Below are 57242 nucleotides of genomic sequence, written 5' to 3'. Positions count from 1 at the left end.
AGTCCGATAGACGTTCCGCGGCGCGGAGGAGGTCGAGCGGTTGCCCGAGCGCGCCTCGATCTCGTCGCGCTGCTGGTATCGCAGGGGCTGTGGGCCGAGCAGCGAGAAGATGGGTTCGATCAGGCTGGTGTCGATCACCTGACCGCCGCCGTCGTGCATCTCGCGGTGCCACAGCGCGAACATGATCGAGAACGTCGAGAACATCGCCGCGACGCCGTCGGCGAGCCCAGTAGGGGGCAACAACGGCGGTCGGTCGGGGAACCCGTTGAGGTAGGCGAACCCGCTCATCGACTCGGCGAGCGTGCCGAACCCGGGCCGCTCGGCGTACGGGCCGGTCTGGCCGAACCCCGAGATGCGCAGCGCCACGAGATCGGGGTTTCGCTCCAGCAACCCATCCGGCGCGAGCCCCCACTTTTCGAGCGTCCCCGGCCGAAAGTTCTCGACGAGGACGTCAGCCTCGCCGACGAGGTCCTCGAAGACGGCCCGTCCCGCGTCCGCCGAGAGGTCGAGCGTCACGGAGTGTTTGTTGCGCCCGAGGTACTTCCACCAGAGGCCGGTGCCCTCTTTCTGTGGGCCGAAGCGACGCAGGTGGTCGCCCGCCCCGGGGCGTTCGATCTTGATGACCGTCGCGCCGAAGTCGGCGAGCAGCCGCCCGACCTGGCCGGCGGCGATCATCGACCCCGCCTCGACGACCACGAGCCCGTCGAGCGGGCCCTGTCCGTCGGCGAGCGTGCCGTCCGTGGTGTCTCCGGAACCCGTAGCGTCCGTGTCGGTGTCCGAACCTGTTCCCGTCATGTCGTCGGTGTCGTTCGTGTTCGCATCCATGTGTCGTGTCGATGAGTTGCGCTGTTCGATGGGAAACGGACTGATACTGTGAATCGGCGTCACCGATCGGTGATCAGTCCGCCGCGATCGGTCGGTCGATGTGTGTTCCCCGACCCTGTTCGCCGACGACCTCGCCGTTCTCGTAGGCGACCTCGCCGCGGACGACCGTGTGGGTCGGCCAGCCGGTCACCTCGCGACCCTCGTACGGCGAGTAATCCGCCGCGCTCTGGAGCAGCTCCGGCGTCACCGTCTTCGTCTCGTCGAGGTCGACGATCGTCAGGTCGGCGTCGGTCCCTGTTCTGATCGAGCCCTTCTTCGGGTAAAGGTCGAACGCTTTCGCCGTGTCGGTCGCCGTGACCTCGACGGCTCGCTCCAGCGAGATGCGGTCCTCGTGGACGCCTGCCGAGAGCACGAGCGGGAGCATCGTCGCGGTCGACGGAAACCCCGGAAGACTGTCGGGGACGTCCTCGCCGATCTTGTCTTCCGCGAGGTTGGCACAGTGATCGGTGCCGATACACGAGATGGTGCCGTCGGCGACTCGCTCCCAGAGGGTTTCCTGGTCTTCCTTCGAGCGTACGGGCGGGTTGACGTTGTGGCGCTCGTCGCATTCATCGCTCGTGAGCGCGAGGTAGTGCGTACACGTTTCACCAGTAATGTTCCAGCCCGCGTCGTGCAACATCGCCAGCTCGTCGGCCGTCTGACCCGAGGAGATGTGAACCGCGTAGAAGTCGTCGTCGTAGCCGTGCTGGCGGGCCAGCGACCCGCTCGCGGTCATGCTCTGGGCCTCGGCGTAGCCGGGGAACTGCTCGACGAGCGCGTCGTAGTCGCGGTACTCCCCCTCTTCGTCGGTCTCGACGTCGAGATAGGGGTTGTCGCCGCGCGCGCTGGTGATCTCGACGTTCTCGGAGTGGTGGCCGAGCGTCGTCGAAACCTCCTGCTCGGCGAGCGCCTGGATGAACGCGTCGCCCCAGTCGTCGCGCATCTCGCAGTCGACGCCGAACTTCTCCGGCGCGACGTACTTGTAGTTCATGTACCACTTGAACGAGGTGATCCCCAGCTCGTCGACGATGTAGGGGATCTCCTCGATGTGATCGTAGGAAAGCAGGCCGAGCGAGAAGAAGTAATCGTGGTAGTAGTTGTCTTCCGCTGCCGCGAAGTACTCGTCCATGATCTCGCGGTAGGAGTCGGGACGACGGAAGTAGTTCCCGATGGTGGTCACGCCGCCGACGAGGCCGGAGCGCGATTCGGTCTCGGCGTCGGCTTCGAGGCCGCGATAGATGCCGTGGTGGGTGTGGGGGTCGATGGCCCCAGGCAGAACGTGCTTGCCGCTGGCGTCGATCTCGCGCTCGCCGGAGAGCGATCCCGGAGTGGCGACCGCGGCGATCGCGTCGCCATCGGCGGCGACGTCGGCGTCGAAGGTTCCCTGTTCCGGCGAGACGACGGTGCCGTTCGAAACGACGAGGTCGTGTGTCATGGCTGTGGTCGGGTGGGTTTTGGAGGGACGGATTGCGTGCTCATTCGGCGATCTCCTCGACGTACGTCTCGACTTCGTCTCGCTCCAGCACCTCGGCGTACTTCATCCACAGGTCGAGCAGCGCGACCTTGTGGGAGGCCTCGATCCGGTCGAACAGACACTCCTGGGGCAAGATTACGTCGAACCCGTTCTGCTGGGCGTCGATGCTCGTCGCGCGCACGCACCCACTCGTGGAGTTGCCGACGATGATGACAGAATCGTGGCCGCCACGGACGAGCCGCGAGAGCAGGTCCGTGCCGTAGAAGGCGCTCGCGTAGGTCTTGTCGATCACGGTCTCGCCCGGTTCGGGGGCGACCGGCTCGACGATATCCAGGTCCTCGTGATCGGGGTCGTCGTAGCTCGACGGCACGACCCGGGTGTACGCGACCGGGAGGTCGTTTTCGCGGGCGAAATCGAGGAACGGTTCGATCTCCCCGATCGCGTTCCACGCGATCTCGCCCATCGCCGTTCGATACTCTTCGATCGCGTCGAGGATGGGTTCGTCCTCCCCGACGACGAGCCGCTGGACGTCGATGACGAGAACCAGCGGATCGGTCCCCAGCCCGCGGGAGTCCCAGCTCGACGCGCCGGCCTCGTCGTAGCCGGCTTTCTCGATGACCCGCCGATCCCGTTCGGTCAGCAGGTCGTCCCAGATGTGCTCGGTCATGCGAACGGATCACGAGTCGCTTTCTCGCCGATCGACATAAGCCTTCGTCACGTCGTGCTTTCCCCTGGCGACCGATCGGGAGCGAACGTTTCGAGCACCCGACGGACGGCCTCGTCCTCGACGCCGGCGGGCGCACGCACGATCGGCAGATCGACACCCATCTCGCGGATCGTCGCCAGCCCCGCTCGCGCCTCGTCGGGCGTTCCCGTCACCGCGACGAGATCGAGGAACTCGTCGCTCACCGCCTCGGCGGCCGCCGCGTCCGAGTCCGCCGCTCGAATCGCCGCGACCTCGTCCGCGAAGCCGGCCTCTTCGGCGACCCGGCCGTAGTACCCCGGGATCTCCCGGAGGTAGTAGGCGACGTGTTCGGCCGCGGCGCGGCGCGCTCTCGCGGGGTCGTCGTCGACGCTCGCGAGGACGTACATCGCGACGTCGATCCCCTCGACGTCCCGTCCCGCCCGATCGGCACCGCGCGCCAGCCACTCGGTCGCCGTCTCGAAGCGCGGTCGGGGGTAGAGGTTCGGGAGCCAGCCATCGGCGTACTCGCCGGTGAGCGTGACGTTGCCCTCGCCGAGTGCCGCGTTGTAGATCGGAATCTCCGCGCGCGCCGGCTCGAAGGCGTCCCAGAACCGCGTCCGGTCCGGGGAGTAGAACTCGCCGTCGAAGCCATCGGCGTCGCCGCGGAGGTAGCGTCGGACGAGTTCCACATATTCGGCCATTCTTGCGAGCGGGCGATCGAACTCAGTACCGTGAAACCCCTCGACGACGCCGGGGTGGGCGACGCCGAGACCGAGGATCGCCCGACCCCCCGAATGGGCGTCGAGCGTCGCCGCCGCCTGGGCGAGCGCCGCAGGCGTGCGCGAGTAGACGTTCACGATCCCGGTCGCGAGGCCGATCCGATCGGTCGCGGTCGCCCACCGTTCGAGCTTGCCGAAGGCGGTCCGACCCTGGCCCTCGGCGGCCCAGACGCTCTCGTAGCCCAACCGCTCGGCCCGTCGGACGAGATCGAGGTCGTCGCGGAGCGAGAGCAGCACCCCGATACGGTCGCTCACGAATCGACGACCCCCGCCACGAGGAGGTCGTTCCAGATGTCGAGGCGCTCGATACCGCCGTCCACGACCTCGTAGACATCGACGTAGCGAACTCCTTCGAACGCCTCGCTACGGTTGTCGACGCCCGAGAGCGTCCCGATGCTCACGACTGTGGACCCCGACTCGATCCAGCGGTCGAACGTCCTGGTCGCCCGCTCGTAGCGTGGGGCGAGGTGATCGAGGAACTCCTCGACGGCGTTCTCGCCGGTGAACGTCACGCCGGGCAGCGTGATCGTCGGGTCGGGAACGAACAGCTCGGCGACGGTCCGTCGGCGATCGTCGGCCATTCGATCGAAGAACGCCTCGACGACGGGACGCGGGGCTGGTGTGTCGCTCATGACTTCCGCCTGTTCGCACCGCAACGACCTATCTCCTTCGGCCGTGCTGTCTCGCCGTGCGGTAGCTTTAGGCACGTGCGTTCCGAGCGTGAGGTATGAGCGAGTCGGGGCAGCCGACGCTGCGAGACGACCGTACCGAAACCGTTCCCGCGAGCGATATCGAGTGGGACGTGGGCACCAACGTACTGATCGCTGGCGGCGGCGGGACGGGGCTGGTCGCGGCGCTCGCGGCCTGCGAGTCCGATCTCCAAGTGACGGTCCTCGAAAAGACCGACGCGGTCGGCGGGAACACGTCGCTTTCGACCGGGATGATCCCCGCAGCGGGGACGCGCCACCAGACCGAGGTGGGGATCGAGGACACGCCAGAGGATATGGCCGCCGACATCCTCGCGAAGAACGACGGCGAGGCCGACGAGTCGATGGTGACGCACCTCTGTGCCGAGAGCGCGGACCTCGTCCACTGGCTCGTCGACGAGTGGGACGTCTCGCTCTCGCTCGTGGACGACTTCAAGTACCCCAAACACTCGGAGTACCGGATGCACGCTCCGCCCGGCCGCAACGGTGAGAACCTCGTCGCGGAACTCGAAGCCCGGATCGAGGCGACCGAGAACGTCGAACTCCTGACGAACGCACCCGTCACGAAACTCGTCGCCGACGATGGGGCCACGGGCGTCGCGGGCGTCGTGGCTGGTGAGCGCCGCGAGGAGGCCATCGAGGCCGAGCGCGTGATCCTCGCGACCGACGGGTTCGCCGGCAACAAGCGGATGGTCACCGAGTGGTGTGCGGAGATCGAGGAGGCGCTCTACTTCGGGGCCGACGGCAACACGGGCGACGGGATCCGGTGGGGGGCCGAGCTCGGCGGCGATCTTGCCTGTATGGACGCCTACCAGGGTCACGCGACCGTTGCCTACCAGACCGGAGCACTCTCGACGTACGCCGTGGTCATGAACGGCGGGATCGTGGTGAACAGGGCGGGCGAACGGTTCGGCGACGAGTCGGCGGGCTACTCGGCGTTCGCAGTCGACGTGCTCCGCCAGCCCGACAACGTCGCCTACGAGGTCTTCGACGAGCGCATCTTCGACCGTCTAAAGGGCGAGTTCGACGACTTCGACGAGGCCGTGTCGCTGGGAGCGTACCACGAAGCCGAGTCGGTCGAGGCCCTGGCCGACCATCTCGGTTGCGATCCCGACGCCACGGCGGCGACGGTCGAGCGGTACAACGAGGCGGTCGCGGCGGACGAGCCCGACGAAACCGATCGAACCGACGGCGTCCACACCCTCTCGCCACCCTTTTACGGAGCCGAGGTCACCGGCGCGCTGTTCCACACCCAGGGCGGGCTCGTCGTGGACGGACATGGGAGAGTGCTCCGCGAGGACGGCTCGCCGGTCGCGGGGCTGTACGCCGGCGGCGGCTGTGCGGTCGGGATCAGCGGCCACGGGCCTGGTGGGTATCTCAGCGGGAACGGACTGACCACGGCGCTCGGTCTCGGGCGTCTCGCTGGGCTCCACGCACGCCGATCGCTCGACGCGGACTGACCGATCGGCTCGGCGTTCTTTCTTCTTTCGAGACACTATCGGTCGAAGATCGAATGTAAGTGTTTTATGTGATGGCCCGAAAGAGGGGCGTGTAGCATGCGCAGAAGTAACAAGCCCCCGGCATCGGCGGACAGACGACGGTTCATCAAATACGCTGGCGCGGCCGGCGTCGCGGGGTTGGCGGGCCTCGCCGGCTGCTCCAGCGACGACGCGGGTGGCGGCGGGGAGAACGGCAGCGGCGGTGGCGGCGACGGCGGTGGACAGGCGACCACCGGCGACGACGGTGGCGAGGAAACGACCGGCAGCGAGGGGACGGCGAGTGGTGAAGAGGCCACCGGTGGTGGCGGGAACGAAAGCGAAGGTGGGACGACGAGCGGCTCCGCCGGCGGCAGCGCCGAGGAGGTCCTCATCGGCTCGAACCACCCGCTCTCGGGATCGCTCGCGTCGACGGGCGTCGGGATGCACAACGCGATCAAACTCGCCGCCAAACGGAAGAACGAGGCGGGCGGGATCGAATCGCTCGGCGGCGCACAGGTGCGCGTGCTGGAGGGCGACAACCAGGGCCAACAGGAGCTCGGCGGCCAGGTGACCCAGGAGCTCATCGACGAAGGGGCGAAGGTCGTCTCGGGCTGTTTCGCCTCGCCGGTGACGACGGCGGCGACGCAGGTCGCCGAACGCCGACAGACCCCGTTCGTGATCTCGGTCGCAGCCGCCACCGACATCCTTCGTGGACGTGGATTCAACTACGTCTACCGGCCACAGCCCCCGGCGCGGGAGATGGCGAAGAACTACGCGGACCTCGTTCCCGAGGTCATCCGCCAGAACGGCGGGGAGATCGGCACCGCCGGGCTGTTCTACGTCAACAACAGCTACGGCCAGTCGATCCAGGAGAACCTGAAGAGCTTCCTCCCCGAAAACGGCGTCGAGGTGGTCACGGAGACCGCGCTCGAGCTCGGGGCCTCCAGCGCGAACACGCAGGTCTCGAAGCTCAAACAGGCCGATCCCGACACGGTGATCGCGACCACGTACGTCCCCGGCGGCGTGACGCTGGTGGACGCGATGCGAAATCAGAGCTACCGGCCGCCCCACCTGACGGCGTGTGCGAGCGCGACGTTCACCGACGACGCGGCCGTCAGCGACGTCGGCGAGTTCGCGAACGGTGTCCTCGACAACAACTACGCGCTGAACCCGACGGTCGACAAGACCCAGGAGGTGCGCGAGCAGTTCAACAGCACGTACGAGGGGTCGTTCAGTGCGAGCGTCGGGATGGCGTACACCGCCGGCGAGGTCATCATCGAGGCGATCGAGCAGGCCGGCAGCACCGAGCGCGAGGCGATCAACCAATCGCTCCAGTCGCTCACCTACGAGGACCACATCGCCGCGATGGGCCCGATCACGTTCCAGGACAACGGCGAGAACGAGAACGCCCTCGCCGCGGTCAACCAGGTCCAGGACGGCACGATCCAGGTCGTCTACCCCGAGGAGTTCGCGGGGGCGGAGCCGATCGTCGAAAGCTCGTCGAACTGAACCGACCCGCGAACCGACCTGCACGGCTCTCGCGACTCACGCGATCTCGCCCTCGCGCGGTCGTGCTCGCCTCACAGCCCGATTACACTCCATGCCCACGACACCGACACTCGCTTCGACCCTACTGTCTGGACTCGCTTCGGCGCAACCGCCCGCACAGACGGGGATCGTCGATCGGTTCGTCGATCCGTTCGCGAACTTCGTCGCGGATCTGCTCGCGCTCGAACCGATCCTCGCCCAGCTGCTCGTGTTCGGCCTCCTGCTCGGCGGCGTCTACGCGCTGACCGCCCTCGGCCTGACGATGATCTTCGGCGTGATGGACGTCATCAACTTCGCTCACGGCGTCTTCCTCGTCGTCGGGATGTACGCCGTCTGGTGGTCGACGGAGACGTTCGGGATCAACCCGTTCCTCGCCCTCCCGATCGCCGTCGTCGTGCTGTTCGTCCTCGGGGTCCTCGTCCACGTCGCGATCATCGAGCCGATCATCGAGGCCCCCCAGCAGAACCAGCTCATCGCGACGCTCGGCGTGCTGTTCATCCTCCAGTCCGCGATCGAGATCGTCTTCTCGCCGAACCCGAAGGACATCCCGCTCGACGTCGGCACGCTCACCTTCGGCGGCGTGTTCGTCCCGCTCGGCCAGTTCTACGCCCTGCTGATCGCGGTGGCCGCGATGCTCGCGGTCCGGGCGTTCCTCCAGTACACCGACCTCGGCCGGGCGATCCGGGGCACCGCCGACAACCGCGACGGCGCGCGATACGTCGGGATCGACGTCCCTCGGATCAACTACCTCACGTTCGGGATCGGGGCCGCGCTCGCCGGGATCGCCGGCGGGTCGATCGCGCTGTTTCAGCGGTTCGATCCCTTCACCGGTGAGACGTACCTCATCAACGCCTTCGTGATCGTCGTTCTCGGCGGACTCGGATCGTTCACCGGGGCGTTCGTCGGCGGGCTGTTCATCGGGCTCGTCGAGGTGTTCGGTTCGTACTATCTCCCCGGCACCACGGCTCAGGTACTGATCTTCCTGCTGTTCATCGCGACCCTCCTGCTGAAACCCGAGGGGCTGTTCGGGGGGTCGTCGTCGTGAGCGCGCTCGACTCGTTCCGGCAGCGCTACGCGTCGTTCTCCGAGCGGCGGTACGCCCCCGTGGTGAAGGCGATCGTCGGCTTCGGCTTCCTCGCCGTGCTTCCGTACGTGATCGAGATCGACGTGATGGGGATGGAGCTCGCGGCGACGCTCAGCCTCCAGGTGCTCGTCCTCACCCTCGTGTTCGCGTTCTCGGCCCAGGCGTGGAACATCATGTCGGGGTACACCGGCCAGTTCTCCTTCGGTCACGCCGCCTTCTTCGGGATCGGCGCGTACGCGACCCAGGCACTCGCCGTCGACATGGCGATCAACCCGTGGATCGGCATGCTGGTCGGGAGCGTCCTCGCCGGGATCTACGGGCTGTGCGTCGGTCACCTCTGCTTTCGGTACGACCTCCAGGGCCACTACTTCGCCCTCGCGACGCTCGCGTTCGCCGAACTCCTCCGATTTCTGGTCGTCAACGCGGGGGAGCTCAACGGCGCGAACGGCTACTTCAAGCCGTTCCCGCGCGACTACGGCGAGACGTTCGGGCTCGTGGCGTTCCAGTTCCAGAGTGACCTGCCGTACTACTACGTCATCCTCGCCTTCCTCGTGATCGTTACCGTCGTGTCCTGGGCGATCAAGCGCTCGTGGATCGGGCTGTACTTCTTCTCGATCCGGGAGGACGAGCGGGCGGCGGCGAGCCTCGGCGTGCCCGCCTACCGCTACAAGATGCTCGGCGTCTGTGTGAGCGCCTTCTTCACTGCGTGGGCCGGCGCGTTCTGGAGCATGTACTTCAACACGATCCGCCCCTCGACGGTGTTCGCGCTCTTCCTCAACGTCGAGTTGTTGTTGCCCGCTGTCGTCGGGGGTCCGGGAACGCTCATCGGGCCGATCGTCGGCTCGTTCGTCGTCACGCCGATCAGCGAGATCGCCCGGACCACGTTCAGCGACGTCAGCGGTCTCGACCGGATCATCTACGGGATCTTCCTCGTGGTGATCGTGATCTACAGCCCGAAGGGCGTCGTGGAGTGGCCGGCGATGGCGAGGCGGCGCGTGGCCGCCTTCCGCGATCGATCGCGCCGCGACGGGACGGGAACGACCGCCGAGACCGGAACGGCCGCCGAAACGACCGAGACGCCGGAGCCACCCGAAACGAATCCGGACGCCGACACCCAGGAGGACGACTGATGTCGACCGACACACCCAGCGAAACGACCGACACGGACGCATCGACGACGACCGATCACGGGGACGACGTCCTCCTCCAGGCGACCGACGTCACGAAGACGTTCGACGGCCTGGTCGCGCTTCGAGACGTCTCCCTCGACGTCCGCCGCGGGGAGATCGTGGGGCTGATCGGGCCGAACGGCGCGGGAAAAACGACGCTGTTCAACTGCATCAGCGGCGTGTTCTCGCCGACCGAGGGGACGATCCATCTCGGCGAGGAGGAGATCACGGGCGAGGCCGCCCATCGGGTCGCGCGGAGCGGGCTCTCCCGCACGTTCCAGATCACCCGCCCGCTGGAGGAGCTCTCGGTGCTCGAAAACGTGCTCGTCGGGGCCCACATCCACACGCGCCGCCGGGGGCCCGCGGAGGAGGTCGCGCGCGAACAGCTCGCGTTCGTCGGGCTCGACGACCGCGCCGCGGAGAGCGCGGGCGATCTCACGGTCGGCGACCAGAAGCGCCTCGAACTCGCGCGGACGCTCGCCACGGAGCCGTCGATCCTGCTGCTCGACGAGATCATGGCCGGGCTGACGCCGACCGAAACCCAGCGGATGCTCGATCTCTTCCGCGAGATCCGGGAGTCGGGGACGAGCATCCTCCTCATCGAACACGACATGGAGGCCATCATGGGCGTCAGCGACCGGGTGGCGGTGCTCGACAACGGCGAGGCGATCGCGTTCGACACACCCGAAACGGTCGCGAACGACGAACGGGTCATCGAGGCGTACATCGGCGGCGACGTCGACGCCGACGGCGACGACGGAGCGACGGACGATGCCACGACCACCGACGGGGAGCAGGCGGGAGGTGAGAACGATGGCGATGCTTGAGATCGACGACCTCCGAGCGGGCTACGACGGGATCGAGGTGCTCCACGGCGTCGACTTGACCGTCGATGAGGGCGAGATCGTCGCGCTCGTCGGCTCGAACGGCGCGGGCAAGACGACCACGACGCGCGCGATCGCGGGGATCGTCGAGCCGATGGGCGGCTCGATCCGGTACCGTGGTGACGAGATCGGCGGCGAGGACCCACACGAGATCGTCGAGCGCGGGATCGTCCAGGTTCCCGAGGATCGCGACCTCTTTACGGGGCTGAGCGTTCGGGAGAACCTCCTCCTCGGGGCCCAGACCGACGACGCGAAGGCCGAGCGGGAGTCGGCGATCGACGAGGCGTTCGACCTGTTCCCGCGGCTCGAAGAGCGCGCCGATCAGCGCGCCGGGACGATGAGCGGGGGCGAACAGCAGATGCTGACGCTCGCACGCGCTCTGGTCGGTGCGCCGGACCTCCTCGTGCTCGACGAACCTTCGACCGGCCTCGCCCCGCAGCTCGTCGCGGACATGTTCGGGACGATCGCCGAGATCCACGACTCGGGGCTCACAGTATTGATCATCGAACAGAACGTCCAGCAGACGCTCGAACTCGCCGACCGGGGCTACGTGATGGAGAACGGCCGGATCACGCTCGACGGCACCGGCGACGAGCTGCTCGACGACGAGGGCGTCGTCGAGGCGTACCTCGGGGTGTGATCGTGAGCGACGACGCTCGGCACGCCGAACGCACTCGGCCGAACGACGGGGCAACGGGGGGTGGAACGGCCGAAGACGGAACGACCGACGACGACCATACCCGCCGCCTCGCGGCGTGGGTCGCGGAGCTCGATAGCGAGGACGTCCCGCCGTCGGTCGAGGATCGCGTCGGGCTCGTGGTCGCCGACACCCTCGGCGTGATGATCGGCGGCGCGAGCGACGACGCAGTAGCGGGTCTCCGCGAGGCCTGGCGCGAGCGGTCGGACGACACCGGTGACGCGACGGTCCTCGCCGCCGATTCCGGACGAGCGAGCCGACACCGTGCGGCCTTCCTCAACGCGACGAGCGGCACCGTTCTGGAACTCGACGAGGGGCATCGGTTCGCCGCGGGCCACCCGGCGATCCACGTGCTCCCCGCGCTCCTCGCCGAGGCCGAAACGCGCTACGCCGACCGCGAGGCGTTTCTCACTGCTTTCGTGGCGGGCTACGAGACCGCCGTCAGGGTCGCCGAGGCGGTCCAGCCGCTCGCCGAGGGGTATCATCCACACGGCGTCTGGGGGGTGGTCGGGGGTGCTGCCGCCGTTTCCCGGCTCCGGGATTACGACGCGGCGACGACCCGGACGGCGCTCGCGATCGCCGCCAACTACGCCCAGCACACCCGCTTCGCGGCCGCGACGGCGGGGGCCACGGTCAGGAACTCCTACGCAGGGATGAGCAACCTCGCTTCGCTGATCGCGGCGGATCAGGCGCAGGCAGGCTTTTCGGGGCTCGACGACGGGATCGCCGCCCACCTCGCGCCAGCTAGCGCGGCGGGCGTCGCTCGCGAGCACCTCGCCGCCGACCTCGGCGATCGGTGGACGCTCTCGGAGGGGTATTTCAAGACCCACGCCGCCTGTCGGTACACCCACGCGCCGCTCGACGCGCTCGACGGGATCGACGGGGAGCCGGCGGCCGAGGAGGTAGAGGCGGTGGTCGTCGAGACGTACGCTGCGGCCGCGAAGCTCGACGATCCTCACCCCCGAAACGCGCTCGCGGCGAAGTTCTCGGTGCCGTTCGCGGTCGCGACCGCGCTCCGCACCGGCTCGACCGATGCCGAGACGTTCACGAACGACGCCGTCGCCCCGGAGACGCTCGCGCTCGCCGAGCGCGTGGCGGTCCGGGTCGACGAGGAGATCGACGCGCGAGCGCCCGACGAGCGCGGGGCCCGCGTGACGGTGACGCTCGCCGACGGCACCGAGGCCAGCGCCGAGGTACGACACGCGCGCGGCGGCGAGGCCGACCCGTTCGAGCCGGCGGAGCTACGCACGAAGTTCGCGTCGCTGGTCGCTCCAGCGATCGGCAGCGAGCGAACCGACCGGCTCTGGACGGCGGCCCGCGACCCCGCACCGCCACGGGTGCTCTGTGCGATGGTCCGCGGCGGCGAGCATCCGGAGCGATGAGCTGTCGCCGTCCGCGACCGGCCGGCGGATCCGTGGGCGCTCGCTCGCGGAACCGATCCGGACGCCGCTGTCCGTCGCGACCGGTATCCAACCACCGCTGAAAACTGCCGACATCATGACCGACAACACCGAACACGCCGTGCGCGAGTGGGAAGCGCACGTCCACGAGTTCCTCGACGAACCGATCCCCGACGACGTCCACGCTCACGCCGCGACGACCGTCGGCGACGTGCTCTGTGCGATCGTGGCCGGCTCCACGGCCCCCGGCGTCAGTGCGGTCGGGGCGAACGCCGAGTTCGGCGACGGCCAGGCGTCCGTCCTCGGGACCGCCCAAACCACGACGCCCGAGGCCGCCGCACTTTGCAACGGAGCGGCGGCGATCGCTCAGGAGACCGACGAGGGCCACGACACGGGCGGTCACGTCGGGAGCGGGATCGTCGCTGGCGGCCTCGCCGCGGCGGAGGCGGCCGACGTGAGTGGCGCGACGTTCGTCGACGCCTGTGCCCGCTCGTACGAGATCTGTGTTCGGCTCGAACGTGCGATCTTCGCGATGAAGGACCGACTCAACGACGCGACGCCGTGGCTGCTCCGCGATCCCCACGCGGCGTGGACCACAGTCGGCCCGGCGCTGACGGCCGCGCAGTGTTTCGGCGCAAGTATGGACGAACTCCGCGAGACGTTCCGGATCGCGGCGAATCTCGCGGTGGTCTCGATGCACGACCCCTACGAGGAGGGCCCGCCCGCCCGGAACTTCACCGCGGGCTTGTCGGCTCAGGCCGGTGTGAGCGCCGCACGGACCGCCCTCGCCGGGCTGACCGGCTCGGCGAGCGCGATCGGTGTCGTGTACGACCCGTTCGAGTCGTTGCTCCCCGAAGGCGAGTTCGCGGAGGGGTTCGCGTCGCTCGGCGAACGGTGGGAGATCACCCGGAACTACTTCAAGCCGTACCCGTCCTGTCGGTACACCCACCCGCCGCTCGACGCGCTGCGCGAGGCCATCGAGGCGAACAGCTCGGAGAACAGAGTCGATCCCGAAACCGTGGAGTCGATCGAGATCGAGACGTTCGCCAACGCGACCGACATGGCGAACCCCGCCCCGGAGAGCTTCACGGCCGCGAAGTTCTCCACGCCGTACGTCCTCGCGCGCTACCTCGCGAGCGGCGACCTCCGGCTGGAGCATTTCTCGCCGACCGCCATCGCGGATTCCGAGGTACAGAAACTCGCCGAGCGTGTGCGTCTCGTGCGGGCGGAGCGCTTCGACGAGGCGTTCCCCGAAGCGTGGGGTGCGGCCGCGACCATCGGACTCGCGGACGGCACCGAGCTCTCTGGAGAACGTTCGTTCCCCAGAGGCGATCATCGCGATCCGATCGACGAGTCGACGCTGCGGGCGCGACAGCGCGAGCTGCTCGCACATGGACTCGGCGAGAGTGACGTCGAGCGGGCGACGAACGCGATCGCGACCATCGACTCGCGGCCCGTGCGCGAGGTGACGACCGCACTTCGGATCGAGACGACGTAGCTCGGTTCGGTCCAGGGGAAATACGGTTCGCTCGTGGGGAACGAAACGACAAGAGCTATTACGCCCGTAGGTTCATGAGGAACCATGACCGAGGAATCGGCCGCTACGAAGAAGCGAATCGGCGCTACCGAAACGTCGTTCTCCATCGCCGAACTGCTTCGGGATCACGACGGAGCGACCATCACGACCCTGGCGGCGGAGACCGGCCGATCGAAGAGCACGGTGCACAATCACCTCCAGACGCTGCGGGAGTCGGGATACGTCGTGAAGGACGAGGGCACCTACTACCTCGGCCTGGGATTCCTCGACCTCGGCAACGCCGCACGGAAGCGGTGGAACCTCTACGAGATCGCCAAGCCCGAGATGGACGAGCTCGTGAGTGCGGTCGGCGAGCGAGCCCAGCTGATGGTCGAGGAGCAAGGGCAGGGGGTCTACATCTATCAGACGAAGGCCGAAGGTGGGGTCCGAACCGACTCACACATCGGTGCGACCGTCGATCTCCACGCCACCGCGGTCGGCAAGTCCTACCTCGCCCACCTCCCGACGGACGAACTGGCCGATCTCCGCGAGCGACTCGATCTCGGCGAGCGAACGGATCGAACGCTCACCGACTGGGACGAGCTCGAAGCGGAGTTCGAGACGATCCGTGAGCGGGGGTACGCGTTCAACGACGAGGAACGGCTGATCGGGATGCGGGCGGTAGGTGCGCCGGTCCTCGGCGACGACGAGGTGCTGGCGGCGGTCAGCGTCTCCGGGCCGACGACGCGCATGAACGGCGAGTGGTACCGCGAGGAGGTTCCCGAGATCGTGACCCAGGCGGCGCGGATCATCGGGATCCGAGCGACGTACCCCTGACGCTCGTCCCCCTACGACGGTCTCGATCGGACCGAGCCAGGGAGTGCTACCGCCTGGCGAACCGAAGCCGATGCTCAGCGTCCGGATCACGGTTCGATAACAGCAGTAGTGTTGTTACGCTCTCCGTATCGTGACGATATGCGATGAGTCGATCTCATGAGGTGGGAGCAGTCGTGACACAAGTAGACTCTGTCGCAGGGCCCGGATCAGGCACGATCCCGGTTCTTCCGCTCGTTCTGGTTCCGTCCTGTAGAACGGACTTTCTACAGAGATCGTCCATCGGAAGGTGTTCTCCGGCTTCGTCGATCCAGTCACGACCGACGAGAACGCACGGTGCGCGGCTGCTTCTGGTTCGCTATCGTTCGTTCCGTTTCTCCAGTGCGGGTTTCGCGAGGTGTCGTCTGTCGTCGTGATTCTCATGTCACGCGCAAACACTCATCACGACTTGTTCCACATGGCGGAACACTTTGATAGTTCTCCGTGGCAGCACACGAACTGTTTGGTAGACGAACGTGTGCCTCTGCCACGCTACACCGGCGATCGACGGGAACCACGAGATCGTCGATCTCGATACAGATCACGGGACTACGAGGGTTCTATCTCGCTCACACTCTGTTCCGTATCATGGAACGTCCTCTAGTGCCCGATATCACGTCGAAGCTGGAAGAAGCGCGTCTTGAACGGGTATGCCATGTTCGATATTCGTCCCACGATGCGGAACGTTTAGGTGGGTTCCGGGACACACTCCCACACATGACGACGGATGGCAAAACGATCGGCGCGGTCGGGCGGACGCTCGACGTAGTGGAGTTCCTGCGCGAGCACGGGGTGGCGACGCCGTCCACTGTCGCGACCGAACTCGACGTGAGCAAGAGCACGGCCCACCGCCACCTCCGAACGCTGGAGGACCGGGAGTACGTGGTCGAGCGCGACGACGGGTTCCACCTCGGGCTCCGATTCCTCGACCTCGGGGAGTTCACCCGGCGGTATCGGCCCGAGTATCGCCTCGCGAAGGAGAAGGTGGTCGAACTCGCCGACGAGGTCGACGAACGGGTCCAGTTCATGGCCGAAGAACACGGACGGGCCGTCTACGTCCACCAGCACTCGGGTCGCCACGCGGTCGAGGCTGACACCCATCCCGGCAAGCGCGTCCCGATCCACGCGAGCGCGGCCGGGCTCGCGATCCTCGCCGAACTGCCTCCCGAGGCCGTCGATCGGATCGTCGATCGCCACGGTCTCCCGTCCGTCACCGGGAAGACGCTCTCGACGCGCGAGGCCTTAGAACGCGAGCTTCGAGCGACCCGTGAACGGGGGTACAGCGTCAACGATCAGGGGATCATCGAGGGGCTTCGCGCCATCGGTGCGCCGGTGACGGGACCCGACGGCGGGGTGCTCGGCGGGCTGAGCATCTCCGGCCCGATCCACCGGATGGAGGGCGAGCGACTCGACGAGCGGATCCCCTCGCTCCTGCTCGGTGCGACGAACGAACTCGAACTCAACATCGCGTATCAGTAGTCGAGCAGGACTCCCTCACGGACGGCTCGGTTTTTTATACGAGGGGCGAGAACGGAGAGAGCGTATGCTAGACGGCTACGAGATGCACGACCTGACCCAGCCGTGGTGTGAGCACACGCCGGCGTGGCCGACCTACGACAACCGAAGGTGTGGTACGAGAAGAGCCTCGACACCGAGAAGGTCAACGGCCAGAAGATCGAGTTCATGAACCACACCGGGACTCATCTCGACGGCGAGAAACACTTCGACGCGAGCGGCCGGGACATCGAGAGCATGCCGCTCGACGAACTCGTCGGCGAGGCGGTCGTCGCGGACATCTCCGACGAAGTCGGGGACTACGACGTCTACACCAGCGAGATGATCGAGGACGCCGTCGACGTTCGCGAGGGTGACATCCTCTTCGTCCATACCGGCTACCAGAAACACGGCTGGCACCGCGAGGACGCCGACCCGCACAAGTTCTTCTGCAAGCATCCCGGCCCGAACGCGGAGTTCGCCGACTGGTGCAAGGAGAAGGGGCTCAACTACCTGATCCTCGACTGCGGGAGCGCCGACCACCCGATGAACACTGTCGTCCGGGACGTGCGCCCCGAACTCGCCGACGAGGCCGCGGACCACCTCGACGTCGACGATCTCGACGAGATCTTCCCGCCGGAGGGCTACCAGCTGATGCACACCGAACTGTTCCCCGAGGGGATCGTCCACGTCGAGAACGCCGAGGTCCCCGAGGAGCTCCTGAACGAACGGGTGCAGATCGGAACCTTCCCGTGGCGGTTCCGTGGCGGCGAATCGAGCGTCTGTCGGTGCGTCGCGTTCACCGAGGCCTGAGCGGTTCCCGCTATCTCGCCCGCGGGCGGCGGGTGCTGGCGGGCAACGCTTTTCACACCACGGTGCGCCGGATACGATCATGGACGCTTCCGGGTACGTACTGGACGGTGTGTCCGTCCTCGACCTCTCGACGTTCGTGACCGGCGGGTTCTGTTCGCTGATGCTCGCGAACCAGGGCGCGGACGTGGTGAAGATCGAGCGGCCGGACGCGGGCGACGACATTCGCCACTCCGGACCGCCCTTCATCGACGGCGAGTCGCCGTACTACTGGTCGGTCAACTACGACAAGCGGAGCGTCGAACTCGACCTGAAGAGCGACGCGGGCCGCGAGGCGCTGTACGATCTCGCTGGCGAAGCCGACGTGTTCATCCAGAACTACCGGCCCGGAACGGCCGAACGGCTCGGCGTCGACTACGATCGGATCGCGGCCGAAAACGACGCAATCGTCTACTGTGCGATCTCCGCGTTCGGTCAGACCGGTCCGTGGCGACAGCGACCGGGCTACGACCTGCTGGTCCAGGGACTGAGCGGGATCATGGACGTCACCGGCGATTCCGACGGTCGGCCCGCCAAGGTCGGACTACCCATGACCGACCTCATCACCGGGATGTGGGCCGCGTTCGGGATCGTCACCGCGCTCTACCGGCGCACAGCCACCAATGAGGGCGAGTACATCGATCTCGGGATGCTCGACGCGACCCTGCCGTGGCTCACCAAACAGGCCGGGAAGGTGTTTGCGGGCGAGGATCCCCAGCGGATGGGAACCAAGGATCCAGTACTGGCTCCCTACCAGACCTTCCGGACCGCCGACGGTCACGTCAACGTCGCCTGCCTCAACCAGAAACTCTGGCGAGCGTTCTGTGGAGCGATCGACCGCGAGGAGCTTGCCGAGGACGAGCGGTTCGTGACCAACGCCGATCGGGTCGACTCGATGGACGAACTCGAAGCCGAGATCGAGCGAACGCTATCTGATCGACCGACCGACGAGTGGCTGGAACGGTTTCTGGAGTCGGGCGTGCCGGCTGCACCGGTCCAGGGCGTCGAGGACGCGCTCTACAACGAACAGACCGCCGAACGCGACGTCGTGGGCACGCTTTCAGACGACGGCGAACGCGAAGTGCCCGTCGTCGAACATCCGCTCAACTTCGAACACGCGACGAGCGGCTTTCGCTCGCCCCCGCCGCGTCTCGGCGAGCACACCCGCGAGGTCCTCCGTGAGGCCGGCTACGACGAAGCGACCATCGACCGGCTGTTCGATCGCGGCGTCGTCGGCAGCGGGACCGACGCTGCAGAGTGAGCGCCATCGCCGACCGTTCGTCCGGCGCTCCAACCGAACGTTCAAACCGCCGGAAGCGGAAGGGACCCGCCACCGCGAAAAGCTTTATCACGGCAACGGTCCACACTCCCGTAGTGATCGATCATGAGTGCTGATACGCCTGGCGACGCCGCGAGTCGACCGACGCGCGAGGTCTCGCTCGCGGTGAACGGCGAGACGGTCGAGGCCGATGTCGAACCCCGGCTGAAGCTCTCCGATTTCCTCCGGAACCACTGCGGCCTCCGCGGAGTCCGGGTCGGCTGCGAGCACGGCGTCTGCGGGGCGTGTACGGTGAGCCTCGACGGCGACATCGTGAAGAGCTGCCTCGTCTACGCGGTCCAGGCCGACGGTCGCGAGATCGGGACCGTCGAAGGACTCGCCGAGGGCGGCGAACTCGGTCCCGTGCAGCGGGCGTTTCACGAGGAACACGCGCTCCAGTGTGGCTTCTGCACCAGCGGGTTCGTGATGGCGACCCGCGACCTCCTCGAACGGAACCCCGACCCGTCCGACGAGGAGATCAGGAAGGGGCTCGCGGACAACATCTGTCGGTGTACGGGCTACCAGAACATCTACGAGGCCGTCCATCGGGCCGCCAACGAGATGGATGGGACGGCTTCTGACGACGAGACGGACCCGGAGGCGGACTGATGTCGGGAGCCGAGCCGGGCCCCGAGTCCGCCCCGGAACCGGGTGGCGACACGAACGTGGACGAGCGGGCGGAGTCGTTCACCGGCTCGGGACTCGAGCGCGTCGAGGATCACCGTATTCTCACCGGTGACGCACGGTACGTCCACGATATCGCGCCGGAGGGCTGTCTCCACATGGCGTTGCTGCGGACGACCCACCCCCACGCCGAGATCGAGTCGATCGACACGAGCGCCGCCGAGGATCATCCGGACTGCGAACTCGTGCTGACCGGCACGGACCTTCAAGAAGAGTACTATCCGATGCCCTGCGGTCTCCCCGGGTTCGAGGAGTGGTCGCTCGCGGTCGATCGCGTCCGCTTCGTCGGCGAACCCGTCGCGGCGGTCGTCGCCACCGACCGGTACGCCGCGGAGGACGTCGTGGACGCGATCGACGTCGAGTACGAGACGCTCGATCCCGTGGTCGATCCGCGCGACGCGCTCGACGACGAGACGATCATCCACGAGGACGCGGGTACCAACGTCCCCGACGGCGAGGAGTTCGTCTTCGGCGACGTCGACGGAGCGTTCGCCGACGCCGACCGTGTGATCGAAGGGTCGTACTCGTGGGGCCGGATCTCGGGCGTGCCGCTCGAAACCGCCGGCGTCGTCGCCGAATACGACACCGAGGACGACGCCTTCGCCATCGACTGCAACATCCAACTCCACACGCTGGTCGACGACACGGTGTACGAGACGCTCGGCTATCCCCCAGAGCGAGTCTCGCTCGACGTCCCGGCCGACGTCGGCGGGAGCTTCGGGACGAAGATCGCCATCCATCGGTACTGCTGTCTCGCGGCGATGGCGAGCCAGCAGCTCGACGGCACTCCTGTAAAATTCGTCGAGGACCGCGTCGAGAACCTCCAGGGCGGGGACATGCACTCGACCCAGCGCGAGTACGAGGCCAGGCTCGCGGTCGATAACGATGGGACGATCCGCGGGCTCGACACGTGGTTCGTCGACGACTTCGGCGCGTGGCCCCACTATCCCGTCAACCAGGCGCTCAAACCCCTCTCAGTGCTGACTGACGCCTACGACATCTCCCATGTGCGGTACGACTACGATCTCGTGCTGACGAACAAGACCTCACAGACCGCGTATCGGGGATTCGGCGTCCCGCCGCACCTCTACGCCATCGAGATGATCGTCGACGAGGCGGCCCGCGAACTCGACCTCGATCCTGCCGAACTCCGGCGAATCAACTTCGTCACGCCCGACCAGATGCCCTACGAGATCCCCTCGCACAACATCTACGACTCGGGGGATTACCCGGCGGCGCTCGATCACCTCCGGGATCGCGTGGAAGAACAGGAGGCCGTCGACGGCGGCCTCCTCGATCCGGACACGATCGAGGAACGCCGGGAGGAGGGCCTGTATCGTGGGGTGAGCTACACCCTCCACATCGAGCCGGGCGTGAGCGGCTCGGACTGGACCGACCGTCAGCGTTCCGACCGCGATGCGCTCGCGGAGCGCGACCGCGAGGACGTCGCCGAACTCCCCGAACACCTGCGAGGGGAGATCACACGCGACGGCACTGTTCGAGCCTTTCTCGCGACCGACTCGTCGGGTCAGGGCCACCAGACCATCGTCACACAACTGCTCGCCGACGAACTCGAAGTGCTCCCGAGCGCGATCGAGGTCGAGTATCTCGACAGCGTGGCCGCCCCGACCGAGTACGGCAGCGCGGCCTCCCGGATGGCGGTGATGCTCTCGGGAGCGACCCAGGGACTCGGTGAGGTGCTGAAAACGAACCTCGAAACCCTCGCCGCCGAGGAGTGGGGCGTCGACGAGGACGGGGTTCAGTACCGCGATGGGGCGGTCGAGCGCCGCGACGGCGACGACTCGCTCGATCTCGCGGCCCTTGCCGAGATCGACGCGGCGGGCGGGCGCGGTAGCGACCGACTGACGCGGGCGAGCTACGACTACGAGCATCCCGCCGCCGTGCTCCCGGAGTTTGACGAGGCGCTCGCGGGCAAGTTCCCAGTCTATCCGACCGCAGCGTTCGCGGTCAACGCGCCGATCGTCGAGGTCGATACGCGAACGGGGGAGGTCGAAATCCTGAAGTTCTACACGCTCCGGGACTGTGGGACCCAGCTCAACCCCGTCATCGTCGAGGGCCAGGCCCACGGCGGCATCGCCCAGGGCATCGGGGCTGCTCTGATGGAGGAGTTCGGGTACGACGAGTCGGGCCAACCGCAAGCTGTGACGTTCTTCGATTACCTCCTCCCCTCGATTGCGGACGTCCCGGAGATCGACATGGACCACTCCGAAACCCCGTCACCGTTCACCGCGACCGGCGCGAAAGGCACGGGGGAGGGCGGGATGATCGACGCCCCCGCGAGCATCGCGTCGTCGATCAATCGAGCGCTCGAACCGCTCGGCGTCGTCGCCGATCGAATCCCCGCGACGCCGAACCGGGTCCACGACTGGGTCCGCGACGCGGGGTCGAGCGACGAGCCAACGGCCACGGAGGACGTTGAGGGTGAAGCGAGCGCGGAGACCGATGGCGGCGTTGGCGACGCTTCGAGGGAAAGACGGGGCAGCTAAGGGGGTGCGTTCGTCTGCACTCGCGGCCCCGTACGTCAGTTTTCGAGCGAGGCTTCGGCCTCGGGTTTGGCTTCGAGCTTCGATTCGGCAGGAACGCCCTCGTCGGCCTTCGCTTCGAGATCCTCGAAGAAGTTGTTCACGATCCGGCCGGCGACGCTGCCGAGCGCGCGCTGACCCATGCTGGCGATGAGGCCGGCGACGTTCGTGTGGGCCTCCCACGTGGCGATCGTGCCGTCACCGTCCTCGACGAGATTCATCTCGGTGACGGCCTCGAAGGAGTTGCGGCTGGCGTCGCCGCCGACCTCCATTTCGAGGGTCTCGGGCGCATCGGCCCGTGTGACCGTCATGTCGACGTCGAACGTCGGCTTGACGCTGCCGACACCGACCGTGATCGTCGCCGACAGCTCGCCGGGCGATTCCATCGTGATCTCGTCACAGCCCGGTGCGCAGTCGGCGAGGATCTCAGGGTCGGTGAAGTAGTTCCAGAGCTCGTCGCGTGGGTGATCGGACGTGAACTCGCCGTCGAATTCCATCATGATGTCGTGGTCTCCGTGGTATCCGCAGCGTCGGTTGCGCGTTCGTACGCCGTTTCGAGCGAGCGCCGGGTGTACTCGCCGGCCAACTCCTCTTTGTACGCCGCGTCGGCGTGCATCTCCTCGCCCGGTTCGGCGGCCTCACTCGCGGCTTCGGCGGCCGCTGTGAGGGGTTCCTCGCCGAGCGATTCGCCCTCGACGGCTGCCTCGGCGTCCTCGACGCGAAGCGGGACGTCGGCGGCGTTCGCGAGCGCGAGCCGTGCCTCTTCGACGACGGGTGCGGACGCGTCGGGGTCGTCGACCCGGACGGCCGCGGCCGCGCTGATCGTCGGCCACGTCTGAGCCGCGGGCTTCTGTTCGAGGAAGGCCATCCCGGTCCGGTCGACGGGGAACGGTCCCCGGTCGACCGAGACGCCGGTGATCAGCTCGTCCTCGGCGAGATCGGTGAACATGTACGCGATGAAGTACTCCGACGCCGCCACGGTGCGCTCCCCGTCGGCCGAGGCGATGTGAAGGTCGCCGTCGAGCGCGGTGAGCACAGTAGGATAGTTCCCCGCGGGATCGGCCTCGCCGACGCTCCCGCCGATCGTGCCGAGGTTGCGGACGCTCGGCCCGGCGATCTGTTCGGCCGCCGCCGGGAACATCGGGAGCGCGTCGGCGAGCGCGCCCGAGGTTTCGATGGTCCGGTGGCTCGTCAGCGCGCCGATTGCGACCCGTTCGGCGGCAACGTCGACGTAATCGAGGTCGTCGACACCGTTGAGGTCGACGATGTGTGCCGGCGTCGCGAGGCGGTTCGCCATCACGATGCCGAGCGACTGGTTGCCCGCCATCAGCTCGGCGTCGTGCTCGTACTCGGCGAGGAGGTCGGTCGCCTCCGCCACCGACGACGGCTGGTGGTACTGGAACGCGGCCGGTTTCATCCGGCGTCACCGCCCGTCGGCGACCGATTCGTTTCGCGTCGGTTGTTCGTGTGACTCATACGAACACGGTTCTCCCGTAGCCCCACCGCGAGTATAAGTGTTGCCGTGAAATCCCGAACTGTCCGTCCCTGATCCGATCAGGTCCGTCGAACCGGCAGCTCGATTCGGGTCGGATGATCGACGCTGTGGTGGACGGTGTTCGTCGCGACCCGGTACTCGCGGTCGCCGTAGAGCGGACCGCCGGTGTTGTGGTTCACGTCGAACCGGGGGAAGTTCGACGAGGAGACATCGAGCCGGATCCGGTGGCCCGCCGCGAAGACGTTCGCCGTCGGATAGGGTTCCATGGCGAACTCGTAGACCTCGCCAGGTTCGACGGAGTCCGGTTCGTCGCGGTAGCCCCGGTATCGCGCCCGGCAGATCGAGTCCGCGAGGTTGAGCGCGAACCCGTTCGGAAAGGCTTCACTGGGCGGGTACTCCTCGATCAGCTTCGCGGTGAAGTCGGTGTCGGGGGCGTCGGTTTCCCCGTGGACCCGGACCTGGATCGGGCCGACGATCTCGACCGCCTCGTCGAGCGGCGGTGTGCGGAAGACGAGGACATCATCGCGGTGTTCCAGCGGGCCGTACGGCGGCTCCGCGCCGAAGGTGTCCCCGCGGGTGCGCTGATCGAACCCACCCCGACCGGTGATGTCGTGGAGGTTGCGTTCGGCCAGTGGGTACTCGATCAGGTTCTCGTCGCGGGGTTCGTAGGTGATGTACGACGAGCAGTTGCCGCCGAGGGTCGGGACCGGATCTTTAGGATCGAACTCGTAGCTCGTCGCACCGCCCTCGGAATCGGGTTTAGCGATCGCGAGCGTCCCGTCGCCGTGGGCGTAGTAGGTGGTGTGCTCGATGTCGCTCGGGGGCCACTCGTCGGCCGTCGACCACTCCCCACCGTGGAACAGCCGACCGTCGGTGGTCCGGCCGCCGTCGCCGGTGCCCATCCGGAAGAACTCCACCGTGGCCTGGTCACTCCACGAATTCTCGCCCTTGAGGTAGTGATCGAAGAAACGCAGGCGGGTCTCCTGATAATCGCGGAGCGCGGCCTCGCCGAACGCGAGTTCGCCGGAGTAGGGCTTGTTCCACGACGGCAGCGGATAGCCGTTCCAGCCGTGGGTCCACGGCCCCATCAACAGAAAGTGGTCCGAATCCTTCCGCTCGACGAGCGCCGCGAAGTTGTCGCAGGTCGCCTTCGTGTAGGAGTCGTACCACGCGCCCGCGTACACGGTGGGCACGTCGGCCATCCCGTCGTAGTGGCGCTCGAAGTCGATTCCGGGGGATTGCCAGAGCTCGTCGCTCGCCGCGCCCTGCGTCATGATGTCGAACGCCCACTCCTCGTAGTTCGAGATATGCCGGAGTGGGGACTGTCCTCGATGGATCGGTCCGTCGGCGAGCACGTCCCGGACATCGACGTTCGCGAGGCGCGCCTGAACGTCGGAGTCCTCTAGCGCACGCTTTGCGAACCCGCCGCCGAGGGTGAGCGCCCAGCACAGCCATCGGAGTTCGAACGCGCCGTTATGCCGGAAGGTCGCTTCCCTCCCATTGGCGGCCCCCTGGTTCACGAACATCGCTTCGAGGTGGGGTGGGTCCTGGGTCGCGAGCGCGCTCTGGACCCACGCCCCGTAGGAGGTGCCGATCGTCCCGACCTGGCCGTCACAGTACGAACGGTCGGCGAGCCATTCCACAGTATCGTAGCCGTCCTCGGGTTCGTTCACGAAGATGTAGTACTCGCCCTCGCTGTCGAACCGACCGCGACAGTCTTGGATCGCGACGACGTAGCCGCGCTGGGCGTACCACTCGCCGTGACGCTCCATCCGCCCCCGTTTTCCATAGGGCGTCCGGTCGAGCAGCGCCGGTTTCGGATCGTCGATCGGTTCGTTCGTGTCCGGGTCGGCCGGTCGGTAGATATCGGTCGCGAGCGCGATGCCGTCGCGGGTCTCGACGGGGACGTTCAGTTCGGCGTGGACCCCGTACTCCGGTTGACTGCCCATACCGACACCGTCTCCCAACGACGACAAGTAACTTGCGTCCGGATCGACCTGCCCGCTCGAGACCACAACGATTGGCGACTCGCCGGTGAGGGGATCGGTTCCGCTCGCCGCTCGTGACGACAACCCATAGTTTTATACCTCTGTTTGACATCCTTTCGCGAGAAGGGAACAAGAGATGGCATACCACAGTCGAGACGCCGATCGGGGGCAATCATGAGCAGCGAGACGGGTAGCGGGGAAACGAAGGCGCACGAGAGCAGCATGGTCGAGTACGGGATCGACGACAAGCCGCCGCTCGGCCAGTCGGCGCTGCTCGGCGTTCAGCACTGGCTGACGATGATCGGCTCGACGATCGCGATCCCGCTCGTTCTCGCGGGAGCGATCGGGTTCGACGCCGCCCAGACCGCCCAGCTCGTGGCGACGTTCTTCGTGGTCTCGGGAGTCGCGACGCTCGCCCAGGCGACGGTCGGGAACCGCTATCCGATCGTCCAGGGCGGGACGTTCTCGATGCTGGGGCCCGCGCTCGCGATCGTCGCGGTGCTCGCGGCGGGTGACGCTGCTCCGACGACGATGATCCGCGAGCTCCAGGGTGCGGTCATCGTCGCGGGTCTCGTCGAGGTCGCGATCGGCTACCTCGGGATCTTCGGTCGGCTCAAGCGGTACGTGGGCCCGCTCGTCATCGCGGTGGTGATCGCGCTGATCGGGCTCGCACTCCTCACCGTACCCCAGATCACCAGCCCGACGAACAACTGGTATCTCGTCGGGCTGACGCTCGCACTCATCGTGCTGTTCTCGCAGTATCTCGACGGCTACTCCCGGATCTTCAAACTGTTTCCCGTGCTGCTGGGCCTCGGCGGAGCGTATCTGCTCGCTCTCGTCCTCTCGGTCACCGGACTCGTTCCCGGTCTCGTGGACTTGAGTCCGGTCGCGAACGCACCGCCGATCCGCGTGATCGTCCCGTTCCAGTGGGGTCTCCCGCTCTTTACGACCTCGTTCATCGCGGGGATGATCGCCGGGATGCTCGCCTCGGCAATCGAGAGCTTCGGGGACTACCACTCCGTCGCCCGGATGGCCGGTGAGGGCGCACCCAACGCGCGACGGGTCAACCACGGGCTCGGCATGGAGGGGCTCGGCAACGTCTTCGCCGGAATCATGGGAACCGGCAACGGCTCGACCTCCTACACCGAGAACATCGGTGCGATCGGCATCACGGGGGTGGCCTCGCGGTACGTCGTTCAGGTCGGCGCGGTCGTGATGATCCTCGTCGGGTTCGTCGGCTACTTCGGGGCGCTGGTGACGACGATCCCGAGCGCGATCGTCGGGGGGTTGTTCCTCGCGATGTTCGCCCAGATCGTCGGGGTCGGCCTCTCGCAGCTCCAGTACGTCGATCTCAACCAGAACCGGAACGTGTTCGTGCTCGGGTTCGGCCTGTTCGCCGGGCTGTCGATCCCGGAGTACGTCACCAACGTCCAGAACGCTTCGGACATCACGCTCGAAGCGGGTCTCGCGAGCGTCCCAGTATTAGGAGTGGTGCTCGGCCTCCCCACGGTCGCCCAGACGATCGGGATCATTCTGGGCACGCCGATCGCCGTCGGCGGTATCGCCGCGTTCGTGCTCGACAACACGATCCCCGGTACCGCCGACGAGCGTGGCCTGACCGCGTGGGAGGAGATCACCGAGGACGACGACGCGTTCACACCGTATCACGCACGGTTCCTCGGCGGGGAGTCGAGGGAACCCGACGTCGCCAACGACTGATCGCCGGTACAGGGCTCCATTTTCATGTCCATGTCCGAGACCGAGTCCCACAACGCGAAAGTGATCGTGCCGCCACGCATCCGCATGAACGACCGCGACGATTCAGACGGTACGACGATCACCCGAATGGGACTCCGGCGCGGCGGCTGGATCGGTTACAACGAGACGGGCGTCTACGTCGATCGGGACGACGAGACGAGGATCAAGATCCAGCACGGAAACATCACGCAGGTCGGTCTCAAGAGCGCCGAGTGGGATCTCGTGGTCATGAGCGTGGTCCTCGTCGGCGTCGGCGTCTTCGTCGGCACGACGCGGAACCCCCTCGTCGGGATCGGGTTCGCTGCCGTCGGGCTGGCGAGTCTCTACTGGAGCTATCGGAAGCGCCACGAGCTCGTCATCCACGTCGAAAACGAACGGAAACCGATCGCGGTCTATCCCACCCATCCTGCGGAGTGTCACGAGACGCTCGCCGAACGAGTCCGGACGAGTGCCGAGGACTGACCGCTCCTGACTGCATCAGCACCGAGTTCACATCGCTCTGCCCCCGACAGTTAAGTTCTCGCGCGTCGAGTGGCGAACGACGATGACACGAGCAGACCTGCGGGTGGTCGATGCACGAGTGGTGACACCAGGCGGCGCGATCCTGGGTGGTGTTGCGGCCGCCGACGGCCGGATCGTCGCGGTCGGCACCGAAGCGAACCTCCCCGACGCCGACCGCGAGATCGACGCTGGGGGCAACTACCTGATACCGGGGTTCATCGATCCGCACGTCCACTGGGGGCTCTCGCGCTACGAGTTCGAGGACTACCACGCAGGTCTCGAACACGACTTCGAGACCGAGACCCGTGGCGCGGTCCACGGTGGGGTCACCACGGTCGTGAACTTCCTGCTCCAGCGCGAGCCGTACCTCCCCGACATGGAGTTCTTCCGCGAGGTCGGCCGCGAGAACTCCTACATCGACTTCGCGTACCACGCGATCGTCCATCAGGACCACCATGTCGAGGAGATTGAGGGGCTGGTCGACGAAGGCATTCGATCGTTCAAAGTATTCTTCAACTGGTACAAGCACGCGAGTCCCGAGCTCGGGATCGACCACTCGGACGCCGGCCGGGTGTACCAGGTGCTCGATACGGTTTCGGACGTCAACGGGGGAGTGGTGATGTTCCACGCCGAGAACGAGGACCTCGCCTACGAGCGCCGGCAGGAACTTCAGGACGAGGGGCGCAACGACCTCGAAGCGTGGACGGAGGCATCGCCGAACGTCGCCGAGGCGATGCAGATCGAGCAGATCGGGCGGCTCACGGAGTACACCGACTCGCGGGCGTACATCGTCCACATGAGCACCGCCGAAGGGGTCGACATCTGCGAGCGATTTCAAGATCGGGGCGTCAACCTCCACGCCGAGACCCTACCGGCCTTTCTCGCCCACACCAACGACAAGGATCTCGGAGTTTGGGGCAAGATCTCGCCACCGCTCCGTAAGGAGCGGAGTAAGACGCGGCTCTGGGAGGGACTCCGGACCGGCGTGGTCGATTATCTGGGGACCGACCACTGCCCCCACAAGATCGAGTTCAAGGAGAAGGGCGAGGGGAAGTACGGCGACATGTGGGACGCGATCCCGGGCGACAACAACGGGATCGAGTACTTCCTGCCGGTGATGATGAGCGAGGGCGTCAACAAGAACCGACTCAGCATGGAGCGAGTGGTCGAGGTCTGTGCCGAGAACAACGCCAAGCGATGGGGACTCTATCCTCGCAAGGGCGCACTCGTTGAGGGTGCGGACGCCGACATGGTGATCGTCGATCTCGAAAAGAGTCGCGTGGTCGACGACGAGTTCTACCACACGATGGAACCTGGCTACTCCACCTTCCACGGCGACGAACTCACCGGCCTACCGACCCACACCATCGTCGGCGGCGAAGTCGTCGTCGAGAACGACGAACTCCAGACCGAGCCAGGCGACCGCGAGTATCTCCCGCGGGGCGAGAACGGCGTTCCGATGCAGAGCCGCGAATAGATCGTCCTCGATCCGCGAAAAGATATAACTGACTAATGCTCTACTTTTCTCCGAAAGACACGCGTCGCATCCCGATATCGGATCGTATCGGTCTGAATTGTGGCTTCTGTTCATTCGATAGCTACCGAGCCGAATCTCGAATCTTGGCATCCGGGAGAGACATCCCGGAGCCGCAAGACGTGAAATCGGCGCTCAAATGGGCTAAAACTCCCTCCAATCCCGACAATGAGATCCATTTGCCGATACTCAGCCGCTCAGAGTGAGATCAAAACAAAGAACTCGAATACTGATTCGCTGGTGTCCCCGACGACGCTCTCGATCGGGCCGTTTCGTCGGGACATCGCTATCTCTCCTGTCGTACGGATCGATATATAGCCGACAACACCCCACATATCAAGCTTGACGGCCACCGTCTCCGACGGACCTGCCATGGAGACGAGGAAGGTCCAGCTCTCGGGTGGGACCACGTACACCGTCTCGCTGCCGAAGTCGTGGGCGACCGAACACCGGATCGACGCGGGGTCGACTCTCCGGCTCCATCCGAAGGGCAACGGCTCGCTCCTCGTCGAGTCGATGGGCAACGGTGGGGGCGACGAGCGCACCGCGAGCGTCGACAGCAGCGGGCTCGACGGGGAGGGACTCGCACGGACGATCCACGCACTCTACGTCGTCGGCGTCGATCGGATCCGGCTCGTCGACGAGACGACCCACTCGACCGAACGGCGGAGCGCGATCACGCGCCTGGCCGGGCGGTTGAGCGGGCTCGAAGTGCTCGAAGCCAGCGACACGGCGGTTACGCTCCGCAGCCTGCTCGACGCGGGGAGCGTCTCGATCCGCAAGAGCGTGCTGCGATTGAAGCTCGTCACCCTCGGCATGCACCGGGACGCAGTGAGGGCGTTCGTCTCCGGCGATCGATCGCTGGCCGAGGCGGTGATCGAGCGCGACGACGAGGCCGACAGGCTGTTCGCGATGGTCACCCGGTACTTCCGGCGGTCGCTCTCCAACCTCGCGGTGATCGACGAGCTCGATCTCTCGCGCGACGAACTCTTCGAGTACTACTACGTCGCCCGCCAGTTCGAGCGGATCGCGGACCACGCCGAGAAGATCGCCCGACTCGCCGGCGAGGACCAATCCGACGACCTCGGCGATGCGCTCGCCTCGCACGCGGACCGCGCACGGACGATCGCCGATCACGCCGCGGACGTCGCGCTCTCGAACGCCCACGTCGAGATGGCGTACGACGCGACCGCCGACCGTGACGAACTCGTCGAGGAGCTCGACGCGTTCGGTCACGAACTCCACGACCGCGACGAACCGGGCGAGATCCATCGGGTGAGCCTCCTGCTCGACAGCATCGAACGAACCGCCGAATACGGGGCCAACGTCGCCGAGATGGCGGTCCAGCGGACCGCCCGCCGGAACGAACTTCCCGAAGTGTAGATCTTCTCGTCGACGAACGAACCGTGATCGGTCCCGGAGATCGACGCTCACTCCAGACCGAGCGCGAGGCCGTCGACCAGTTCCGCAGCCTTCGCGTACGGCGATCGCTCCACATCCGCAGGTCGGGGACGCCGTTTGCCGGCGCGGTGAAACACGCTATCGACGAACGCATCGCGCACGTTCGCGTTCTCGAACAGTCCGTGGAGATACGTGCCGAGGACGCGATCGATCGCGGCGCTGCCCTCACCCAGGGGCCGATCGATGGCCGCGGTGGCGGCAGTCTCGCCCATGTGGATCTCGTACCCCGAGACGGGGCCGCTCGCGCCAGCGATCGGGCCGGATCCGTCGACCTCCCTCGTGACGCACTCGACGCGTTTCTCGGGCGAAAACCGGGTTTCGACGGGCAACAGTCGAAGTCCCTCGACCACCGATCGATCGCCCGTGCCCTCGACGGCGGCGTTCGTGATCCGTTCGCCGAGGATCTGGTAGCCGCCACACAGTCCGACGATCGGGCCCGACACCCTGGCGAGCGCCTCGTCGAACCCCGTCTCTCGAAGCGCCAGCAGATCATCGACGGTGTTTTTCGTTCCAGGGATCACGACCGCATCCGCAGCCACGAGATCGGTATCGAGTGGCACGTAGCTGACTCTGACGCCCGGTTCGCGCGCCAGCGGTTCGAGATCGGTGAAGTTCGAGATCCGTGGCAGCCGGGGAACCGCGACAGTCACCGCGCCCTCGTCCGCCACACCGTCGTCGTCGCCCAGCACGCGACGCTCGTCAGCCGCCGGCAGCGAGACGCTGTCTTCGGCGGGCAGTCCGGGATCGTCGTACGGGAGGATGTCGAGCACCGGAATTCCGGTTTTTCGCTCCAGCTCTTCGATCCCCGATTCGAGGATCGAACGATCGCCACGGAACTTGGTGAAGACGACGCCCATCACTCGTTCGCGGAGGTCGTCGGGCATCAGTTCGAGCGTGCCGTAGGCGCTCGCGAACGCGCCGCCGCGCTCGATGTCCGCGAGCAGCAGGATCGACGCGTCGGCGAACCGCGCGGTTGCGACGTTCGCGAGGTCGCGGTCGTGGAGGTTGATCTCCGCGATCGAGCCCGCCCCTTCCGCAACGATCACCTCGTACTCGGCTGCGAGGCGGTCGTGGGCCGCTTCCGCGGCCTCGCGGGCGCGCTCCCAGTGCTCGTCGTAGTACGCTCCGGCGGCGTAGTGGCCGACAGCCCGTCCATCGATCACGAGTTGACTCTCGGCGTCGCCGCGGGGCTTGAGGAGCACGGGGTTCATGTCCGTCGTCGGCGTGACGCCCGCAGCGCGAGCCTGAACGTACTGCGAGACGCCGATCTCGCCCCAGCCGTCGGTGGATGCCTCGTCGTCCTTGGATGGCCGGCGCTTTGTGCCATCGACGCCGTCGGCAGTCACGACCGCGCGGGCGTTGTTGCTCATGTTCTGGGCTTTGTACGGTGCGACCGCGACGCCCTCGCGCGCGAGGCGGCGACAGAGGCCGGTGACCACCGTACTCTTGCCGACGTGACTCGCGGTGCCCGCGACGAGGACGGTCGAGGTCATCGGTTTCAGTACTCCGTCCCCTTCCGCGCGCGATGGCCCGCGTCGAACGGATGGGCTTCCTTCCGGACGTTCGTGACGAGATCAGCGCGATCGGCGATCGCCGGGCGTTCGTGACCTCCTGTCAGAACGAGTTCGAGGTTTTCGGGTTTGTCGTCGACGAGATCGGCGACCGCATCGGGATCGACGAGATCGCGGTTCGCGGCGTACAGGATCTCGTCGAGGATCAGAAGGTGAACGCCCGCGTCTGGCTCGCCATCGAGCGCGAGCGGCGCGGTCAGGTCGGTCTCACCTGCCGCGGCGACGAGTTCCCGGGCACGTTCGAGCGCGCCCTGAGCGCGGGCGGCGTGCTCGTCGTCGGCCGAGCCGTCGAGCAGGCCGTGCCAGCCGTAGTGACCCGAGTTCTCGTAGGTGAATCCAGGTACGACGTCGATCGCGTTGTACTCGCCGCGGGTCGCTTCGACGCTCGCCGCGCCGCCCTTCATGAACTGGAGGAGATGGACGCGGTAGCCGTGGCCCGCTGCCCGAAACCCCATCCCGAGCGCGGCGGTGGTCTTGCCTTTTCCGTCGCCCCACCACGCCGAGACCAGGCCGAACTCCTCGGGAGCCGACGGCTCGATCGGCTGCGATTCGGGTGTCTTCCCCTCACCGGGGGTTCGGCTGTGCTGTGCGTCGCGGTCGGCGTCGGAACTGTCGGAGCTGTCGTTGGTGGTGTCGTCAGTCATGGCTGTAAAGCAGGTCGCGTGCGGTGGTCGATTCTGTTGACGTCGCGCGGCGAGCGCTCACGGTGAGAACACCTCGGCTCGTCGGTCGGTGACGACGCCGTACTCGGCGTCGGTCACGCTCGAAGGGATTGTGCGGTGCTCGTACCGCGACGCGAGGCTCGCACGCACCGCCTCGCGGACGCAGGCGCGCGCCGCGGCCCCGACCGGGGTCGCGCTGCCGGTGAACTGTGCGGGGTCGCCGTCGGGATCACAGCCTACGACGACCGCGTCGGTGGTCGTCCCCGGAAAGCCCGTCGCCGCGAGCAGCGTCGCGGTCTTCGCCTCGACGGCGACCGCGAGCAGGTTCGCGATCCCGGCGTCGTCGAGTGCTCGCGTCGTCCCAACGACGATGTTGACCGTGCCGACGCCGTCCGGCTCGTCGGCTCGGTCGTCGACGTCGGCATCCCGGACGGGAGACGACGAGGGCTCCTGAGGGAGCGCGGCAGGGTTCGACACGCCTGCGGTGGCGTACGCCACGACCGAGTCGAGCCGTGCGCCGCGGGCGTGTTGCAGGTCGACGCCGGTGAGCAGCGCCGGCCCCGAAAGATCGAACCCGGCCCGATCGCGCCGTTCCGTGACGTAGGTCCCGAGATCCGTCCGACTCCAGCCCTCGGGAACCGAGACGTTGTAGGCGGCGTCCGCGCGCTCGAACCCGCCGTCCCAGCCCGTCGAGAGCCAGTTGGTGTCCCGCTTCGCGAGCTGGAGGACACCAGCCTCGACGCTCGCCTCAAACATCCCCGAGCACCTCGATCAGCCGGTCGTTCTCTGCGGGGAGCCGTACCGCGACCCGGATGTGGGAGTCGAGTCCGCGGAACGTTCTGGCATCTCGAAGCGCGAGACCGCGATTGCGGGCGTGTTCGAGAATCCTGTCGACGTCACGTTCGCCGACGTCACACAGCAGGAACGGCGCGTCCGAGGAATGAACGTCGAACTGCGCGGAGAGCGCGTCACGGAGCCGGGAGCGCTCCGAGCGGACGCGTTCCCGGGTTTCCGCGACGAACTCCGTCTCACGCATACAGTACGCTCCGGTCGACAGCGCGGGCCCGCTCACGTCCCACGGCCGGCGTGTGGCGGTCAACGCCTCTTCGTACTCGCCCGTGGCGACCGCGAACCCGGCCCGGAGTCCCGGCAGCCCGAACAACTTCGTCAGCGATCGCGCGATCACGACGCCCGGCGTCCCGGCGAGCGACGGCCGATCGGTGAACCCCAGAAACGCCTCGTCGACGAGCAGCGGCGTGCCGGCGTCGCGACACCGCGCTACGAACCCGTCGAGGGCGTCGTGGTCGTACGCGTCGCCGGTCGGGTTGTTCGGGTTGCAGACGATCACGAGGGCGTTCTCAGCGAGGTCATCCCTGTCGACATCGAGCACCGCGTCGTGGGGAACGAACGACGGTTTACCACCCTGAAGTCGGACTTCGCGGGCGTACTCGCCGAAGCTCGGGAACGGAACCAGCGCCGAGTCGCCGGGCGAGACCGCGAGATCGACGACGGCGCGAATGGCCGCGAGGCCGCCAGGAGTCGGCACTACCTGGTCGGCCCGGCAGTCGACGTACTCTGCCGCGGCGTCACGGTAGTCAGCCGGCGGCTCGGATGGATACGATCGAGACTCGGCGAACGCGTCGCGGTAGACCGCCTCGACTCCCTCGGGCACTCGGGGGTTGGTGTTGGCGCTGAAATCGACCACCTCTGGATCGTCGCTGCTGCCGTGTGGCGCTCTGCCGACGCCGAGCGCGTCGTCGAGGTTCACGCGAGCGCCTCCGCAATCCGGGCGTCCGCGCGCCGGTTGACGTTGACCGCGAGGCGCTCGTCGTGGCTCACGAGCGTCGTTTCGGTGTCGCCGGCTCCAACGACGTTGATGCCGGTCGGTGCGACCGTTCGTCCATCGTGTTCCATCGTCGTGTCGACGCTCACGCCGAGCGTCCGCTTGAGCGTGACGGGAACGCAGACCGCGAGCGAGGCGCTCTCGTGGGCGTCGAGAACCCGACCGACGCTTTCGCCCGCGAGCAACGGGAGGTCCGCCGCAACCGTCAGCACGGGTGGATCGATCGAATCGAGTGCGACCGTGAGATCGGCGACGTAGCCCTCGCCGGGGGCTTCGACGAACGACTCGACGTGCGGATTGCGGCGTCGAGTGCCATCTCGGGAGGCGTCGGAACGGCCTGGATCAAGGTGCTCACGCGTCCGCGGCGCGTTCGGCGACCCGACCGCGTGGATCGCCTCGATCCGGCTAGCGCGGAGCGCGCCGATCACGCGATCGACCATCGATCGGCCGCCGATCTCGTACAGCGGTTTCTCGGTGTCGGTGTCGAGACGAGTGCCGCGACCGCCGCACATCACCAGTGCGTCCACGCGATCACCCCCACGTGGAGCGCCGTGACGCGCGCGATCTCGTTGGTCGCGCCGAGAACGTCGCCAGTGACGCCACCGAGATGTGCTCGCGCCCACCGGAGTACGACGAGCGTCGCGATCGCGGCAGCGAGGAGCGCTGCCGCGGCAGGGACGATCGCGGGCCACGCGAGGAGGGCTGCCGGCAGGACGAGCAGCCAGACCGGAGTCAGCGCCCGCGGGCCGGCGTTCGTCGTGAACCCCGCGCCGAGTCCGTCGTGGGGAGAGGAGCCGACACAGACCAACGTCGCCATCCCGGCCTTCGCGCCCACCTCCGCGGCGACGGCGAGGAGCACGGCCCGCGCCGGCAGCGCCGCGATCGCGCTCCCTGCGGCGACGAGACCGGCCACGACCAGCGCGACCGCGAGCGCGCCACCGACGCCGAGCGTGGTGTCCTTCATGATCTCGCGCCGCGCGGCTGCGTCGCCGTGGATTACGAGCGCGTCGCCGAGGTCCGCCACCCCGTCGACGTGGTTGATCCCAGTCACGGCGTAGACGCCGACGGCGAACACGATCCCGACGGTCGCCGGCGGGCCTGGCACGAGGAGCGGGAGGGCGACGAGCGCGCCGAGCGGATAGCCGGCGAGCGGGAAGGCGATCGGCCGCTCGGCGAACGCCGTCCACGCGTCGGCGTCGCGCCCGATCGGGAGCCGGGAGAGAAAGCCGAGCGCGCCCCGGAGCGCGGTCAGAACCACGCGATCATCCCCGCGAGGGCGAACGCGCCCAGTCCTGCGATTCCGACGACGCGAACCCCCTCGTGCGCCCGCTCGACGCTCGGCAGGTCGGTATCGGGGTTGAGAACGTACGCGCCGCGCTTTTCGAGGCGAACGTCGAGCGCCGTGGCGAGCGTCGCCATCGGCCAACCCGAGTTCGGCGAGGTGGGCGAGTGGCTCCACTTCTGAGCCTGGAGCAGCGCACGCGGCGATCGACCCGCGACCGCGAGCAGCACGGCGCTCGCACGGGCCGGCACCCACATCACGAGATCGTCGAGTCGCGCGCTCGCCCCGCCGACGGGCTTCGAGCGGTAGCCAAGCATCGAGTCGAGCGTGTTGACGGCCTTCACCCACACCGCGCCCGCCACGCCGACTGCGAGCGAGACGCGCGCGCCGAGCGCGAACGCTACCAGGGGTGCGACCAGCCCATCTGCGAGGTTCTCGGCCGCGCTCTCGACCGCCGCGCTCCGCAACTGTGCCGGGGTGAGATCGTCGGTCTTCCGTCCGACGAGCGCCCGGATCGATCCCCGAGCAGCCGCTGGGTCGGTCGCGGTCAGATCGATCACGTCCTCCGCGACCGACACCAATCGTGCCAGGCTCGTCGTGGCGAACACCACGAGGCCGGCGACCACGCCGCCGACGGCCGGGTTCGCGGCGACCACGAGGGCGGTGGCGAACCCAGCGACCACGGCAGCACCGATCGGGAGGCAGAGCGCGATCGTCGCTCCGACGAACCGCGGATGCGACCACGATCGATCGAGCGGTGCGACGACTCGCCCGAACAACGCGACCGGATGGACGCGCTGTGGGAACTCCTCGAAGACCGTGTCGAGCACGAGGCCCACGCCGAGCGCTCCGACAGCTGTGAGGCTCATCGATCCCGTCCTCCGGCGATCATCGTCTCTCCGGCGATCATAGCGCGTCCACGAACTCATCGAACGCGGTGCTCTCGGGGTGGACGTGGGCGTAGGTCCCGAGCGTGCGGTACTCCGTGAGCCCGTCGTGCTCCCCGTCGATCCCTTCACCGCGCTCGACGTCGAAGGCGAAGCGCGCGTCGGCGTCGACGGTCGCCGTCGAGTAATGGAACTCGTGACCGCGAAGGGAGTCGTTCGCGTTTGCGGTCAGCGTCGATGCGCGTGCGCTGAGTTCGACGTGATCGAGCGCCTGGTACCGATCGCGCATCTCGATCGTGGCGGGGAGGACGCCCGCCATCTCGTGGGTGTCGCCGTCGACGGTCGTGAGCGACTCGGCGAGCACCATCATCCCGCCGCACTCGCCGAGGATCGGGACGCCCTCCCCGGCGCGATCGCGGAGGGTGGCGAGCGCCGGTCCGTCGGCAAGCGCGGCGGCGTGAAGCTCCGGGTAGCCCCCCGGAAGATAGATCCCGTCGGCTTGAGGCACGTCGTCGCCCGCAGTCGGGGCGAACGTCACGACCTCGGTGCGCACCCGGAGGCGCTCCATCGTCGCGGGGTAGACGAACCGGAACGCCGCGTCGCGCGCGACCGCGACGCGCTTCCCGCGGGTTGGCTCCGGATCGATGGAATCGACTGCGGGCGGTTCGCGAGCGACATCGAGTAGCCGGTCAGTTCGTACGTGTGTCGCCACCTCGTCGAGCGTTGCGGGGTCGATCGGTGCCTCGTCACCCATGTGGAGGCCGAGGTGACGATCCGGGATTTCGAGATCGGGTTCGGGCGGTATCCGACCGAAGTACGCGAGATCGTCGGGCAGCGCCTCCCTGATCCCACGCTCGTGGCGACCGCCGTGGGCGCGCTGGGCGACGATCCCCACGACGTCGACGTCGCGTCCGGCGTGAGCGGCGTACTCACGAAAGCCGACTGCGGTCGCCGCGACGCTCTCCATGCCGGCGCTCGCGTCCACAGTCAGGATCACCGGGAGGTCGAGCGATTCGGCGACCATCGCCGTGCTCGATCGGTCGCCGTCGTACAGCCCCATCACGCCCTCGACGACACAGACGTCGCCCTCGCCGCGGGCGTAGTTCCGTCTGAGCCCATCAGTGCCTTCGAGCCAGACGTCGAGGGTGCGCGAGGCGCGCTCTCTGTCGTGGTTCCCAGAACCGTCGGAACCGAGGATAGCGGTGTGGTGGCTGGGATCGATGAAGTCCGGGCCGGCCTTCGCGGGCTGGACCGTGTGGCCCGCCGCTTCGAGCGCGCGGACGACCGCGAGCGTGGCGACGGTCTTGCCGACGCCGGATCGCGTGCCGCCGATCACGACGCCCTTCATGGTTCGACCCGGGGCTCGGTCGCCAGCAGTCGGTCGTGGATCGCGACGACGCGATCACGGACGTCGGCCATCGGGATTCCTTGGCGTTCGGCCAGCGCGAGCGCGCCCCCCATCCCGACGCCCTCCTTGGCTTCGCCCGCGACGTAGGCGTCGAGCGCGGGATGGGACCGCCGATCGAAGCCCGGATCGGTGATCGTCAGATCGAGGTCGAGATCGCTCGCCAGGCCCTCGACGTCCGCGGTTCGATCCGCGGCGAGAAACGACGTCGTGGCGAGCGAGAGCGGTGCGTCCACGCCCGCGTGGCGGGCGAGCGCGGCGGCGGCACAGAGCTGGGTTCCGCCAGCGAGCGTGACCGCGGTGTCGGTCGCGGTCGCCCCGGCGACGAGCCCCGCGACCGCGGCGAGCACCGGATCGCCGACCGCCCGCCCCGCTTCGAGCGGTGCGCCGGCAGCCCCGTCACGCGCGATTCCGGCCGCGTCGAGCGCCTGGTCGACCACCCGCCGCTTGAGCGCGAGCGGGTTCTCGGCGAGCGACGACGAGGTCGCCTCGCGCTCGCCCAGCGCGGCGAGAACACAGCGTGCGGTGGTCGTCCCGCCAGGGATCGTCTCGCCGATCACGAGGTCGTCGTCCGGAAGCCCGCGTGCGTACGCCTCGGCGGCCGCGAAGACGTCTCTGGCTCCGGGGACCGCCTGCCCCGTCCGGACGTCCTGGCCTGGTTCGCCACCCACCTCGACGGTCGGCGCGGCGGTCGATCGAGCGAGCCCCGCGTCGATCGTGACGGTCTCGAACCCCGCCAGCTCGTGGACCGCGCGGGTGACGACTGCCGGCGTCGGACAGCCCGACGGACTGATCGGAACGACCGGCGAGCGTACCGGCCGGCCGTACGCGACCATCTCACAGTCGGCGCTCGGTGTGTGCACCGTGGCGGCCGGCTCCGCGCCGGCGGCGCTGATCCCCTCGATCCTCGCGGTTGCCGTGCTTCCGGCGACGACGACGAACCTCACCGGGCGATCAGCTCCGTCCCCATCGCTGGTTGGTGCGTCGTCCTCCCGTCCCGACTCGCAGCCCCGTCACTACCAACCGTGGTTGGTGTAGCACAATAGTAGTTGCTCTTCCGCGTGGATCGCTGGTTTCGGCCCGCTTCTTCGGCCGTCCCGGTGGGCGACACGAGCACCGACTGCTCGTCGGCCGTCTCGAACGGTGCTCGGCGATCGGGGTGCGATCGCAGCGTGGTCGTCGTGCCCCGAACGACCCGAAACAACTCCGGTAGAGCGAAAATCAACGACAGTCGCACCGATACAACTGGAGTTGCGTCAACGAGCGACGAACGGCGCCGAAGCACAACTGCGTCGGGAGTACGCCAAAACTACTTGCGTTCGCGGTGCGCACCGCCGGCAATGACGAACGCGGACGACGCCAGGGAGGCAGGGGTGCTCCGGAGCAAGCGCAACGCCACCCGGTATCGGATCCTCACGGGGATCGCCGAGCGCCAGCCGGCGGTCAGCCAGCGCGAGGTCGCCGATGCGATCGGCGTCACCTCCCAGGCGGTGAGTGACTACCTGAAGGACCTGATCGAGGAGGGGTACGTCGAGAAACACGGCCGGGGGCGGTACGAGGTGACCAAGGAGGGCGTCGACTGGCTGATGACTCGGACCGACGAGCTCCGCGCATTCGTCGATCACGTCGCGGCGGACGTCATCGAGGAGGTCGAGGTGGACACCGCGCTCGCCACGACCGCGATCGACGAGGGATCGACGGTCTCGCTCGCGATGGGCGACGGCGTGCTCCGCGCGACGGCGGGCGGTGCGGGGAGCGCAACCGCGATCGCCGTCACCGACGCCGCGGCCGGCGAGGACGTCGGTGTGACGGATTTCACGGGTGTGCTCGACTACGAGCTGGGGACGGTGACGGTGCTGTCGGTGCCACAGGTCCAGGACGGCGGCAGCGCGGCGCTCGATTCCGAGACGGTCGCCGACGCCGCTGCGGACCACGACCTCGTGGCGACGGCGGGCACCGAGGCCCTCGCCGCGGCGCGGACGGCGGACGTCGACCCCGACATCCGGTTCGGGACGGCGACCGCGGTTCGAGAGGCCGCCACGAAGGGGCTCGACGTCTGTCTGCTCGCGGTCGCGGATCGACTGTCGGCCCACACTGGCGAGCTCCGCGACGGCAACGTGAGCTACGAAGTCGTGGACGCCACGGAGCCGTAGCCGGCACTCGCGAGGGCCGTCACGTACCGCAAAAATCGCCGTCGGTCGCCGTCTTACGCGCTGTCGTCGACGAGATCGCGCACGGTGTCGGCGCGGTCGCCGTCGGTCACGAACTTCGAGAACGTCCAGTCGAGCTTGTCGACGACGGCGTCGTAGCCCGCGTCGGTCAGCTCGTACTGGTTGGTGCGCTTGTCGAGTTCGCTCTTCGCGACGAGGTCGAGCTCCACGAGGTCGTCGAGGTTGGGGTAGAGTCGGCCGTGGTTGACCTCCGAGTCGTAGTACTCCTCGAGCTGGCGCTTGATCGCCAGGCCGTACATCGGCTCGTCCGAAAGGATGACGAGGATGTTTTGTTGGAAAGCCGTCAGGTCTCGGGCGATGCTCCGGTCCGGTGCCGCCTGTGCCTCTGACATCGAAGCAAGATATGTCATCCGTCTATTTAATAGTTTGCAACCGCAATCGCGAACTGCCGATTTCAGCGGCGAATACTGCTACAACCGAGGAATATTCTTGGGGAGTACCCCGTCATCGCGGTCGATACTCACCGGTGCAGGGCGAACAGAAAATACTTTTTGGCTGCCTCGTGCAGGTTCGGTCGATGACGAACCTCTGGGAAGACCTCGAAACGGGCCCCGATCCGCCGGAAGAGATCTACGCGGTCGTGGAGTGTCTCAAGGGCGAGCGCAACAAGTACGAGTACGACAAGGACGTTCCCGGCGTCGTCCTCGATCGCGTGCTCCACTCGAACGTTCACTACCCCTCCGACTACGGGTTCATCCCACAGAGCTACTACGACGACGAGGACCCCTTCGACGTCCTGGTGCTCGTCGAGGATCGGACGTTCCCCGGCTGCATCATCGAGGCCCGCCCCGTGGCGCTGATGCGGATGGACGACGACGGCGAGCAGGACGACAAGGTGATCGCCGTTCCGAGCGAGGATCCCCGCTACGATCACATCGAGGATCTGGAGGACATCCCCCAGCAACAGCTCGACGAGATCGACGAGTTCTTCGAGACGTACAAGAACCTGGAGGAAGGGAAGGAAGTCGAGACCCAGGGCTGGGAGGATCGCCAGGCGGCCTACGACGCGATCGAACACGCCCAGGACCTCTACGCCGAACAGTTCGGCTGAGTCCGCGAGTCGTTTTTGTGGGAAGATCGGTATGCTGATTCGACGGAGAAGTGCCTGTTCTCGGCTCAGTAACGGTTTCGGATGCTACATCCGACACAAATGAGTGCCACACCCTCCCCAGCCGATTCCTTCGCTCGGGCCGATGGCCCTCACTCAGTCATCCCTCGCACGGTGTTGCACGCTCGGTGCTCGCTGTCGCTCACGGGTCGCTGTGCTCCCCGCTCGCATCGAGGCGCTTCACTCCGTTCGCGCCTCGCACCGCTCACACACGAGCGTGAGCGCACGCCACCACAAAAGTCAAGCACGCGAGCCGTCACTCCCGCGGACAGGTGTCGACACCGAGCAGCTTGTTCAACCCACAGCGCGCCGTGGCGAAGTTGAACAGCAGGCCGGCGCTCCCGAGCGCCGCGACGACCGCCATCGAGCGCCGATCGGCGCGAAGCGCGCCGAACGCGACCGCGACGAGGCACGTGCCTACCACGCCGCGAGCGATCCGATCGAAGCCACCGACGTTTCGCTCGAACATACTCGACCGACGAGTTCCGCCGGGGAAAACCCTCGTATTCCTCACGGTTATGCAGGTGTCGGGGCGAATGTGTTAGAATTATGGGTAGTCTTTTGAGGACGGGAGCCGTAGCGATGGTCGTGATGGCCGCAAAACGTCCCGCTGCTGGCTTGCATCACCTGACGGTGGTTCCCGAAAGTCTCGCGCCCGAATCCGACGACGCGGACGACGGGACAGCGCGCTGTCCGGCCTGTGGACAGCCGCTCGGCGAGCACTGACCGCGCGACGGCTCCCCGACAGTCCCGACGCCGTGAGGGGTGATGCCGAAACGAACGTTCTTTGTGCCCCTCGGGAGTAGCCGCCCCATGGGACTGTTCGACCGCATCCGCGGCGACGACGCCCCGCGCGTCGCCTTCTTCGGCATCGACGGCGTTCCGTACAGCCTGATCGAGGACAACCCGGACGTCTTCGAGAACCTCACCGCGCTCGCCCGCGACGGCAGCGCGGGCGCGATCGACTCGATCGTGCCTCCCGAATCGAGCGCGTGCTGGCCCTCGCTCACGACCGGTGTGAACCCCGGCGAGACCGGCGTCTACGGCTTCCAGGATCGGGAGGTCGGCTCCTACGACACCTACGTGCCGATGGGCCGGGACGTGCAGGCGACCCGGGTCTGGGACCGCGTCGAGGACGAGGGCCGCGACGCCACCGTGATGAACGTCCCCGTGACGTTCCCGCCCCAGCGCGACGTCCAGCGGATGGTCTCGGGCTTTCTCTCGCCCGGCGTCGACGAAGCCGCCTACCCCGACGAACTCCGGGATACTCTCAACGCGCTCGACTACCGGATCGACAACAACGCGAAGCTCGGTCACGACGACGACAAGACCGAGTTCCTCGAGGACGCCCACGCCACGCTCGACGCGCGCTTCGAGGCCTTCTCGCACTACGTCGAGCAGGACGACTGGGACCTCCTCTTCGGCGTGTTCATGACCACCGACCGGGTGAACCACTTCCTGTTCGAGGACTACGAGCGTGACGGCGAGTACAAGCAGGAGTTCTTCGAGTTCTACAAGAAGGTCGACGAGTACCTCGGCCGGCTGCGCGAGATGCTCCCCGACGACGTCACGATGGCGGTCGCCTCCGATCACGGCTTCACCGTCCAGGACCACGAGGTCCACTTCAACGAGTGGCTCGAACAGGAGGGCTGGCTCGACTTCGCCGAGGACGACCACGAGAGCCTCGCGGACATCTCCGATGACACCGAGGCCTACGCGTTCATTCCGGGTCGCTTCTACATCAACCTCGAGGGCCGCGAGCCACGCGGCGGCGTCGCCGAGGACGACTACGAGGAGAAACGCACCGAGCTGAAGAAGGCGCTCGAAACGCTCGAAGGCCCCGACGGCCGGAAGGTCTGCGAGCGCGTCGTCGAGAAGGAGGACGCCTTCCGCGGCGCTCACGACGACATCGCGCCCGATCTGGTGGCGATCCCGAACCACGGCTTCGACCTCAAGGCGGGCTTCTCTGGCCACGGCAGCGTCTTCGACACCGGGCCGCGCAACGGGATGCACAGCTTCGACAACGCCTGCCTGTTCGTCGACGACGCCAATGCTCGGGTCGGTGACGACACCGACCTGTTCGACATCGCTCCGACGCTGCTCGACGCGATGGAGATCGACTACGACCGCAGTGAGTTCGACGGGTCGAGTCTCGCCTGACGACTTTTTTACTTCGTCCCCACTCGGTCACTTCGCTCCCTCGGGGTGCTCAGAAATCAGAGATTTCTGGCATCACGGAACGGCTCCGCCGTTCCGTACGACCTTGCAAAAAACCTCGACTAAAAACACCCGCTCGTTCGCGTGGTCCGAAAATCGCGCCGCGATTTTCGGCATCACGAAACGGCGAAGCCGTTTCGGACGACTTCGCGCTCACTCGGGGTACGACTGCTGGCGCTCCCCGCAACCGCCACCGCACAGCACCGCCGAAGCCCTCGCTCACTCCGTTCGCTCGCCCTTCATCCACCAGGAGAGCAAACTCTCCTGAGCCCCGACTCGCTACGCTCGTCGGGACGCCAGGGACCGCACCGCGACCGCGGCCGCACTACAACCACCCAACCGCTGCCGGCGAAGGTTCAAATCGGAAGCCGAAGCCACCGTGCGGCATGCAGGATGCGTCGGGCCAGTCGATAGCGGGCAGACGAGTCGACGACTGCGGCTGTGAGCCACGCATCGAGGGTCACCGACTCGTCGTCGACGCCACCGACTGCCCGGAGGAGGGTCGTCTGGCGGCGAGCCCTGCCTGTCGTGCGAGTGTCGTCGGCGCACTCGTCGGCCGGTCCGTCGCCAGCGTGCGAACCCGGATCGAGACCGGGGAGTACGTCTACGACGACGGGGCAACGGCGCTGCTGATCGCCGCCGACCGGTTCGTCGCGCTCGCCGCAGGCCACGATCAGGCGCTGGCGGCGCGCGCACTCGGCGACCCGCTCGGTGCGGCCCGCGTCGCGGCCGGCCGCACCGGACCCGTTGCGGAGTTCGCCGCCACAACGGGGCTGATCGAGGGATTGGGGCGCATCGCGAGCTACGACGACGCGTTCGCCGCCCGCTCCGCGACCGAACTCAATTCACTTACGTCGGCGAGCGGTACTCCGAATATGCTCCACGACGTCGACGATGCGGGCAGTCTCTCGCCCGACGAACTCCGCGCGCGCTACGACCAGCGCCTCCGGACCGTGATCGAGGAACACGGTGTCGAGGTCGTCGCCGACGAGGCTGGCGTCGCGAGCGAACCGGTCGACGTGCTCGCCGAGGGCGAATCACCCGAACTCACGCTCGAAGAGGCAGCGGCGATCCTCTCCGTGAGTGAGGACGAACCCGACGCGGAGGCCATCGTGCTCGAAACCCGCGATCACCTCCTGATGGGGATGACCACCGCCGTGCTCGACGTCGAGGCGGTCGAATCGGGGATCGACGGCGCGCTCGACGCCCGCGAGATCCAGCAGAAGATCGAGGGCCGGCTCCCGATGGACCTCGACGAACTCGCCACGATCCACGGCTACATCGAGGAGCGCAAACCGTGAGTCGCGTCGTCGTTTTGGGGTGTGGCTACGTCGGCCTCGAACTCGGTCGCCAGCTCGCACCCGATCACGACGTCGTCGGGGTGCGCCGCTCGGCGGACGGCGTCGAACGGATCGAACACGCCGGGTTCGAGGCCATCCAAGCGGACGTCACCGATCCCGACGCCCTCGCGCGCGTTCCAGACGTCGACGCCGTGGTGTTCGCGGCGAGTTCGGGCGGGCGAGGGGCCGACGCTGCGCGCGAGATTTACGTGGACGGCCTCCGGACCGCGATCGGGGTCTTCGGCGCGCGCGACCACGCGCCCGACCGCCTGGTCTACACCTCCTCGACCGGCGTCTACGGCGATCACGACGGCGGCTGGGTCGACGAGGACACCCCGATCGAGCCGACGACCGAGAAGACAGAGGTGCTCGCCGAAGCCGAGCGAATCGCCCGCGAGGAAACCAGCGATCACGGTATTGCGGGAACGGTCGCGCGGTTCGCGGGGCTGTACGGCCCCGACCGCTACCGGCTCGATCGCTACCTCGATGGCCCCGTGACGGCGGGCTATCTCAACATGATCCACCGCGACGACGCCGCCGGCGCGATCCGGTTCCTCCTCGACGCCGACGCCGCCCGCGACGACACGGTGCTCGTGGTCGACGACGAACCCGTCTCGAAGCACGCCTTCGCCGACTGGCTCGCCGACGAGTGCGACGTTCCGCGCCCCGAGAAGCGAACGAAAGCCGAGCGCCTCGAAGACGGCGATCTCTCGGACGCTGCACGACGGCGTATCGAGACCTCGAAACGGTGTGCGAACGACAGGCTCCGCGATCTCGGCTACGAACTCACGTACCCGACCTACCGCGAGGGCTACCGGGCGGCGATCGACGCGTACCGGGGTGGATGAGGCGATAGTTTACAGCCCTCTCGCGCCGGTCCGATCGACGTGCTGCGTATGAACCGGTGACATATGCAACACGAACTACAATGAGGGAGGGCGGCGTAGCGACTCGTGTGCGCTGGGTCGAGTGCAACTACTGCCACGACTGCGAGTGGTCCGCCAGCATCGAGGACCACGATCGTCACGAACTCGGCACACTCGCCATCGAGCACGCCACCGAAACCGGCCACCACGTCGACAGCGAACTCCGCGACGAGTAGTGCGTCCCCGATTTCACCGACGCTGTAACCCACAGTTGTCACAGCACCTTTACGTATGCAACCCCTTGCCATTCAGTACGGGACTTGCAGTCACACTGATGGGCGTTCCCAGCGCGGACAACCGGCCGGCCGTGGGGAGGCAGGCAGGGGAATTCTCCATTCCAAGAGCGAGCTCAGCACGGTGATCTACCGATGCACGCACCACACACGACGGCCGCCCGCACGAATCGCAGTATCACCGATCGGAACGGGAGGGAGCGGTAGACCGATGAGCGTCATCGCGCGCATCAGCCTGCCGGCCGGGGGCTTCGAACTCGGGCAGGTGTTCACGGGCACGGCCGCCGAGATCGAACTCAGCGAGTTCGTCGCCATCACCGACGATCCCCTGCCGCATTTCTGGGTCACGAACTTCGACGGCGACATCGAATCGTTCGAGGCGACGGTCCGCGACGACCCGATCGTCGGCGCGCTCACCAGGCTCAACGGTCTCGCCGGGAAGGTCCTCTACGAGATCGAGTGGGCCGACGGCGTCGACGGCTTTCTCACCGCGATCGCGACCAACGAGATCATCGTCGAGTGGGCCACCGGCACCGCCGAGGAATGGACCTTCGCGCTTCGTGCCGGCGACCGCGAGGCGCTCTCGTCGTTCTACGACGACTGCCTCACCCACGACGTTCCCGTGACAGTGAAGGAGATCCACCCCGAACCCGAGGAGCCCGACGAACCTCAGTTCGGGCTTTCGGCGAAACAACACGAGGCGGTCACGCGCGCGTTCGAGGCGGGCTACTACGAGGTCCCCCGCACCACCTCGCTCACCGAACTCGGGACGGCGACCGACATCAGCCGCCAGGCGTTCGCCCGTCGACTCAACCGCGGCACCCACCGCGTCTTCGCCAACACGGTCATGCTCGACAGCTGACCGCGCGGCCGCCACGCCGAGCCACTGTGCCGACGTCCCGACCTGAGCGAGCACGGAACCGTGAGGTCGACTCGAGTTTCATTCCCCCCCCCTTACTAAAACGGGTACAAGGGTACTGCCAACCCCAATCCGATAGTCGGCCGTTCTCTTTGCTTACCATGCCCGCTTGCAAAAACTGCAAGGGATTCGTGACCGACCGGTACGTGCGAGTGTTCGCCCCGACGGGAATGGACGACGTGCGCGTCTGTCCGAACTGCGAGGACAAACTCCGCTCGGGGGCCGAAGTCCGTGAGGCACATTCGTCGCGGCATGCCAACAAATGAGCGAACGTACCGATTCGGCGGGAGCCCCGACGCCGCGGACGCCCTCGACATCCACCGACGCGAGCACCGCACAGTTCGTGCTTCCGGCGAAGGGGTTCGCGCTCGCCGACCTGTTCGAGCGGGTTCCCGACGCGCGCGTCGAGTGCGAAGCCGCCATCGCCAACCCCGACGACCACGCGCTGTTGGTCGTCCGGACCGAGGAGCGCGAGCGCGCCGTCGACGCCGCACTGCGATCCGATTCAGGGGTCGCGGCGGTCGAGCGCTTCGGCGAGCGCGCGGACGGGTGGACGTATCGGGTGACGTGGGACGGTCGCCCCCGCCGGCTCATCCAACGACTCGTCGCCGCGGACGTCACGCTCCTGTCCATGCGGGGGGCGGGCGGCGAATGGAAACTCCGGCTGCTGGCTCCCGACCGCGACGGGATCGCACGGGCGCACGACGCCATGGACGACCTCGATTGTGGGGACGAGTGCCGGAGGATTTCGACTTTCGACGGTGGCGGGTCGGCCCGGTCGGAGCTGACCGACGAACAGCGCGAGGCACTTCTCACTGCGTTCGAGGCCGGATACTACGAGATCCCGCGCGACATCACGGCGGCCGATCTCGCCGACGATCTCGACATCTCCCACCAGGCGCTCTCCGAGCGGTTCCGGCGTGCGCACGAGCGGCTGGTGGAAACCGAGCTCGTCGTCGGCGACCGCCCACCGTGACGTCCAGGCGAACTCCCGCGAGTACAGTGGCCCGCGGAACCTCGCGGTAGCCGCTCCGACCGACAGCATATCCCCACGAGCCACCAATCGCCCGCATGGCAACCAGCGAGGCGACGTGGGCGTACCGCGACCGCCATACTGAAGAATTCGGCCGGACGTACTTCCGGCGCTTCGGCGACTGCATCGTCTCCAGCATCGGCCTCGGCACCTACCTCGGCGACCCAACTGACGAAGTCGACGACTCGTACCACGCCTCGGTCGTGCGGGCGCTCGAATCCGGGATCAACGTGCTCGACACCGCGATCAACTACCGTCACCAGCGTTCGGAGCGGGTCGTCGGGCGCGCGCTCGATGCCGCCGAGGTCGATCGCGACGCGGTGGCGATCGCCACCAAGGGCGGGTTCGTCCCCTTCGACGGCGAGCGACCCGACGACCCCGGAAAGTTCGTCCGCGAAGAGTACGTCGAGAGCGGGATCATCGACCCCGACGACCTCGTTCGCGGAATGCACTGCCTCGCGCCCGCGTTCGTCGACGATCAGCTCGACCGTTCGCTCGCGAACCTCGGGATCGAGACGGTCGACTGCTACTACGTCCACAACCCCGAGTTCCAGCTCGACGAGCGCTCGCGTGGGGCCGTCTACGACGATCTGGAGGCGACGTTCGCGAGGCTCGAGGAGCGTGCCGCTGTGGGGGACCTCCGACACTACGGCGTCGCGACGTGGGACGCGTTCCGTGTCGCACCCGACGATCCGAACCACCTCTCGCTCCCGGAGGTCGTCTCGCGCGCCCGCGACGCCGCCCGGACCGCGGGCAACGACGCGACTCACTTTCGCGCCGTTCAGCTCCCGTTCAACGTCGTCATGGCCGACGCGTTCACCGTCGCGGCCCACGACGGGCCCGATGGCCCCCAAAGTGCGCTCCGGTTCGCACGCGAGGCCGGACTCGACGTGTTCGTGAGCGCCCCGCTCGCTCAGGGTCGCCTCGCGGACGAAATCCCGACCGACGTCGCCGACCGACTCGACGGCGACACGCCGGCCGCGAAGGCGCTCACGTTCGCGCGCTCGGGGCCTGGCGTGACGTGCGCGCTCGTCGGGATGCGCAGTCCGGAACACGTCGTGGCGAACGTCGATTCGGGGCGGGCGGACGCGATGGGGGCGGACGCGTTCGACGCGACGTTCGAGTGAGCGAGCCCTCGACTCGTGGGTCGGATGTGACTTTCCTCCCAGGCCTCCAAAAGACATATACCGTCATGTCCAAGAGGTCCGAACCAATGGGACCGCGCGAGCACGTCGCGTTTCTGGCCGGCTCGGCGAACCGGGTGCGGATCCTCGAAACGCTCCGCGAGCAGCCCCACCGCCAGTGCGAACTCACCGAGGCGTGCGACCTGTCGCGCTCGACCGTCCACCGCGCGCTCGACGGGCTCACCGACCGAGGCTGGGTGGAACAGATCGACGGCGAGTACCGCCTCACCGTCGGTGGTGACCTCGTTCTCGGCCACTACGCGGCGCTCGAATCCGCGATCGACCGGGTGGACGAGTGGGGGCCGTTCCTGAATCGGCTCGGCGACCTCGCCACTACGCTCCCGCTCGCCGCGCTCTCGGAGGCGACCCTCGTGACGAGCACGCCCGAAAACCCCCACGCGGCGGCCGCCCACTTCGCCGACGGGCTCGCGACGACCACGACCGAGAAATTCTACGCCATCTCGGGAGTCGTCAGCCCGCGGTTCAACGAGGCCGCCCAGGAACTCATCGCCACCGACACGGAGATGGAGATGCTCATCGACGAGTCGGTGTTCGAGACCTCCTCGACCGACTACGAGGAGGCACTCGACGACGCCTACTCGCTCGACAACTTCACGCTGTACCTGTACCCCGACGACCTCGCGTTCGGTCTCGCGGTCTTCGACGAGCGCGTGCTGATCAGCACGCACGACGAGCGCGGCGTCCTTCGCGAGTGTCTCGACAGCACCGACGAGACGCTCCGAACGTGGGCGTGCGGCGTCTACGACGACCACCGGAGCGCCGCCACGCGCGCCGACGCCCCGGTTCCACAGGAGTGACCCCTCCGCTGTTCGGAGGGTGACACATGTTTCACGACGTGACACACGATGCAGGGAGTAAGTATTGAATGGTGGGGATCGTCCGTTCGAGTGGAACCGCCTCTGGTTCCGTGCGCACGGGATCCGGTCCGTTGCCCTGGCATCATCTCCCGTGCCTTTTCACGACGCCACCGTCGAGAACTGACCGTGTCGCCGACCCCACGGGTCGACGACCACGACGCGTTCCGGAAGGCTTGATTGTGCGCTCCGCGTACCGACAACCGTGTCACGGAGCCCGCCGTCCGGCCTGCTGTGTCCGTCGGTTCCGCATCGGATGTCCGGTCGAACGATCGTCGCGACTGGACGACGCGCGCTGCTGTGCGCCGACCGGTCGCCGATCGTGACGACGGCCGGACGGGGAGCGTAGCCGTGGAGTACGTCCAGGAGCGGATCGCGACGCTGCACGACTTCGGCGACGCCGTCCCGGACGCGCCCACCGACCGGGCGACCGTCGTCGTGCCGATGACCGACCGTGAGTACCGGACGCCGGCGGCCGAGCGGGTCCTTTCGACGCTCGCGGACGTCGACCCCGAACGGGTGCTCGTCGCGCTCCGGACCGAGCCCGAGAACGTCGGCGCGTTCGACGCGTGGCTCGGGGCGTTCGATCCGGTCGAGACGCTCTGGTGTGGCGGCCGGCGGGTGCGGGCGCTCCTGGCCGAGCACGGTCTCGACGGCGCACAGGGCAAAGGGCGGGACGTCTGGCTGGCGCTCGGGGTCGCCGCGCTCGACACCGAGTACGTCGTGATCCACGACGCCGACGCGACCTCGTACTCGGCGGGAGACGTTCCCACGCTGCTCGCGCCGCTCGCGGACGAGTTCGGGTTCGTGAAGGGGTACTACGCCCGCATCGAGCGCAATCGACTGTTCGGCCGGCTGTTTCGGCTGTTCTACACGCCCCTGGTGTGCGCGCTCGCCGAGCGCCACGACGCGGCGATCCTCTCCTATCTCGATTCGTTCCGGTACGCGCTCGCGGGCGAGGTCGCGCTCACGGCCGATCTCGCGCGCCGGCTCCGGGTGAGTCGGGAGTGGGGGCTCGAAATCGACACGCTCGGGGCCGCGTTCGACGCCGTGGGGTTCGCGGGCACTGCTCAAGTAGACCTCGGCACCCACGTCCACGATCACCGCGACGTCGGCGGGTCGGCGGGGCTGGCGGCGATGAGCCGCGCGGTCGGCGCGGCGGTCTTTCGCACGATCGAGAAACACGGCGTCGAACCGGCATACGAGACGCTCCCCGCGCGCTACGAGAGCGCCGCGGGGACGCTCGTCGACCAGTACGCCGCCGACGCCGCGCACAACGGGCTCGACTACGACCGGGCGGCCGAGCGCGACCAGGTCTCGCGGTACGCCGCGGCGATCGAACCACCGGGTGCAGACACCAGGCTCCCGGCGTGGGCAGACACAGCTCTCGATCCCGAGCGAGTTCGCGAGGCGGCGCGAGCGGATCTCGCGGCCGCCACAGGCAGTGGACCGACGCCGGACGCCAAGGGCTAAACGACGCCCCGTCGAAACGCCTCGCGATGGAGTTCAGCCACGACGAGCTCGCGGGCGTGGTCGACCTGTTCGGGGCGCTCACCCGTCCCGAACTACTCCAGGCGTGCGACGAGCTCGCGTTCAAGCGTGGCACCGAGTTCGAACCGGAGGGCGCGTTCGACGACGCGATCACGGCCTACCGGCTCGTCGCGATCGATCCCATGGACCTCGCTGGGACGCAGTCGGAGCCGACCGCGGACGAACCGCTGCTCGCCGTCGGTCCGACGGCGTTTCCGACACTTCCCGACCGGGCCGAGGACCTCCCACACATCCTCGATATCGAGCCGCGCGAGGTCGACCGTGCGGCGCTCGGGGCCGTCGCCGAGGAGCGATTTCGTGCCGACGCGGCGCGGGCGGTCGCGGACGACGACCACGCGCGGATCTCCCAGCTGTTGGACGTGAGCTACGATCTCGAAGCGTGGGCCCCGGTCGAACTCGGCGGCGTTCGCGACCGGCTCGACGACGCGACGATGGAGACGGATGCGGCCGACGAGCGCGCCGAGAGCGTCACGGCCGAGATCGACGAACGGACGAATTAAGCCCCGGCGGTACGTCCGGTGGATATGGACCTCGCGCGGGTGGCTCGGTACGCGGCCACGGCGGTCACCGACGAGCAGCGGGAGGCGGCCGTGCTCGCGCCGGTCATCACCCGCGGGGACGGGCCGCATCTCCTCTTTACCAAGCGCGCCGACCACCTCGGCGAGCATCCGGGCCAGATGAGCTTTCCCGGCGGCGGTCGCGAACCGAGCGACGAGGACCTCACCGCGACCGCGCTCCGGGAGGCGAACGAGGAGATCGGGCTCGATCCGGCGACCGCCGAGGTGGTCGGCCGGCTCGACGACATCCGGACCGTGACGGAGTACGCGGTCCGGCCGTTCGTCGCCCGCGTTCCCGACCGCGAGTACGTCCCCGACGAGCGCGAGGTCGCCGAGGTTGCAGTTCTCTCGGTGGCGGCACTCACCGATCCGGCGAACTACGACTCCGAACGCCGCGATCACCCATACTACGGCGAGATCCGGCTTCACTTCTTCCGGGTCGACGAGTACGTGGTGTGGGGGGCTACCGGGCGCATCCTCGCCCAGCTTCTCGAACTCACGACCGACTGGCGCGTGCCCGACGAGCCGGATCGGGTGGTCGATCCCGACGCCGACTTTCCAGTGTGAGGCGCGTGGTTCGATCCACCGACTTCGGTTCACTCGCTTCGTTCGAGGACCTCACGAACGCTTTCGACGGGAGAGCGGTAGCGGCCCGCTTCGACCCACCGTTCGAGAATCCCATCCGCCTCTCTGACCGAGAGTTCGTCGCGGAGAACGAGCCGAACGAGAATACCGACTGAGCCAGTGAGTTCGACGTCGCGTTCGGCCGCGAGCTCGCGCGCTGGACGATCGTCCGTTGCGAGCGTTCCTGAACGCTCCCGTGTGGCGGCAAGTGCGTACGACTCCCCGCGATCGAGGTGATCGAGTACGTCGTTTCCCGGTTCGCTTTCGACGGCGATCACGTCCGTCGCGCCGATCGCCCGATCGAGATGATCGTACCCCGCTTCGAGTCCGTCCGAAGCTCGTCCGTGACTGCTTCGACGGTCACGAAACGGGCCGGAAGCGTATCGAGACGGTCGACATCGTCGGTGATGGCGAGGTTCGAGAGCACTGTCGCGTCGAGAACGACCGGCGAGCGAAGCTCATTCGCCATTACCGTTCTCGTCGAGAGCGAGGCCCGCGTCGTCGCGCGCTCCGGCGACCGTTCGTGGGCCATGACGGAGTTCGAGACCGGCGTCTTCGAGGATGTCGCGCATCTCCCATCGCGTGACGCCCGCTATCTCCGCGGCCTTCCCCTCGTTGACCTCCCCGAGGGCATACAGGCCAACCGCGTGGGCGAGATCGTCGTCGGAATCGGCCGGCTCGGAACGCGCCATTTGGTGTTTCTACGGCCTCCACCTTTTTACTTCATCGGCTCCGACGTTTTTCCGTCGTTCGAAAGACGCGAAGCGTCTTTCGTGATCCTCAAAAGAGTCTTCGGCTCTTTTGGACAGTGCGATTCCGAAGGAATCGCTTGCAGTCGGGCGACTTCGCCGCCCGACGACCTCGCGGGACCTTCGGTCCCGCTTAGTGACGAGACGCCGAAGGCGTCTCGAACCACCTCGGGTGCGCTCGCTCCGTTCACGGCTCGTACCTCGCCGTTCGCATCGAGGCGCTCACTTCGTTCACGCCTCGCACCGCTCGGCACAAAAACATCGATCAAAAAGGCCGAGTCTCACCCTCCGGAAGAGCGAAGCTCTTCCGTGCTCCCGCTCGCCTCTGGCTCGCGGGAACTTCGGGTTCGACCCGGTGAGCCGCTCGCTGCCTCGCTTCGCTCAGTCACTCGCGGACGCTACTCCCCGACTGCCTCCTCCACGATCTCGATTTCCTCGTCGGTCAGTCCGTACAGCTCGTACACGATCTCGTCGATCAACTCGTCGGTGCGCTCGATCTGCTCGTCCAGCTCCGCCGCGCGCTCTTTCGTCCGGCGATAGCTCGCCACGCCCTCGGCGACGTCGCCTGGCTCGGGCAGCGTCAGTCCCCGCAACCGATCCACGAGCGAGTTCGTCTTCGTCGCGGTCTCGCGAAAGCCCGCGAACCCGCCGGCCTCGTCGACCGCTCTCGGCACGAACGCACAGATCAGGTCCGCCTGGTCCGCGGTGAGATCGGTCACCCGCAGCGCGGGAAGCGCCTCGGTCTCGGTGTACCCCCAGCGGTCCGTTTCGACCGCCTCGCCGTCCGCGGCCCCGCCGGCGTCGGCCGCGGGCTTGTACCGCGCGGTCAGCCGAACGGTGACGGTGTGCTCGCTCTCGCGCTCGACCGTCGCCCGCCCGACCCGGTGAGCCTCCGCTTATTCGCTGTGTTCAGTCGACAATAGCTTCAAGAACGTCCTGTAGTCGCTCTTCGACTTCTGAGGCTTGAAGAATACGGATCGAGCGTTGTTCGTCTACCTCACGCGTTTCTTCGTCTTTGATGTCTTGGATCACAAGTAAGCCGTTCCATCCCGAGCCGAAGAAATCCGTCCTACGATCAAAAACAAACTCTCCATTCTGTCGGAGAAATGCGATATATTCCAAAGTTTCTTCGACACCTCGGTGGATGGTCTCTTTTCGTACGGAGTTCTTTACCTCTGTGATCAAGTACTCACGTCGGTCATTTTCCCGAATCTCTAGAACAATCACGTCTGGCCGTTTAGTACGTCGTACGGAGTCCTCGTTCTGAAAGTAGTGCGTCGTCACCTCCTGAGCCTCTCTCTTGACCATTTCTGCACGACTTAGCTCCGGCCGTGGTGTGTCCATCTCTGCTGTGACGAAACTCAGCCCACTATTTTTTCCCGACTGATCGTGGTAGAGTACGAACTCAGCATCATCACTCTGCATTCGGGCTACTTCCTGAGACCCTGATACAATAGTTCGAATCCGAAAGTCTTCACCAGGAAAGGTCTCAATAACTCTGATGAATTTGAAGAGGACAAACAACTCAAGGAGTGTTTCGTCGTCATCAGGTGTAATCGTTGTTTCCTTCAGCAGGTCCCTGATCGACTCTCCGTCGCCCTCCGCTGCCTCGCTGTATTCACGGAGAAGTCTGCCCGCCTGTCGATAAACCTCGCTTCGCGACTTTTCGGCCGCACGAAACATTCGCTCTGTCGGTTCGTATTCTTTCGGATCTCTAATACGAGATATATGAACATTGCGCTCAAATATCTCCATCAGCACGTCTACTAGCTCTAAGTTCTCTTTCCATCGGTCCGTCACCCACTCATACTCTCTCTGCAGATACTCTCTGCAATCACGTAGTGTCCAGTAGATAATCGAAAGGAGCCGTTTCAAGACGAGATTTTCCTGAATATCGTAGTTCTCCGAGCGATTTCTACAAACGAACAGCGAGGAGTCACCCGGAGCGCGAGAGTGTCGCTCGCGAAGTGTCGCTGGCCAATCTATACGCCCGCTCACATGCCCTCGTTGTCTTGACGAAACGTTTTCCGTCTGTGTTTTGACATTCCGAAGACGATCAGGGAGTTTCTCAACGAACTGTACGACTTCTGGACGGAGTACGAAGTGTAAACGTACGAGTGACTCGAAATCTTCAAACCGTTCGTCAAGACCAACTGGTCGGACCTCCTGGATCAGTTGACTTTCAGGATACGACCCGTGCATCACGTACGCGAGTACGTCCTGCGTGAGTTCATCGAGAAGTTCGTCTCTATTCATTCGTATCGAGATCGATATCAAGTATGTCGTTTGCGAGTCTCCGTAGGACTTGACCGTTTACTGCTCCAGTAGAGATGATTTGTTCAACCATCCGTTTCCGATACGGAACACCTTCCAGCTGTGGGTAGAGATAGTTCGCGATTGCTTGTGTGAGAAGCCGTTTACGGGCAGCAGAATCATCTGGGGCCTGTTCAAGAGTGGTGAGGATATCCTCAATAATGGCTGGGCCGATTTTTCTGTTCTGGATGGCCGTGTTGGCTGCGTGCCACACCTCGCCTACGGTACGGAGCGCATCATCACTCAGCGATTTGTCCCATACTTCGGCGTATTGTTCCATTAGCGCAAGCTGTTCATCACTTGCTTCCGGAACGTCTGGTGCGTCAACGTGTATGAAAGAGAATCGTCGCATGAATGCGTATGAGAGTTCATACAGCGAGGTTTTGTCGTAGCTGTTCATGGTTGCGAATAGTCGCCATGATGCTGGTTTCACGTATTGGTGTGCTTCGGGCTCCTCATCGAAATTCTCTCCCGGGAGAATTTCGATCTCGTTTCCGTCGTGTTTGAACGGCAATTGAACGCCTTGTCCAGACAGGAGGGTAAACAGTTGACCGAACGATTTGTCGATATCCGCACGGTTGATTTCGTCAACGATGAGCGGCTCATTCTGTTGAACGCCGTTTTGCCTGAATCGTCTGAGTACTTGACCGGGTTCAAACCCAAGATCCCCGTCGCCTTTCTCCGGCATATAACCACCAATAGTCTCAAACGTTGACCAGTCCGCGGTTGCGGTCGTCACCCGATAACCAGTATACAATGAATCATATTTGTCGGCAAGATGTTTGCAGACAAGCCTCGCGATTTCGGTTTTTCCGGTCCCCGGTGGGCCAGTAAGAATAATGTGTTTGCCAGCGTTGAGTGCTGAAGAAATCTGGTTGACGATTTCATCATCTTGACTTTCGGGAAAATACAGGTCGGAGAGAACACTTCTGGGAAGATCTACAGAAAG

56 protein-coding genes and 1 pseudogene (1 of these 57 running past the window's edge) are annotated in these 57242 nt (G+C 66.6%); 32 read left to right on the top strand and 25 right to left on the bottom strand.

What is annotated here, in order from left to right; genetic code table 11:
- The 5 genes from TX76_RS08030 to TX76_RS08010 all read right to left on the bottom strand — a co-directional run.
- Positions 1–825 carry the 5' portion of a CaiB/BaiF CoA transferase family protein gene (locus TX76_RS08030; protein ID WP_079890783.1) on the bottom strand. It extends 474 nt beyond the left edge of the window, so the window shows 825 of its 1299 coding nt (coding positions 1–825); its start codon is at positions 823–825; the stop codon falls past the left edge of the window.
- 73 nt (positions 826–898) lie between these two features.
- A complete protein-coding gene (locus TX76_RS08025; protein ID WP_049901346.1) occupies positions 899–2299 on the bottom strand; it encodes a dihydroorotase in 1401 nt (466 codons plus the stop codon).
- 40 nt (positions 2300–2339) lie between these two features.
- Entirely contained in the window at positions 2340–3005 is a 666-nt protein-coding gene (locus TX76_RS08020; protein ID WP_049901344.1) for an isochorismatase family protein, read from the bottom strand.
- 47 nt (positions 3006–3052) lie between these two features.
- Positions 3053–4057 (bottom strand): LLM class flavin-dependent oxidoreductase, encoded by a 1005-nt coding sequence (locus TX76_RS08015; RefSeq protein ID WP_049901341.1) that lies wholly within the window; start codon positions 4055–4057, stop codon positions 3053–3055.
- Positions 4054–4434, bottom strand: coding sequence for a nuclear transport factor 2 family protein (locus TX76_RS08010; protein WP_049901339.1), 381 nt, complete (start codon positions 4432–4434; stop codon positions 4054–4056). Before TX76_RS08010 ends, TX76_RS08015 begins: the two co-directional genes overlap by 4 nt.
- A 95-nt stretch (positions 4435–4529) precedes the next feature.
- On the opposite strand from TX76_RS08010, the gene TX76_RS08005 reads away from it, so the two are divergent.
- The 14 genes from TX76_RS08005 to TX76_RS07940 all read left to right on the top strand — a co-directional run bounded on the left by TX76_RS08005 (position 4530) and on the right by TX76_RS07940 (position 22010).
- Complete coding sequence (locus TX76_RS08005) at positions 4530–5969, top strand: FAD-dependent oxidoreductase (RefSeq protein WP_049901337.1); 1440 nt, start codon at positions 4530–4532, stop codon at positions 5967–5969.
- A 96-nt stretch (positions 5970–6065) separates the two neighbouring features.
- Positions 6066–7496: an ABC transporter substrate-binding protein gene (locus tag TX76_RS08000; protein WP_049901335.1), complete on the top strand. Its 1431-nt coding sequence runs from the start codon at positions 6066–6068 to the stop codon at positions 7494–7496.
- Positions 7497–7587: 91 nt separating this feature from the next.
- Positions 7588–8580: a branched-chain amino acid ABC transporter permease gene (locus TX76_RS07995; RefSeq protein WP_049901332.1), complete on the top strand. Its 993-nt coding sequence runs from the start codon at positions 7588–7590 to the stop codon at positions 8578–8580.
- On the top strand, positions 8577–9749 hold the full coding sequence (locus TX76_RS07990) for a branched-chain amino acid ABC transporter permease (protein WP_049901331.1): 1173 nt from the start codon (positions 8577–8579) through the stop codon (positions 9747–9749). The genes TX76_RS07995 and TX76_RS07990 overlap by 4 nt, the downstream gene beginning before the upstream one ends.
- Positions 9749–10615, top strand: a complete 867-nt coding sequence (locus TX76_RS07985; RefSeq protein ID WP_049901329.1) for an ABC transporter ATP-binding protein — start codon at positions 9749–9751, stop codon at positions 10613–10615. The genes TX76_RS07990 and TX76_RS07985 overlap by 1 nt, the downstream gene beginning before the upstream one ends.
- On the top strand, positions 10608–11312 hold the full coding sequence (locus tag TX76_RS07980) for an ABC transporter ATP-binding protein (RefSeq protein ID WP_049901541.1): 705 nt from the start codon (positions 10608–10610) through the stop codon (positions 11310–11312). Before TX76_RS07985 ends, TX76_RS07980 begins: the two co-directional genes overlap by 8 nt.
- Before the next feature lie 2 nt (positions 11313–11314).
- Complete coding sequence (locus tag TX76_RS07975; RefSeq protein WP_228842336.1) at positions 11315–12751, top strand: MmgE/PrpD family protein; 1437 nt, start codon at positions 11315–11317, stop codon at positions 12749–12751.
- A gap of 115 nt (positions 12752–12866) precedes the next feature.
- Positions 12867–14267 (top strand): MmgE/PrpD family protein, encoded by a 1401-nt coding sequence (locus TX76_RS07970; RefSeq protein ID WP_049901539.1) that lies wholly within the window; start codon positions 12867–12869, stop codon positions 14265–14267.
- 84 nt (positions 14268–14351) lie between these two features.
- On the top strand, positions 14352–15122 hold the full coding sequence (locus TX76_RS07965; protein WP_049901327.1) for an IclR family transcriptional regulator: 771 nt from the start codon (positions 14352–14354) through the stop codon (positions 15120–15122).
- Between the two features lie 753 nt (positions 15123–15875).
- A complete protein-coding gene (locus tag TX76_RS07960; protein WP_049901325.1) occupies positions 15876–16637 on the top strand; it encodes an IclR family transcriptional regulator in 762 nt (253 codons plus the stop codon).
- Between the two features lie 123 nt (positions 16638–16760).
- Positions 16761–17465, top strand: a complete 705-nt coding sequence (locus TX76_RS07955; RefSeq protein ID WP_228842335.1) for a cyclase family protein — start codon at positions 16761–16763, stop codon at positions 17463–17465.
- 79 nt (positions 17466–17544) lie between these two features.
- The gene (locus TX76_RS07950) at positions 17545–18762 is read left to right on the top strand and encodes a CaiB/BaiF CoA transferase family protein (RefSeq protein ID WP_049901323.1); all 1218 of its coding nucleotides are present in this window, start codon (positions 17545–17547) and stop codon (positions 18760–18762) included.
- Positions 18763–18885: 123 nt separating this feature from the next.
- Positions 18886–19428, top strand: a complete 543-nt coding sequence (locus tag TX76_RS07945; protein WP_049901321.1) for a (2Fe-2S)-binding protein — start codon at positions 18886–18888, stop codon at positions 19426–19428.
- Positions 19428–22010 carry a xanthine dehydrogenase family protein molybdopterin-binding subunit gene (locus TX76_RS07940; RefSeq protein ID WP_049901319.1) on the top strand — a complete coding sequence of 861 codons (2583 nt, stop codon included), beginning with the start codon at positions 19428–19430 and terminating at the stop codon, positions 22008–22010. The genes TX76_RS07945 and TX76_RS07940 overlap by 1 nt, the downstream gene beginning before the upstream one ends.
- A gap of 35 nt (positions 22011–22045) precedes the next feature.
- Here TX76_RS07940 and TX76_RS07935 read toward each other — a convergent pair whose 3' ends face one another.
- From TX76_RS07935 to TX76_RS07925, 3 genes are all read right to left on the bottom strand, one after another.
- Positions 22046–22546: a CoxG family protein gene (locus TX76_RS07935; RefSeq protein WP_079890782.1), complete on the bottom strand. Its 501-nt coding sequence runs from the start codon at positions 22544–22546 to the stop codon at positions 22046–22048.
- Positions 22543–23463 (bottom strand): FAD binding domain-containing protein, encoded by a 921-nt coding sequence (locus TX76_RS07930; RefSeq protein WP_049901315.1) that lies wholly within the window; start codon positions 23461–23463, stop codon positions 22543–22545. Before TX76_RS07930 ends, TX76_RS07935 begins: the two co-directional genes overlap by 4 nt.
- 137 nt (positions 23464–23600) lie before the next feature.
- Positions 23601–25490, bottom strand: coding sequence for a CocE/NonD family hydrolase (locus tag TX76_RS07925; protein ID WP_049901313.1), 1890 nt, complete (start codon positions 25488–25490; stop codon positions 23601–23603).
- A gap of 213 nt (positions 25491–25703) precedes the next feature.
- On the opposite strand from TX76_RS07925, the gene TX76_RS07920 reads away from it, so the two are divergent.
- The 4 genes from TX76_RS07920 (at position 25704) to TX76_RS07905 (ending at position 30705) form a co-directional block, all read left to right on the top strand.
- Entirely contained in the window at positions 25704–27248 is a 1545-nt protein-coding gene (locus tag TX76_RS07920) for a uracil-xanthine permease family protein (RefSeq protein ID WP_228842334.1), read from the top strand.
- Between the two features lie 84 nt (positions 27249–27332).
- Positions 27333–27749 carry a hypothetical protein gene (locus tag TX76_RS07915; RefSeq protein ID WP_049901535.1) on the top strand — a complete coding sequence of 139 codons (417 nt, stop codon included), beginning with the start codon at positions 27333–27335 and terminating at the stop codon, positions 27747–27749.
- 82 nt (positions 27750–27831) lie between these two features.
- Positions 27832–29265 (top strand): dihydroorotase, encoded by a 1434-nt coding sequence (locus TX76_RS07910; RefSeq protein WP_049901311.1) that lies wholly within the window; start codon positions 27832–27834, stop codon positions 29263–29265.
- 429 nt (positions 29266–29694) lie between these two features.
- Positions 29695–30705 carry a phosphate signaling complex PhoU family protein gene (locus TX76_RS07905; RefSeq protein WP_049901309.1) on the top strand — a complete coding sequence of 337 codons (1011 nt, stop codon included), beginning with the start codon at positions 29695–29697 and terminating at the stop codon, positions 30703–30705.
- Between the two features lie 47 nt (positions 30706–30752).
- Here TX76_RS07905 and TX76_RS07900 read toward each other — a convergent pair whose 3' ends face one another.
- Genes TX76_RS07900 through cobT form a run of 9 tightly spaced genes read right to left on the bottom strand, consistent with a single transcriptional unit; the run spans position 30753 to position 39380 of the window.
- On the bottom strand, positions 30753–32276 hold the full coding sequence (locus TX76_RS07900; RefSeq protein ID WP_049901307.1) for a cobyric acid synthase: 1524 nt from the start codon (positions 32274–32276) through the stop codon (positions 30753–30755).
- Positions 32277–32281: 5 nt separating this feature from the next.
- Positions 32282–32998, bottom strand: coding sequence for a cob(I)yrinic acid a,c-diamide adenosyltransferase (locus TX76_RS07895; protein ID WP_049901305.1), 717 nt, complete (start codon positions 32996–32998; stop codon positions 32282–32284).
- 57 nt (positions 32999–33055) lie between these two features.
- Positions 33056–33772: an adenosylcobinamide amidohydrolase gene (locus TX76_RS07890; protein ID WP_049901304.1), complete on the bottom strand. Its 717-nt coding sequence runs from the start codon at positions 33770–33772 to the stop codon at positions 33056–33058.
- A complete protein-coding gene (locus TX76_RS07885) occupies positions 33765–34784 on the bottom strand; it encodes an aminotransferase class I/II-fold pyridoxal phosphate-dependent enzyme (protein ID WP_049901302.1) in 1020 nt (339 codons plus the stop codon). The genes TX76_RS07890 and TX76_RS07885 overlap by 8 nt, the downstream gene beginning before the upstream one ends.
- A complete protein-coding gene (locus TX76_RS07880; protein WP_049901532.1) occupies positions 34781–35371 on the bottom strand; it encodes an NTP transferase domain-containing protein in 591 nt (196 codons plus the stop codon). Before TX76_RS07880 ends, TX76_RS07885 begins: the two co-directional genes overlap by 4 nt.
- Positions 35371–36117, bottom strand: a complete 747-nt coding sequence (gene cobS / locus TX76_RS07875) for an adenosylcobinamide-GDP ribazoletransferase (protein ID WP_049901300.1) — start codon at positions 36115–36117, stop codon at positions 35371–35373. Before cobS ends, TX76_RS07880 begins: the two co-directional genes overlap by 1 nt.
- Positions 36108–37010, bottom strand: a complete 903-nt coding sequence (cbiB, locus tag TX76_RS07870; protein ID WP_049901298.1) for an adenosylcobinamide-phosphate synthase CbiB — start codon at positions 37008–37010, stop codon at positions 36108–36110. Before cbiB ends, cobS begins: the two co-directional genes overlap by 10 nt.
- Positions 37011–37047: 37 nt before the next feature.
- Positions 37048–38376, bottom strand: coding sequence for a cobyrinic acid a,c-diamide synthase (locus TX76_RS07865; RefSeq protein ID WP_049901296.1), 1329 nt, complete (start codon positions 38374–38376; stop codon positions 37048–37050).
- Positions 38373–39380: a nicotinate mononucleotide-dependent phosphoribosyltransferase CobT gene (cobT, locus tag TX76_RS07860; protein WP_049901294.1), complete on the bottom strand. Its 1008-nt coding sequence runs from the start codon at positions 39378–39380 to the stop codon at positions 38373–38375. The genes TX76_RS07865 and cobT overlap by 4 nt, the downstream gene beginning before the upstream one ends.
- Before the next feature lie 393 nt (positions 39381–39773).
- Between cobT and TX76_RS07850 the strand changes: the two genes are divergently transcribed.
- On the top strand, positions 39774–40586 hold the full coding sequence (locus tag TX76_RS07850; RefSeq protein ID WP_049901290.1) for a DUF7839 domain-containing protein: 813 nt from the start codon (positions 39774–39776) through the stop codon (positions 40584–40586).
- Positions 40587–40639: 53 nt separating this feature from the next.
- Here TX76_RS07850 and TX76_RS07845 read toward each other — a convergent pair whose 3' ends face one another.
- A complete protein-coding gene (locus TX76_RS07845) occupies positions 40640–40996 on the bottom strand; it encodes a PadR family transcriptional regulator (RefSeq protein ID WP_049901288.1) in 357 nt (118 codons plus the stop codon).
- Between the two features lie 185 nt (positions 40997–41181).
- Between TX76_RS07845 and TX76_RS07840 the strand changes: the two genes are divergently transcribed.
- Positions 41182–41715, top strand: coding sequence for an inorganic diphosphatase (locus TX76_RS07840; protein WP_049901286.1), 534 nt, complete (start codon positions 41182–41184; stop codon positions 41713–41715).
- Between the two features lie 313 nt (positions 41716–42028).
- Here the strand turns inward: TX76_RS07840 and TX76_RS07835 are convergent, their stop codons facing one another.
- Positions 42029–42241, bottom strand: coding sequence for a YgaP family membrane protein (locus TX76_RS07835; protein WP_049901284.1), 213 nt, complete (start codon positions 42239–42241; stop codon positions 42029–42031).
- A 344-nt stretch (positions 42242–42585) separates the two neighbouring features.
- Between TX76_RS07835 and TX76_RS07830 the strand changes: the two genes are divergently transcribed.
- The 12 genes from TX76_RS07830 to TX76_RS07785 all read left to right on the top strand — a co-directional run bounded on the left by TX76_RS07830 (position 42586) and on the right by TX76_RS07785 (position 53174).
- Positions 42586–43932 carry an alkaline phosphatase family protein gene (locus TX76_RS07830; protein WP_049901282.1) on the top strand — a complete coding sequence of 449 codons (1347 nt, stop codon included), beginning with the start codon at positions 42586–42588 and terminating at the stop codon, positions 43930–43932.
- Between the two features lie 443 nt (positions 43933–44375).
- Positions 44376–45290, top strand: a complete 915-nt coding sequence (locus TX76_RS18070; RefSeq protein WP_195156023.1) for a DUF5791 family protein — start codon at positions 44376–44378, stop codon at positions 45288–45290.
- On the top strand, positions 45287–46177 hold the full coding sequence (locus TX76_RS07820; protein ID WP_049901281.1) for an SDR family oxidoreductase: 891 nt from the start codon (positions 45287–45289) through the stop codon (positions 46175–46177). The genes TX76_RS18070 and TX76_RS07820 overlap by 4 nt, the downstream gene beginning before the upstream one ends.
- Positions 46178–46284: 107 nt before the next feature.
- Positions 46285–46431 carry a hypothetical protein gene (locus tag TX76_RS18065; protein ID WP_195156030.1) on the top strand — a complete coding sequence of 49 codons (147 nt, stop codon included), beginning with the start codon at positions 46285–46287 and terminating at the stop codon, positions 46429–46431.
- Positions 46432–46699: 268 nt separating this feature from the next.
- Complete coding sequence (locus TX76_RS07815; protein WP_049901279.1) at positions 46700–47350, top strand: helix-turn-helix domain-containing protein; 651 nt, start codon at positions 46700–46702, stop codon at positions 47348–47350.
- A gap of 158 nt (positions 47351–47508) precedes the next feature.
- Positions 47509–47673 (top strand): DUF7563 family protein, encoded by a 165-nt coding sequence (locus TX76_RS18740; RefSeq protein WP_449404482.1) that lies wholly within the window; start codon positions 47509–47511, stop codon positions 47671–47673.
- Positions 47670–48383 carry a helix-turn-helix domain-containing protein gene (locus TX76_RS07810; protein WP_049901278.1) on the top strand — a complete coding sequence of 238 codons (714 nt, stop codon included), beginning with the start codon at positions 47670–47672 and terminating at the stop codon, positions 48381–48383. Before TX76_RS18740 ends, TX76_RS07810 begins: the two co-directional genes overlap by 4 nt.
- A 95-nt stretch (positions 48384–48478) precedes the next feature.
- The gene (locus TX76_RS07805; protein WP_049901276.1) at positions 48479–49567 is read left to right on the top strand and encodes an aldo/keto reductase; all 1089 of its coding nucleotides are present in this window, start codon (positions 48479–48481) and stop codon (positions 49565–49567) included.
- Positions 49568–49653: 86 nt separating this feature from the next.
- Positions 49654–50442, top strand: a complete 789-nt coding sequence (locus TX76_RS07800) for a helix-turn-helix transcriptional regulator (protein ID WP_049901274.1) — start codon at positions 49654–49656, stop codon at positions 50440–50442.
- A gap of 408 nt (positions 50443–50850) precedes the next feature.
- The gene (locus tag TX76_RS07795; RefSeq protein WP_049901527.1) at positions 50851–51972 is read left to right on the top strand and encodes a glycosyltransferase family protein; all 1122 of its coding nucleotides are present in this window, start codon (positions 50851–50853) and stop codon (positions 51970–51972) included.
- 26 nt (positions 51973–51998) lie between these two features.
- Positions 51999–52550: a DUF7109 family protein gene (locus tag TX76_RS07790; protein ID WP_049901272.1), complete on the top strand. Its 552-nt coding sequence runs from the start codon at positions 51999–52001 to the stop codon at positions 52548–52550.
- Positions 52551–52574: 24 nt separating this feature from the next.
- On the top strand, positions 52575–53174 hold the full coding sequence (locus tag TX76_RS07785; protein ID WP_049901270.1) for an NUDIX hydrolase: 600 nt from the start codon (positions 52575–52577) through the stop codon (positions 53172–53174).
- 29 nt (positions 53175–53203) lie between these two features.
- Here TX76_RS07785 and TX76_RS07780 read toward each other — a convergent pair whose 3' ends face one another.
- The 6 genes and pseudogenes from TX76_RS07780 to TX76_RS17040 all read right to left on the bottom strand — a co-directional run.
- Positions 53204–53509, bottom strand: a complete 306-nt coding sequence (locus tag TX76_RS07780; protein WP_049901268.1) for a hypothetical protein — start codon at positions 53507–53509, stop codon at positions 53204–53206.
- On the bottom strand, positions 53506–53700 hold the full coding sequence (locus TX76_RS07775) for a hypothetical protein (RefSeq protein WP_049901265.1): 195 nt from the start codon (positions 53698–53700) through the stop codon (positions 53506–53508). The genes TX76_RS07780 and TX76_RS07775 overlap by 4 nt, the downstream gene beginning before the upstream one ends.
- The gene (locus tag TX76_RS07770) at positions 53690–53923 is read right to left on the bottom strand and encodes a UPF0175 family protein (protein ID WP_049901263.1); all 234 of its coding nucleotides are present in this window, start codon (positions 53921–53923) and stop codon (positions 53690–53692) included. Before TX76_RS07770 ends, TX76_RS07775 begins: the two co-directional genes overlap by 11 nt.
- A 455-nt stretch (positions 53924–54378) precedes the next feature.
- A pseudogene (locus tag TX76_RS07765) lies at positions 54379–54864 on the bottom strand (Eco57I restriction-modification methylase domain-containing protein); the annotation flags it as partial.
- Between the two features lie 25 nt (positions 54865–54889).
- Positions 54890–56236, bottom strand: coding sequence for a hypothetical protein (locus tag TX76_RS07760; RefSeq protein WP_049901259.1), 1347 nt, complete (start codon positions 56234–56236; stop codon positions 54890–54892).
- A partial coding sequence (locus TX76_RS17040; RefSeq protein ID WP_154019034.1) for an AAA family ATPase occupies positions 56229–57242 on the bottom strand: 1014 nt, incomplete at its 5' end. The genes TX76_RS17040 and TX76_RS07760, both read right to left, overlap by 8 nt.

Source organism: Halococcus agarilyticus, assembly GCF_000334895.1.
Taxonomy (GTDB): domain Archaea; phylum Halobacteriota; class Halobacteria; order Halobacteriales; family Halococcaceae; genus Halococcus; species Halococcus agarilyticus.
Note: the sequence above shows the minus strand (reverse complement) of the source record. Positions and strands in the feature narration are given on the sequence as shown.

Excerpts from the sequence above, each read along its gene's own strand:
- TX76_RS08025 (WP_049901346.1), bottom strand. The coding sequence starts at position 2,299 with ATGACACACGACCTCGTCGTTTCGAACGGCACCGTCGTCTCGCCGGAA.
- TX76_RS08020 (WP_049901344.1), bottom strand. The coding sequence starts at position 3,005 with ATGACCGAGCACATCTGGGACGACCTGCTGACCGAACGGGATCGGCGG.
- TX76_RS08010 (WP_049901339.1), bottom strand. The coding sequence starts at position 4,434 with ATGAGCGACACACCAGCCCCGCGTCCCGTCGTCGAGGCGTTCTTCGAT.
- TX76_RS08005 (WP_049901337.1), top strand. The coding sequence starts at position 4,530 with ATGAGCGAGTCGGGGCAGCCGACGCTGCGAGACGACCGTACCGAAACC.
- TX76_RS08000 (WP_049901335.1), top strand. The coding sequence starts at position 6,066 with ATGCGCAGAAGTAACAAGCCCCCGGCATCGGCGGACAGACGACGGTTC.
- TX76_RS07995 (WP_049901332.1), top strand. The coding sequence starts at position 7,588 with ATGCCCACGACACCGACACTCGCTTCGACCCTACTGTCTGGACTCGCT.
- TX76_RS07985 (WP_049901329.1), top strand. The coding sequence starts at position 9,749 with ATGTCGACCGACACACCCAGCGAAACGACCGACACGGACGCATCGACG.
- TX76_RS07980 (WP_049901541.1), top strand. The coding sequence starts at position 10,608 with ATGCTTGAGATCGACGACCTCCGAGCGGGCTACGACGGGATCGAGGTG.
- TX76_RS07970 (WP_049901539.1), top strand. The coding sequence starts at position 12,867 with ATGACCGACAACACCGAACACGCCGTGCGCGAGTGGGAAGCGCACGTC.
- TX76_RS07965 (WP_049901327.1), top strand. The coding sequence starts at position 14,352 with ATGACCGAGGAATCGGCCGCTACGAAGAAGCGAATCGGCGCTACCGAA.
- TX76_RS07960 (WP_049901325.1), top strand. The coding sequence starts at position 15,876 with ATGACGACGGATGGCAAAACGATCGGCGCGGTCGGGCGGACGCTCGAC.
- TX76_RS07950 (WP_049901323.1), top strand. The coding sequence starts at position 17,545 with ATGGACGCTTCCGGGTACGTACTGGACGGTGTGTCCGTCCTCGACCTC.
- TX76_RS07945 (WP_049901321.1), top strand. The coding sequence starts at position 18,886 with ATGAGTGCTGATACGCCTGGCGACGCCGCGAGTCGACCGACGCGCGAG.
- TX76_RS07940 (WP_049901319.1), top strand. The coding sequence starts at position 19,428 with ATGTCGGGAGCCGAGCCGGGCCCCGAGTCCGCCCCGGAACCGGGTGGC.
- TX76_RS07935 (WP_079890782.1), bottom strand. The coding sequence starts at position 22,546 with ATGATGGAATTCGACGGCGAGTTCACGTCCGATCACCCACGCGACGAG.
- TX76_RS07930 (WP_049901315.1), bottom strand. The coding sequence starts at position 23,463 with ATGAAACCGGCCGCGTTCCAGTACCACCAGCCGTCGTCGGTGGCGGAG.
- TX76_RS07925 (WP_049901313.1), bottom strand. The coding sequence starts at position 25,490 with ATGGGCAGTCAACCGGAGTACGGGGTCCACGCCGAACTGAACGTCCCC.
- TX76_RS07920 (WP_228842334.1), top strand. The coding sequence starts at position 25,704 with ATGAGCAGCGAGACGGGTAGCGGGGAAACGAAGGCGCACGAGAGCAGC.
- TX76_RS07915 (WP_049901535.1), top strand. The coding sequence starts at position 27,333 with ATGAACGACCGCGACGATTCAGACGGTACGACGATCACCCGAATGGGA.
- TX76_RS07910 (WP_049901311.1), top strand. The coding sequence starts at position 27,832 with ATGACACGAGCAGACCTGCGGGTGGTCGATGCACGAGTGGTGACACCA.
- TX76_RS07905 (WP_049901309.1), top strand. The coding sequence starts at position 29,695 with ATGGAGACGAGGAAGGTCCAGCTCTCGGGTGGGACCACGTACACCGTC.
- TX76_RS07900 (WP_049901307.1), bottom strand. The coding sequence starts at position 32,276 with ATGACCTCGACCGTCCTCGTCGCGGGCACCGCGAGTCACGTCGGCAAG.
- TX76_RS07895 (WP_049901305.1), bottom strand. The coding sequence starts at position 32,998 with ATGACTGACGACACCACCAACGACAGCTCCGACAGTTCCGACGCCGAC.
- TX76_RS07890 (WP_049901304.1), bottom strand. The coding sequence starts at position 33,772 with ATGTTTGAGGCGAGCGTCGAGGCTGGTGTCCTCCAGCTCGCGAAGCGG.
- TX76_RS07880 (WP_049901532.1), bottom strand. The coding sequence starts at position 35,371 with ATGTGCGGCGGTCGCGGCACTCGTCTCGACACCGACACCGAGAAACCG.
- cbiB (WP_049901298.1), bottom strand. The coding sequence starts at position 37,010 with ATGAGCCTCACAGCTGTCGGAGCGCTCGGCGTGGGCCTCGTGCTCGAC.
- TX76_RS07865 (WP_049901296.1), bottom strand. The coding sequence starts at position 38,376 with ATGAAGGGCGTCGTGATCGGCGGCACGCGATCCGGCGTCGGCAAGACC.
- TX76_RS07850 (WP_049901290.1), top strand. The coding sequence starts at position 39,774 with ATGACGAACGCGGACGACGCCAGGGAGGCAGGGGTGCTCCGGAGCAAG.
- TX76_RS07845 (WP_049901288.1), bottom strand. The coding sequence starts at position 40,996 with ATGTCAGAGGCACAGGCGGCACCGGACCGGAGCATCGCCCGAGACCTG.
- TX76_RS07840 (WP_049901286.1), top strand. The coding sequence starts at position 41,182 with ATGACGAACCTCTGGGAAGACCTCGAAACGGGCCCCGATCCGCCGGAA.
- TX76_RS07835 (WP_049901284.1), bottom strand. The coding sequence starts at position 42,241 with ATGTTCGAGCGAAACGTCGGTGGCTTCGATCGGATCGCTCGCGGCGTG.
- TX76_RS07830 (WP_049901282.1), top strand. The coding sequence starts at position 42,586 with ATGGGACTGTTCGACCGCATCCGCGGCGACGACGCCCCGCGCGTCGCC.
- TX76_RS18070 (WP_195156023.1), top strand. The coding sequence starts at position 44,376 with ATGCAGGATGCGTCGGGCCAGTCGATAGCGGGCAGACGAGTCGACGAC.
- TX76_RS07815 (WP_049901279.1), top strand. The coding sequence starts at position 46,700 with ATGAGCGTCATCGCGCGCATCAGCCTGCCGGCCGGGGGCTTCGAACTC.
- TX76_RS18740 (WP_449404482.1), top strand. The coding sequence starts at position 47,509 with ATGCCCGCTTGCAAAAACTGCAAGGGATTCGTGACCGACCGGTACGTG.
- TX76_RS07810 (WP_049901278.1), top strand. The coding sequence starts at position 47,670 with ATGAGCGAACGTACCGATTCGGCGGGAGCCCCGACGCCGCGGACGCCC.
- TX76_RS07805 (WP_049901276.1), top strand. The coding sequence starts at position 48,479 with ATGGCAACCAGCGAGGCGACGTGGGCGTACCGCGACCGCCATACTGAA.
- TX76_RS07800 (WP_049901274.1), top strand. The coding sequence starts at position 49,654 with ATGGGACCGCGCGAGCACGTCGCGTTTCTGGCCGGCTCGGCGAACCGG.
- TX76_RS07790 (WP_049901272.1), top strand. The coding sequence starts at position 51,999 with ATGGAGTTCAGCCACGACGAGCTCGCGGGCGTGGTCGACCTGTTCGGG.
- TX76_RS07785 (WP_049901270.1), top strand. The coding sequence starts at position 52,575 with ATGGACCTCGCGCGGGTGGCTCGGTACGCGGCCACGGCGGTCACCGAC.
- TX76_RS07775 (WP_049901265.1), bottom strand. The coding sequence starts at position 53,700 with ATGGCGAATGAGCTTCGCTCGCCGGTCGTTCTCGACGCGACAGTGCTC.
- TX76_RS07770 (WP_049901263.1), bottom strand. The coding sequence starts at position 53,923 with ATGGCGCGTTCCGAGCCGGCCGATTCCGACGACGATCTCGCCCACGCG.
- TX76_RS07760 (WP_049901259.1), bottom strand. The coding sequence starts at position 56,236 with ATGAATAGAGACGAACTTCTCGATGAACTCACGCAGGACGTACTCGCG.